The following is a 57,671-nucleotide window of genomic DNA, read 5'->3' as shown; positions in this document are numbered from 1 at the left end:
GGTTAAAGAGCGAAATCGTACAATGGCTACAAGCACGCATTGATGAGTCAAGATAACCTCATATCCTCAGACACTACCGGTTAGCTACCGCTCATTTTTCTCACTCCATCCTTGGCTCTCCACTCCTCCTAAACCGCACCTAACACCATTGAGTATGCTTTAAAAGATTCGTATATACTTATATGCTTCTATTCAAACGAGAGTGAGAGCTTTTGTGGCATCTGCATCTAAAGCCATTTATTACGATGAATAAGATATTGGTGAGTCAAGAAATTCGCTATTCCTTACTTCAAAAAAATCTTCACTTTATAATCACTTACATCCATTTATTTAATAAGGCAAGCTAGCCACCAGAGCTTCTCGTATGTCTATATCACTTAGTGTATAGAATAAACTTCCTGATCCTTTATCGCAGGAAGTTGATATCAACATTCGCGTCCGCGTTGATTCCTCCTATTACATTACCACCCAAGGCAAAAAACCGTACACCCCAACAAGTATATTCACTTAAAATAATTGCTCTTCACTAAGCAAGTTAATTAGCTTATCTCATCAATTTAGTTATTCAGAAATAGGGTATAAGTTGATATGGTTATGTCGGTATAACTTAGTACTAGAACTTCCACTATATAATTACAATAAAATTCTTAAGCTAAAATTAAAAAAAAACCATAAACTAGTTAATTGATTAACAAGGAAAAATCAAAAAATAACAGCTTTTATAAATTAGTTTGCATTATTTTTTGAGTAGCTTTTTCCCTCACATCCATAAACAAACTAACAATAACTTTACAGATATAAATTTTAGTTAATTACGCTTTAATTGCAGAGTTAGTAGATAGCAAATGAATTTTTATTCCACTCATAGAATAAAATCATTATATTTATCTAAAAAATTAATGTGTTAGGTTGAGTAATTTAGATATGATTGGCTTTTTCTGACTAAAATTGGAAACGCTCATGTCCACTCGTAAGTATTTAACCCACCAAGAAATATCTCGACTTTTAGCTGCTTGCCGTTTGTCTCGACACCCCGAACGTAATTCTTGCTTAATATATATGAGCTTTATACATGGCTTGAGGGCAAGCGAAGCCTTATCGCTAAAACTATCTGATCTTAACTTAGAAAGTAAAGAGCTATATGTACATCGCTTAAAGAATGGTTTTTCAGTGAATCATCCACTGATTGATGAAGAAATCCCGCTTATTAAAGCTTGGTTAAATGTAAGGCGTACATGGAAAGGAGAAGAAAATCAGTGGCTATTTTTATCCGAAAGAGGTACAGCCATGACTCGACAGCGCTTTTATCAACTATTTTCACGACTCGGCGAGTTAGCTAAACTGACTTTAGGTATTCATCCTCATATGTTAAGGCATGCGTGCGGTTATGCATTAGCGGATAAAGGTGCAGATACGCGTTTAATTCAGGATTATTTGGGGCATACGAATATACAACACACTGTACGATATACGGCAAGTAATCCAGCAAGATTCCGAGGGGTATGGTGAACAAAAACTGACTAAAAGAGTTGTCAAAATGCACCAAATTGACAAGCGTAATGAATTAGGTGCATCTTAAGTTAAATGAAAATACTCGTCAAATACGTAGCGTGTAAATAACGCTATGTATGTATTACTAAAATCAAGCGAGCTCCATTATTAAAAATCATTGAATTTATTAATTTTTTCACTTTTTAAAACCCCTCATAACACTCCGATCTTACACACTGTAATGTTTTGAAATACTTACATTGAATTATTTGACTGTTTATTTATTAAATAAAGAATTAAATTAAAAATAATAATCAATATTGAATATATTATTCTAGATACGCATTACTGTTGTCAATTTGGTGCATTTTGACAATAGTTAAACAACCGTTAATAGGTGACTTATTTATTTCGCGGAGAGAATTTTATGCAATCTAACTTATCTCCTAAGGAAATTGTTGGGAGCAATATACTTAGAACCCGTCGAGCAAAAGGATTAAGTGGTTCTGATCTAGCTGATTTACTTTTATGCTCACAACAACATGTGTCACGTATTGAGCGTGGAGTTATTCGGCTGCATTTAGAACAAATTCAGCAAATTGCTAGCTCGCTTGATGTCGATATTAATTATTTATTAGATGGCGTTGGATTTCAAAATAGCTCAATAAATTATATCCATAATATGGAGTGTTATTTTAAATCTGAAGGGTTACTTTCCCTATCTAGTCAATATCTAAAATAGGATTGACATTATGTTTAAAATTACAAAAACACAAAAACTTAATATTATTGTTGGAAAAAAAATAAAAAAATATAGAAAAGAGATGAAATTAACCACCGAGGAATTAGGGCGATATATTGGTGTAAGCCAGCAACAAATTTCTCGTTATGAATTAGGAACAAACCATATAAATATTGATTTTCTGGCTCAGTTTTCAGAGTTATTTAAGGTACCGATTCAAGTTTTTTTAACAGACGACTAAATATATTTTTTGATTTTTTACTATTAATTAATAATTCGATTTATTTTTTAGGATTTGATTTTTTAATCAAGTCCTCGGGCTTTGCTTTTTCCAGTTCATTGCAAATAGAGTGTCTGCAATGAACAATGAAAACTGACACTCATAATTTATTTAACAAAAACATAGGACTTTATATTCATGAAAATGAAATCTATTGCAATGGCAACTTTTATGGCTCTAGGATTAGCTTCTGCAGCAAATGCTGCTGATCAAGGCCACGGTAAAGTAACGTTTAAAGGCGCTATTATCGATGCTCCATGCTCAATCTCTCCTAAATCAAGCGACCAAACTGTTGAATTAGGCCAAATTTCTAACATGGCATTAGTTGATGGTGGTAAATCAACTCCGCGTCCATTTGAAATCGCTTTAGAAAACTGTGATATCACTAAACTGACTAAAGGCGTTCAATTAACCTTTAGTGGTGCAGCTGCATCTTTCGACAATACAAATAAAACATTAGGTATTGTTGGTACTGGTGCTGGTGCTGGTGTTCAGATCACTAATGGTAGCGGTAATGTTGTGACTTTAGGAACAGCTGCACCATTCCAACAAATTCAAAATGGTAATAACACCCTGAATTTCGCAGCTTACTTAAAAGGTAATGGTGGCGATATCAGTACGATCACTGCCGGTGACTTTAGCTCAGTAGCGGATTTCACTCTATCTTACGAGTAATTCATCCTGAGCCAACAAAATTCATTTGTTGGCTCATTTCGACTGAATTGAGTGTAAGAGAGGAAGCAATGAATAATTCGATAACCTTTGGAATGTTTTCATTGATCTTAAGTTTAAGCCTGTTAACCGCGGCATCAACTGCAAAGGCTCAAGGCTCAGTGAATATGAATGGAAGCATTATTGAAACAGCATGTGCTATTGATGTCGGCAGCCGTGATCAAACTATTGATATGGGAAGTATTGCACTGACTCAAATTCGCCGTGATGGGCAAGGACCTGCTCGCCCTTTTGTTATCCGATTAGTGAATTGTGTTCTTGAACGCCAAAATCCTGATAAGCCGAATTGGCAATACTTTCGTATAACATTTGAGGGCTCCCATGATAGGGGGTTATTTGGTGTTAACGGACAAGCTCAAGGTGTTGGATTGCAAATTCAACGTGAGGGGGATGGTGAAATTGCCATACCAGGCCAAGGAATGTCCGTAAATTTACTGACGGCAGGAACAAAAGATCTCACCTATCGGCTGCGATTGGTGGCAAATAATCGCCCATTAGTATCAGGTCAATACCACAGTCAATTACGTTTCAAACTGGATTATGAATAGTCGGTTCCTCTCATCAATGAAGATCGCCTTTAACAGGTGAGCTTCACGAGCGAAGTGACATTACGGATAAAAGAACGCAAAAGAAGGTCGAGATGATGACCCTGAATTTCATTCACACGCCTGTGTTACGGATAACTCGGCCTTGCAGATTAGGGCTTTTAGTCGCATTGGCTATTAGCTTTGGTGGTCACGCATCCGATATTAAATTTAATATGGATATGCTAGACGTCAATGATCGTAGCAATATTGATTTAAGCCAATTTTCGCGCCCAGGTTACCTCATGCCTGGTGAATACAGTTTTACGGTTTTCTTAAACAAACAAAGCATGCCGGAAGAAACTGTCTTTTATTATGCACCTAAAGATGAATCGGATGATAGCCTCCCTTGCCTGAGTCCCGCTTTAGTTGAAAAGTTCGGTATCAAGCCTGAATTGATGTCAACATTAAAGTGGTGGCACGATGGACAGTGTTTATCTCTTGAAAGTTTACCGGGAACTGAGGTTAAAGCAGATCTTGCGACTTCTGCTATGTATATCAGTCTGCCGCAAGCCTACCTCGAATATACCGCTGAGAATTGGGATCCTCCAGCTCGCTGGGAAGAAGGGTTACCTGGTGCACTGTTTGATTACAACCTCAATGCCCAAGTCGGACAGCAAACTCGTTCAGGACAACAAACCAACTACAGTACCAGCGGTAATGGTGTGGCTGGTGTTAACTTGGGAGCTTGGCGTGTTCGTGCAGACTGGCAAATGCGTATTGATAAGCAACAAGGGCAAAGTACAACTACGTCCTTAGATTGGACTCGCTATTATGTCTACCGAGCCATCAAATCATTAGGCGCAAAACTCACTTTAGGCGAAGATTATTTAACCTCTGATATCTTTGATAGTTTCAGGTTTACAGGGCTTAGCTTGGTTACAGATACCAATATGCTACCGCCTAATCTACGTGGATATGCTCCAGAAATTACTGGGGTAGCAAAAAGCAATGCAACCGTTATCGTGAGCCAACAAGGACGAATTATTTATCAAACTCAAGTCGCTGCGGGTCCATTTCGTATCCAAGACCTGAACGATGCATTAGCTGGGCAAATCGATGTTGAAGTTAAAGAACAAGATGGCTCAACACAGAGCTTTACGGTAAATACTGCAAGTGTTCCGTATTTAACGCGACCTGGACAACTACGCTACAAATTAGCCGCTGGACGCCCAACAAATTGGCGTCACCATGTGAGCGGCGATACGTTTGCAAGCGGTGAATTCTCTTGGGGAGTTAACAACGGCTGGTCACTCTATGGTGGTGGAATTGGCGCGGAAAACTATGCCTCCGCGGCTATTGGGATTGGTCGCGACTTAATGGTATTTGGCGCGTTATCATTCGATATCACCCATGCTCGAACGCATTTAACTAATTTAAGTGATATTGGAAATAAAACGTACCGCGGTAGTTCATACCGTTTAAGTTACTCAAAGCGTTTTGATACTTATAACAGCCAAGTGACATTTGCGGGATATCGATTCTCTGAGCAAGGCTTTATGAGTATGTCTGAGTATTTGGATGCTCAGGAAACGGGGGCTCGTCAATACAATAGCAAAGAAATGTATACCATTTCTTATAACCAGCAATTTTCAAAGTTAGGGCTTAGTGCATTCATCAACTATTACCATCAAACCTATTGGGATCAGCCGGATAATGACCGTTATAGCATTTCATTAGCGCGTTATTTCGATATTGGTAAATGGAAAAATCTTAGCCTCAACTTGACTGCGTATCGAAATCGTTATCGTGAAAGTAATGATGATGGTGTATATGCCTCGCTCACTGTGCCTTGGGGAGAACAAAGTTCTGTTAGTTACAACAGTAGCTGGGATAAAAATGATAACTCACAGCGTGTGAATTACTACAGCACTATCGATGAAAGAAATAATTACCAACTAAGTACGGGGTGGGCGCGTTCAGGTGCACTCGTGAGTGGATATTACACCCATCAAGGAGATTTAGCACAGCTCAATGCGAATGCAACTTACCAACAAGATCGTTATCGGTCAGCCGGATTCTCTTTGCAAGGTGGCTTCACAGCAACGGAAAAAGGCGCCGTACTACATCGTAGCAGCCAAATTGGTGGTACTCGCATATTTGTTGATACCGATGGTGTACCTAATATCCCATTACGTGGTTATGGATCTATTGTACGTACTAACCGCTTTGGACAGGCAGTTATTAGTGATGTGAATAGCTATTACCGTAATCAGGTTAGCGTTGATTTGAATGCATTGCCAGATGAAGCGCAAGTCTCCCAATCGATAAAGCAAGGCACTTTGACCGAAGGAGCGATTGGCTACCGTCAATTTGATGTTGTCGCTGGAAGCAGTGCAATGGCGTTGTTAAGGCTGTCGGACAATAGCACACCGCCTTTCGGAGCAATCATCTTAAACGGTCGTGGCCAGCAAGTCGGTATGGTTGGTGATGATGGAAATGCCTATCTCACGGGTTTAAACGCAAAAGATACCTTGCAAGTCCGCTGGGATGACCAAGTGCAGTGCGAAATAACACTCCCTGATACCTTGCCAGAAGATGAATATTTGCAGTCAAGCTGGTTATTACCGTGCCACAACCCAGGAACAAAAGCAGCATCGCCAGCAACCATAAAGGCGCAATCAGCCAGTCGTACATTAGACGCAATGCCGAAAGCATCAGAACTCGTTGTGCCTGCTGTTGAAAAAACAGTTCCTAAGAAATCAAGTCGTTGGTTACAAAAATAATAAAAATGATGGTACGCAAAAACGGTGAGCTTTCCTTACCCCTAGAAGATAACAATATGATGAATAACATGATGAAAAATAAAATGATGAATAAAAAAAATGCCCATAGAGCAGCATTTGCATTGGTTGGAGTTGTATTAACTTCAGCAACGCTATCTTCTGCTCAAGCGGCGGTTGCATTAGACAGAACTCGAGCGATTATTACGGGAGATGAAAAATCGATCAGTTTGAATATTAGCAATGAAAATAAACAATTACCTTATCTCGCTCAAGGATGGGTGGAGAATGAAAAAGGTGAAAAAATAAGTGACCCATTTACGGTATTACCACCAGTACAGCGTATTGAGCCTGGTGCAAAAAGCCAAATAAAAATCCAAGCTCTGCCAAGTGCCGCTTCGCTGCCACAAGACAGAGAATCAGTGTATTACTTTAATTTGCGAGAGATCCCACCGAAAAGTGATAAGCCCAATACGCTGCAATTGGCATTACAGACACGTATCAAATTGTTTTATCGACCGAAATCAATTATTCCAACACGTGAGCAAATGGATAATCCGTGGCAGGAAAAAGTGACTCTTACGCGCCAAGGTAACCAGTATACGATTAATAATCCAACTGCATATTACGTTTCTTTTGTCGATGCAGTACCAAGTAAGAATGGACAAACGGTCACCGGTTTTGAGCCAGTAATGGTGGAGCCAAAGAGCAGTAAAGCACTAAACGTCAGTGCAGATGCATTAGGCAATAAACCTGTGCTGACCTATATCAATGATTATGGTGGCCGTCCAACACTGTCGTTTACATGTCAGGGAAATAACTGCCATGTGGTGCCTGAAAAAAAATAGACTGATTTGAAATGCGTGATGAAATAGCAGGAGAATATCATGGCAAACACAAGCAGGATGCTCCGTTATGTGGGCTTAGGAAGTTTAGCGCTGAGTTTATTCAGCAATGTGGCAGCGGGAACAGCCCTAAATAAAGTTGATAGCTGGGATGTAGACGGTTCACGTGGCACGCTATATGTTCATGGAGCCTTGACGGAGAGCGCTTGTCGTTTAGCAATGTCATCAGCATACCAAACGGTTAATTTGGGGACTGTGGGAACAGGGCAGCTTCAGCATATAGGGCAAACAGGTAACCCAGTTGCGATTGAACTACGTTTAGAAGATTGTCTAAGCGGTGAAAGCCGCAGCCGCACTATGCAGGGAAATCTTTTGTGGAGCCAGCAAATGCCAACAATGAAGATTCGCTTTTTGGCTCCCATAGATATTCAAGACCCTAGCTTGGCTGCAGTTATCGGTGTTCAGGGGGTTGGTCTGCAATTAAGTGATGCTACGCGTTCACCAATTAACTTAGGCGAGTACAGCACACCACAGCTGGTTTCACCTGGACAAAATAAATTAACTTACTATGTGACACCAGTACGTACCTCTGCCCAGCTAAATGCTGGGGCTTATCAGGCGTTAATTAGATTTCAGGTAAGTTATGAATAGGAGCATGGATATGAGAGGAGCTTATTTTCTTACAATATGCTTTAAAACGCTTGTTCTAGCTGGGGTAATCCTCTTTGGCACTATGATTTTACTAAGCTTTTCTCACAAAGCTATCGCTGCTAATTTAACCACTAATATCCAAATTCGTGTGACGGTATATGGTGAGCCGGAATGTACTCTTGGCGGTGCAACAACGACTTCTGTAGATTTTGGCGATATACATCAGGCAAAAATTGATGGCACTTATGGTCGCTCGCCTATCAATTACAATTTGATATGTAATGGCTTATATAAGAATGCATTAAAGATGACGCTGAGATGGACTGATAGAAAAATCAATGGCGAATCATCAGTAACGACGAATCTTGCCAATTTAGGTATCGCTATTTACCGTGATGGGACTCGGTTGAGTAATGGTGCAACACTCAATTTTAATTATGGGAATTCCCCTGCTTTATATGCCGTCCCCGTTAAACCTACAGGGGTAAATTTAACATCAGGTGGTGATTTTACTGGCAATCTTACGATGGTATTGGATTACCAATAGGATGATATCAATGAAATTATTCCGTTATTTTCTCTCGGTCTGCATGATGCTTTGCCTGTTTAGCCAAAGCCAAGGATCAACACTTGGTATCCAACTAAAAGGTCGATTATTGGTGACACCGCCCGAGTGTATTTTGAATAACAACCAACAAGAAACTATACATTTTGGCGATATATTGCTCCCACGTATCGATGGAGTTCAATACAAGCGTACTGTACCGATGAGACTCAGCTGCACAAACCTAGTGAAAAACGCTATAAAGCTCACGCTTGTCGGTGATGGAACATCATTTAATAGCAATGGCGCATTGAAAACGAGTAACCCAAAACTAGGGCTTTCTTTTTATGTGAACAATGCTAAGCAAGTTATTAACCAGCCTTTCAATGTGTTATATACAGCGCTGCCAACCTTAGAAGTTGCTCCGATAAAAAATAGTGACGCCAATTTTACGAATACTGATGGCGGATTTTTTACAGCACTGGCAACACTGAAAATTGAGTATCAGTGAGAATGATTATGTGGAATAACAATCAAATTAAGCATTGGATGGCAGGATTTATAATGGTGATGTCCATATCTTCAGCGCAGGCAAATTGGGCATTTGATGGCACGTTAATTATTCCTCCTGTATGCCAATTAAGCCATGACGACCCTATCAAAGTTTCATTTGGTAAAGTTGGTGTACGAAAAGTCAATGGTACCGCTTTCAAGCAACCTATTCCCTTTCAACTAGATTGTGTTGGCGATATGACTCAACCGTGGGATATCAGCTTAATATTCGGAGGAACACCTGCAGGGAATGGATTTGATAATGCGACATTAAGAACGGTGACACCGTTGAATAATGGCAAATTAGGAATTCAAATTCAGAAGAATGGACAGCCCCAACCATTGAATGAAGCTTTTTTGATTAATGCAGCTTCTCTGCCATCCCTTTCAGCGGTTCCGGTTATGCGTTCGGGAAGCGAACTCGTTGGGGATAATTTTACTGCATCAGGCACGTTAACCATTATTTTTGAATAGGAGGCAGCTGTCATCACTATGAATATTAAACGTAATATGAGCTTTGCCTTTGGCTTATGGTTTTTGGGTACCACCATGGCTTTTTCTGCAAATGTGGAATTTGATGGCACGTTGATTGAGGATGCTTGTGATGTTTATCCCGGCGACGAATCTATTGAATTAGATTTCGGCACAATAGTTGATAAATACCTGTATCTGAATACTCAAACAAATAGCCAACCTTTTACCATTCGATTAATTAATTGTGATTTAGCATTAGGTCATGAAGTAAAAGTCACATTTATTGGCACAGAAAGTTCGACTTTGCCTGGTTTACTAGCGCTAGATGCAGGAAGTCAAGCATCCGGAGTGGCAGTTGGTATTGAAAGTATTTCTGGCGCAGCTATCAAAATTAATAGTGGTAGTTATACCCAAGGATTGTATGCCGGAAATAATAATGACCTAAGATTTCAAGCGTATGTAAGGGCCGAGCCAATCCCATTGCAAAATAAATCAATTGTGCTCGGTACATGGGCTGCGAGCGCCACGTTCAAATTAGATTATGAGTAAACCATTATGTCTGCTAAAAAAACAAAAATACATGGGATATTAAATACAGACCGTTTGAGTATTTTATTATTAATCATCGCACTAACGTCTCTATTTCCATCTCGTCCTGCCAATGCTATCGCATATGTAATGCCTGTGAGCATGACCTCTGGAGCCTGGCCCCGTGTTGAGATGGACATTCTCTCTTGGAGTGAAGCAAGTGGCGTTACTAACCCTTGTTATGGGTCAACAGAATGTTGGATAGGTCCTGATGTTTTGTATGCATCTGGTGCACCGTCGTTGAGTGGCTCTTGCTTAGATTATGGTAACTGCATTCGAATTAACCAATATAGAACAGCAGAAGAGGTTGCTGCTGCTTTCCGTAGTGCAAAAGGTATCCCTTATCGTGCATCATTTGTCATTGATAGCCCAAATGCAACTTGTATTGGATTATTCTATGTTAACCATAGACCAACTGCGGGTGTTAGGAATGCAATCCAGTGGCCTGGTAGTGTCTGCGGTAAAATTCCACCTACAAATCAAACATGTAGCATTTCTTTACCTTCCTTTGTTGATCACGGGGCAATTAGTAACACAAGCCTAAATGGTAAGACAAATTCAGTTTCTGGCAATATCGCCTGTACACAAGCTACAAATATCAATTTATTTGCTCGTTCAACAACAGGTGAGCGTTATGTATATTTAAATTCGACGCCTAACTTTTATTCAAATCCATTAATTAACAATCAAAGTGGTTGGAATGGTGCCAATATGAATATTTCTGGAAATAATGCGTCTAATCCATTTACATTTACGTCTGAATTACATGCATCCGGAACGGTAACCCCTGGATATTACACTGGTAATGCTGTAGTCATCATTGCATTTAATTAGTTAATCAAAACCTTAAAACACAACCATTCACCAACTTGATATATGAGCAGCGTATTCCACTTAAAATACGCTGTTTTATCGATATTAATAAGCTGTAACCATCTTCATATTGACGAATTTTTATTAATTAGGCATTAAAATTTCAGGCATAATTCTAAATTCGTAGAAAATTTGTGGTGGTTAGTGTCGTAGAAATAAATAATAAAGAAATGTTATCGCACGAAATGGTAATGCTGATATTAAATTCTTCGAATGTGATATGAGACATATCCAAACGAGTCATAGAAGCACTTATCGAGACTCAGTATAGCTTAAATGGCTTGATTAATATCATTGAAGCTAAATGGCTAGAATATCAAAAGAGGAACTAGCAGAACTTAAATATGCTTGGGCAATGATCAGACTGCAATGCATTTATCATTATCTGATGAATCTATTAATTCCCACTCGACCTTTACTAATAGATACATCGAAATAGTAGGTATTGAACTTGAAAACCTTATAAACAGCATTCAACAACTAGAATAACTGAAAAATTATAGTTTTAATTTTCTGATAATTATCTCAATAGACTTGAATAAATATCCTAAAAAAATAAAATAAAACTCTATTTATAATAAACAAACATAAATAACATATAATCTTTAAAGAAAAAACACCTTAATTTAGTAATAAAATGCTAACAATGTAAAAATCAATCTATCTCATACAGTAACCATATGAGATAGATATAATTACTTAAAATCCACACTCACCACATTCCCTACCCCACACTCCAATTCATCAATATAATCCGCATACCACTGGATCATCTCTCTTCTGTTTTCAAGGTACTGAGCATGGTTATACGTGCCACGGATCGTATTCTTATCAACATGAGCGAGCTGAAGCTCAATCCATGCAGAGTTATACCCTTTCTCATGCAAAATAGTGCTCATCGCATGGCGGAAGCCATGCCCTGTTAGCCTTCCTTTATACCCCAACAACTCAATGACCTGATTTACACTTTCCTTACTGATCGGCTTTCTATGATCGTTACGGCCTATAAATACAAGTTCATAATGCCCTGATAGTGGTTTGAGTGAATTAAATAGTTCGATCACCTGTTTTGATAATGGCACAACATGCGGTCGTTTCATTTTCATCACTTCAGCAGGTATCTCCCAAATTCCTTTTTCTAAATCAATATCCTGCCAACGGGCAAAACGAAGTTCTTGTGTTCTAACAGCAGTAAGTAAAATAATTTTTGTCGCTGTTTTGGTAATAATACTACCAGTGTAACCAGCTAAATCTTTTAGGAAATAAGGCAGTTCTTCAGCGGTTAAGAACGGGAAATGTTGTTTCTTCGGAGGTGTAAGCGCTGAGGCCAGATCCGGTGCAGGGTTATATTCAGCTCGCCCCGTAATAATTGCGTATCTGTAGACCTCTCCACAGCGCTGACGGACTTTACGCATCTTCTCTAAGGCTCCACGTTTTTCCATCTTACGTAAAGCTTCAAGGAGCTCTAGGGGCTTAATCTCTGCTATCGGACGCTTACCGATATAAGGAAATATATCCTTTTCAAAGGTATCAATAATTTCATCACGATAACGTAGTGACCAGCGATCCGCTTTAGAGCTGTGCCATTCACGAGCAACTGCTTCAAAGGTACTTTCAGAAGCTAAGTGCTTTTCTAATCGCGCTAATTGCTTTTGTTCACTTGGATCTTTATTTTGAGCTAACAATTTTTTCGCATCATCACGCTGACTTCTTGCTTCTGCTAATGTCACTTGCGGGTAGACACCAATGGAAAGCATTTTTTCTTTGCCTGCAAAGCGATACTTCATTCGCCAATATTTAGAACCATTGCGATTAACTATCAGATATAACCCACCTGAATCAGAAAGTTTGTAAGGCTTATCTAGCGGCTTTGCCGTTTTAATTTTTATATCACTCAGAGCCATAACAAAACCTCCGTAAGCCCTATCTATTACAATAAAAAATGAGAATTGGGGGTGCAAGATATACCATACCTAAATGCACCCCAGATTAACACCCCCAACTGGGGGTTGATGTGGAGTAACCCCAGTTGAACCGAGTTGACTATAAATTGCTTTTATATGTTGAATTTAAAGGATTTAATTGACTTAGGTGGAGGTGCATTGAACTTGAGTGGCGGAAGATCACAGGAGTCGAACCTGCCCGGGACTGCTGGCAGCCCCAACTGGATTTGAAATCCAGCCGCCTCACCGGAGACGACGATCTTCCTCATATTGCAGGATTCAGATTATAGATGTTTTACAAAGCATTGATAGTGCAACTATACCATTTATTGATAAAGGTTAATAAGAAAAACCATTTATTGGCAAAGACTAATAATAAAAAGCATTATCCTGATATTGAGGTTTCCATTTTCGCCCCCATATAATCAATTATGTTCACAATGGTGTGCTAACTTTTGTAGTGTAGAGCTCGCCGTTTTACCTTTATTGTCAATACAATAAGTCTTGGCCTACGAGCACAAGCCTGCTATCACAGGATGTTTTTATGACAAATTCATTATTAGCCGATTCCGAATTACCCCGTTTTTCAACCATTGAAACTGACCATATTTTTCCTGCGGTACAACAGGTATTAACCGAATATCGCCAAACCGTCGAAAGCTTACTTTCGGCAACTGATCAATACACTTGGGATAACCTTTGTCTGCCACTTGAAGAAGCCGGTGACAAACTTTCACGAGTCTGGTCTCCAGTAAGTCATTTGCATTCTGTTAAAAATAGTCCTGAACTGCGCGAAGCCTATGAACAATGTTTACCACTGCTTTCTGAATTCAGTACTTGGATGGGCCAACATGAGCCGCTATATCAAGCTTATAAATCCCTGAAAGAAGGGGCTGACTTTAATACGCTGACCCCTGCCCAACGTAAATCGATTGAAAATACCTTACGTGATTTCGAATTATCCGGCATTGGCTTGCCTGCTGAAAAACAGCAACGTTATGGTGAGATTGTTGCGCGTTTATCTGAGATTGCCTCTAAATTTAGCAATAACGTGCTTGATGCAACAATGGGTTGGAACAAGCTAATTAAAGATGAAAGCGAATTAGCCGGTATGCCTGAAAGCGCGATTGCTGCGGCAAAAGCCATGGCAGAATCGAAAGGCGAAGAAGGCTACTTGCTGACCCTTGATATGCCAAGCTATTTACCTGTCATGACCTATGCGGATAATGCGGAACTACGCCGTGAAATGAGCCATGCTTATAGTACTCGCGCATCAGATCAAGGCCCAAATGCAGGTAAATGGGACAATAGTGAACTGATTGAAGAATTGATGGCACTACGCCATGAATTAGCCCAACTATTAGGATTCAAAAACTTTGCCGATAAGTCATTAGCGACCAAAATGGCAGAATCGCCAGAGCAAGTCTTAGGCTTTCTCAATGATTTAGCGCAACGTGCCCATCAGCAAGGTAAAAATGAACTCGCTGAGTTAACCGAATTTGCTAAAACACATTATGGTGTCGACACCCTTGAATCTTGGGATTTGGCTTATTACAGCGAAAAACAAAAACAACATAAATTCTCACTCAATGATGAGCAGCTGCGCCCTTATTTCCCAGAGCAACGTGTTATCAATGGCTTATTTGAAGTCGTTCATCGTATCTACGGTTTAACCGCTAAAGAACGCAATGATGTTGAGACTTGGCACAAAGATGTGCGTTTTTTCGAGCTGTATGATGATACTGGGGCGTTACGCGGAAGTTTCTATCTAGACCTATACGCACGTGAACATAAGCGTGGCGGGGCTTGGATGGATGACTGTCTTGGTCGCATGGTGCGTAAAGATGGTTCACTGCAAAATCCAGTTGCCTATCTGACCTGTAATTTCAATAAGCCACTTGGTGATAAACCCGCGCTGTTTACCCACGATGAAGTGATCACCCTATTCCACGAATTCGGACATGGTTTACATCATATGTTGACGCAGATTGATGTTGCCGATGTTGCGGGCATCAATGGTGTGCCATGGGATGCGGTAGAACTACCAAGCCAGTTTATGGAAAATTGGTGCTGGGAGCCAGAAGCGCTAGCCTTTATTTCAGGCCATTATGAAACTGGCGAACCATTACCAACAGAAATGCTAAACAGCATGTTAGCGGCTAAAAATTATCAGTCTGCCATGTTTGTTTTACGCCAACTTGAGTTTGGTTTGTTTGATTTCACCTTACACGCCGAATATGACCCAGCCAAAGGTGCTCAAGTGATGCCAACACTCAATGCAATTAAAGAGAAAGTGGCCGTTGTGCCATCGCCAAAATGGAGTCGTTTCCCTCATGCATTTAGCCACATCTTTGCTGGCGGCTATGCGGCGGGTTACTACAGCTATCTCTGGGCTGATGTGCTGGCGGCAGATGCTTACTCGCGTTTTTCTGAAGAAGGCATTTTTAATCGCCAAACAGGCCAATCATTCCTCGACAATATCTTAAGTCGTGGGGGTTCAGAAGAACCAATGGCACTATTTGAGCGTTTCCGTGGTCGTAAGCCTGAATTAGATGCTATGTTGAAGAGCTATGGTATCAATGGCTGATCACATCGCGATCCAATTGATCTGCGAAGAGGGTGCTGATATCAGCACTCTTTCTCAACTTGCGGAAAAATGGCAATTGTTGCATACCCCTGATGCCATGATGGCTTTAGTGCTAACTCCTGAAAACTTACAACTCCGTAAAATCGACGAGCCAAAGCTTGGCGGAATTTTTGTGGATTTTGTCTCAGGTGCGATGGCTCATCGACGGAAATTCGGAGGCGGTAGAGGTGAGGCCGTTGCTAAAGCCGTTGGGATCAAAAAAGGGTATTTCCCCGATGTTATTGATGCGACGGCGGGATTAGGCAGAGATGCTTTTGTGCTTGCCGCATTAGGCTGCCGTGTACGAATGCTTGAACGTCATCCGGTGGTTGCAGCATTATTGGATGATGGATTGCAGCGGGGCTATCAAGATGCTGAAATTGGTACTTGGCTGCAACAACGCATGTCACTAATCCACGCATCAAGTATTACGGCATTGAGTGAAATTATTGACCCACCGGATGTAATTTATCTCGACCCCATGTATCCACACAGGCAAAAAAGTGCGTTGGTCAAAAAAGAGATGCGGGTGTTTCAGTCATTGGTTGGGGCTGATGATGATGCGGATTCTTTATTGGAGCCGGCTATTACGCTAGCAAAACGTCGTGTTGTCGTAAAACGTCCTGATTACGCAGAACCCCTTGCGGGTAAAAAAGCACCTTCCGCGATTACAACCAAAAGCCATCGGTTTGATATTTATCCCTGTATTAAAAGTAGCGATTAAAACGTAACGGCGAAGGGCGTATGTACAGGTGAATTATCAGTATGATACAGCCGCCCTTTCGCGTACGTTTTTGGTCAGGGTATTACAAAATGCCCTGCGCAATCATTGCATCAGCGACTTTGACGAAGCCTGCGATGTTAGCACCTTGGACATAATTTGTTTGTTTCCCTTCACCGCCAAATTCAACACAATGATGGTGAATATCCAACATAATGTGATGTAAGCGTGCGTCGACCTTCTCAGCTTTCCAACTTAAGCGCGCTGCGTTCTGAGCCATTTCAAGCCCGGATGTTGCAACACCACCTGCGTTAGCTGCTTTACCTGGTGCAAATAAAACACCCGCCTCAAGGAACAGCTCAGTTGCTGGGATAGTCGTTGGCATATTTGCACCTTCACCTACCGCTTTAACCCCATTTTTGATCAGCAATTCTGCCGCATCAGTGTCGAGCTCGTTTTGTGTCGCGCAAGGCAGTGCGATATCAACAGGGACACACCATGGTTGTTTACCCGCTAAGTAAGTCAAACCAAACTCTTTCGCATATTCTTCAATGCGACCATAGTTATTTTTGATCTCTTCTAAACGAGCCAATTTCTCAGGTGTAAAGCCAGCTTCATCCACTACAGTTCCGCTTGAATCAGAAGCTGTAACAACTTTAGCACCCAATTCCATACATTTTTCGATGGTGTATTGAGCCACGTTACCCGATCCCGAAACCGCGACACGCATGCCTTCAAAGCCTAAACCATGACGCTTTAACATGGCATCAGTGAAGTACACTAAGCCATAACCGGTTGCTTCTGGGCGAATCAAACTACCACCAAAAGAGAGACCTTTACCCGTGAACACACAAGAGGTATCGTTCGACAGTTTTTTCATCATGCCCGTCATAAAGCCAACTTCACGGCCGCCCACACCGATATCACCCGCAGGGACGTCAGTATTTGAACCAATATGGCGATAAAGCTCAGTCATCAATGCTTGGCAAAAACGCATAACTTCGCCATGGCTTTTTCCTTTAGGATCAAAATCTGAACCACCTTTTCCCCCCCCCATAGGTAGGGTTGTTAATGCATTTTTCAGTGTTTGCTCGAAACCGAGGAATTTTAGAATCGATAAGTTCACTGATGGGTGGAAGCGCATACCCCCTTTGTACGGGCCGATTGCAGAGCTAAACTGGACGCGCCATGCACGGTTTACCTGCACTTGACCACGGTCATCTACCCAGCATACACGGAATTGAATCACTCTTTCAGGCTCAACAAAGCGCGCTAGAAGTGCTTGATCACGGTATTTTGGGTTTTGCTCTAAGAAAGGCCAAAGAGAAGTAAAAACTTCGCGGACGGCTTGAAGGAACTCAGGTTGTGAAGGATCTCTTTTTTGGACAGACTCCAAGAACGAAGATAGTGATTGTGTCATCTATGTCTTCCTTTTTTAACGTTGGTTGTTGTGATGTATCTCACTTTTTCTTGTCATTATTTTTAGGAAATGTGAGATTGATTTGTGTTTGCCTATTGAATATATCACTAGTTTGTATTCTTAATTCAAGGTTTTTTTTCACTCTTTTGAAAAAAAAAATGCTTGACCTGCCAATATCTCCCTAAAATTACATATTTTGATACAAAAAAAACGCCTGCATAAGCAGGCGTTTTCAGTGAATAATATTTCAATTTTAATGCGAGAGGTTACTCTTCTTCGTCTTTTAATGGCACAATCAACATATCCACATGGACAGTATTGATTAGCTGACGAGCCGAAGACATCAATTTACTCCAGAAATCTTGATGGTGGCCACAAACAACTAAGTCCATATTATATTTTTTAATCGCATCAACAAGTACTTGGCCTAAATCACCGCTACCACTGAGTGTTTCAGTAATTTTATAATCTGCCCCAGCGGAAAGGTCTTTAAGCGCATTACGGGTTTCATCTGTGATCCGTTGCTGCATGTCACCCAGATTGACATCGATAAGGCCGGTGTAAAGATCTGAATAATTAACGTCTACGTGGATCATGGATACTTTGGCCCCATACGGTTTTGCCATAGAGACTGCTTTATCCAGTAATACCTTACTTTCAGGTGATAAATCTACCGCAACGAGAATATGTTTGTAAGCCATAAGTAAACTCCTTCCGAATGCTAATTATCTGGTGGTTATAAACCTTCACCACATCTTATGAATACTATACCTGCTAATTGTGACTATTAAGTGTCGCGTTGATCACATCTAAGCAGATTAACCTTAAAATCATCAGTTCATATAACATTTTATAAAACAATAACATCATTCATTCAATATTTATATATACCCTAATTAATTTGAGATATTACAAGTGCATAAAACAATCCAGAATGAAGCAATAACGGCGTTGTCATAAGCATAGTATATTGTGTGGTTCGATAGATTGAGCATAGTCAACAATGCTGAAATTTAAAGGATGATAAGAACAAATAGGAGCATGATTACGTTTTTTACCCCTATAAAAAATAGTCATCTCATTTTTGATTATACTGCACTTTTTTTAATCAACATTTTGTCCTACAATAAAATGACTTAATCTAAGTACAATGTTTTTGATGTATTTCCTTTGTTACAACGACGGTAAGCGAAGTTCTAAGGGGGGATTATGTTCAGTATGATTGCATTGTTTTGGGCGCTATGTATTCTCTGTATCTTAAATATGATGCGCTATTTTTCTTCGATTCGTGTTTTATTGTCTATTCTGCGGGATTCTGATCCACTGCTCTACCTATCTGTTGATGGTAATGGTTTTTTCACGACTCATGGTCAGCTGAACAAGCAACTCCGTCTGGTTCGTTATATCAATAGTCAGCAGTACCTTGAGCATTATGACCCTGAAGTTATTCTCCGCTGCGAACGTATTCGCAAGCAATTTATGCTGATCAGCCGATTGAGTATTCTGGTTGTTGTCAGTCTGGTGTATTTAGTTATTTTTGGCTAACTATTCAGAAGTTAATGGATACTCGAAGCCATCAAACACATTCAGCCCTCGTTCTAAAAACAAAAAAATAGTGATAGCCCAAAAGGCCATCACTATTTCGTCTTGTTCATGTAACTCGTTTACGTTTTTAGCTTATGCTTAAAAACAAGTTAGCTGCTGTTAGATAAACAGCAATGATAGCCAGTATAGTCCGCCTGATAGCACGATTGATACCGGTAAAGTTAGAAGCCATGCCAGTGCAATGCTCTTAATGGTTTTGCTTTGTACGCCACCACCATCAACAACCATTGTACCCGCCACCGCAGAAGACAATACTTGCGTGGTTGATACAGGCATACCCGTGTAACTAGCAACCCCAATGGAAACTGCGGCAGTGACCTGCGCTGAAACACCTTGCGCATAAGTCATGCCTTTCTTACCGATTTTTTCACCGATAGTCACGGCAACACGCTGCCAACCAAACATGGTACCAATAGACAGTGCTAAAGCAACTGCAATGATGATCCAAAGTGGTGCATATTCAACGGTATACAGTAGATCATTACTGAGTTTTTTCAGCAAGCTTGCATCTTTAGAACTGGTTTCTGGTAATTTAGCAACCGCATTCGCTGTATCAGAGATACACATAAGTAGGCGGCGTGCATGGTTACGCTGATCAGGACTCAGTTCATCATAGCTTTGAATGCCACTCAGCATCGTTTGAGCTTGATTCAAAACAACGGCAGTACGCGTGTTATCACAATGGAATTCGCCACCAACTTCATCGCTACTTTCCGCAATGACTGGAGTATTTTCTATCGCATGGTTTAGCGCTGGTTTATGTGTTTCGTAGTACTGTTGCAGATGGACAACTGCATCATGAGTCCGCGCGATATCATAACCGTTAGAATTCATATTGACGACGAAACCTGCCGGTGCAACACCTATTAGCACAAGCATGATCAGACCAATCCCTTTTTGTCCATCGTTCGCGCCATGAGAGAAACTGACGCCAACGGCAGAAAGAATCAATGCGGTACGAGTCCAAAATGGGGGTTTACGCTTACCGTCTTTTTTCTCTCGTTCAGCTGGCGTTAAGTGAATACGACGACGTTTTTTTGTCCCACTCCAATAGCGACGTAGGAAAAAAATCATCAAACCGGCAATCACAAATCCGATAGCGGGGGAAAGAATAAGAGACAGGAAAATACTGATCATTTTCGGTATATTCAAAGCATCAACCACTGATGAGTCAGTCACGATTGCGTTGGTCAAACCAACACCAATAATGGCCCCGATCAGGGTATGAGAACTTGATGCAGGTATACCTAAATACCAGGTTCCAAGGTTCCAAATGATTGCAGCCAGTAGCAATGAGAAAACCATCGCAAGGCCGTGAGCTGAGCTCACATTAAGCAAGAGGTCTGTTGGTAAAAGGTGAACGATCGCATACGCTACGCTCAACCCCCCCAGCAAGACGCCGAAAAAGTTAAAGACGCCAGCCATGACAACTGCGAACTGAGCCCGCATCGCTCGGGTATAAATAACCGTCGCAACCGCATTAGCGGTATCATGGAAGCCATTGATAGCCTCATAGACCAGCACAAATAACAGTGCCAGAACTAATAACAGACCGGTGTAAAATTCTAAACCTGTAAAAAGATGTAGCATAGACGTTAAGCCATTATATGTTGGACATGAACGCGGCGCATTATCAGTGACAAACGCAAGCGGTGGAAGCAAAATCTAACCTTTTTTTGATTTAACTACTCATCAAAAAAGTACCTCATATCAATTACCCCATAAATATCAATGCATTGAACCAAACAAACTTATTCTGATTTTTTGAAACTTTTTGGCGCTATTTCCAGAGAATAAACGTTATTTGGACTTTTTTGCCGAATTTTAATAATTATAATACGTCTTTCATACTTTTCATTAGATCTTCATCAAAGCTTTACAATACAACACCATAAAGATGGCGTAAAATACGCATTCATATAATGGTAATTATGCTTAAAATCAAACATATATAGAGAATTTTATTGTGAAAAATATCGACGTTATTATTTTAGGTGCAGGTGCTGCAGGTCTTTTTTGTGCCTCACTTGCCGGAAAACGGGGTTTAAACACACTCGTCCTTGATAACGGAAAAAAACTAGGTAGAAAAATTCTCATGTCTGGTGGTGGCCGCTGCAATTTCACTAATATGTATGCAGAGCACAGCAATTACCTTTCATCAAATCCGCATTTTTGTAAGTCAGCACTTGCTCGCTATACGCAGTGGGATTTTATTGCATTAGTCAGCAAATATAATATCCCTTATCACGAAAAAACATTAGGCCAGCTATTTTGTGACAACAGTGCTCAAGATATCGTAGACATACTAAAAAGTGAGTGTGATTTACCCAATATTTCCATTAAATTACGCAGCGAAGTGACTGAGGTTGAAAAGTGTGACGATGGCTTCACGGTTACAGTTAATGGTTCTCAGGTAAGTGCGCGCTCACTCATTGTCGCCACAGGTGGATTATCCATGCCAGCTTTAGGGGCGACGCCGTTTGGTTATCGCCTTGCAGAACAATTTGGGCATACCATCGTGCCAACTCGTGCAGCTTTAGTCCCCTTTACACTGCACAAGCCTTTACTCGAAGCTTTACAGGTACTTTCCGGTATTTCTGTTGCCGCCACAGTGACCTCCACCAGTGGCACCCTGTTCAAAGAAAATATCTTATTCACCCATCGAGGATTGTCTGGCCCTGCAATTTTACAAATATCTAATTATTGGAAGCCCGGTGAGTATGTAAGTATTAACTTACTGCCCGAAACGCCTATTGACCGTTTTTTATCCGACGAAAAGCAGGCTCACCCAAACCAATCCTTAAAAAACACACTGATTAAGTTACTACCCAAGCGGTTAATTGAGGTATTACAAGGGCTAGGCCAAATCCCTGATTGCAATCTAAAACAACTTAACCATCCCCAAATCGAAGCACTGCATAACACGCTGCATCATTGGCAAGTCCAGCCTAACGGCACCGAAGGGTATCGTACTGCTGAGGTGACATTAGGGGGTGTTGATACCCGTGAAATATCATCAAAAACAATGGAATCACTCAACGTCTCAGGGCTCTATTTTATTGGTGAAGTGATGGATGTAACCGGTTGGCTTGGGGGATATAACTTTCAATGGGCGTGGAGTTCCGCAGCCGCTTGTGCCGAAAGCTTACCGAATCACCAATAATAACCCTACAATTTATTCGGTATAAAATAAAATCGATAAAAGCCTGAATCCCCTTAATCCATTGAAAAATAATGGTTAATATTTAATTTCATATAAATCATATAATTGCATTTTAAATTATAAGATATATTAATTTGGTTAAAAATAGTGCTTTACAAACGATAGTGATAACTATTATCATTATCATCACTTCCTCAAGAGGGCTAACTTAGTCACCGTCTTGTTGGAAGTACGACATTGCTCACATTGCTTCCAGTGTTTACTTTAGCCAGCTCCGTGCTGGCTATTTTTTTATCTCTACTTACCCAAAGTTAAATTAAATTCCCCAAGAATATCCTTGGTATTCGAAGCAACTTGTTCAAATTTTTTGGATCCTATGGTTAATGGCAGCTACTTTTCTCTGCGCTCAATTCGTCTAAACTATCATCAACACATTAAGAGCGGATCCCTTCATCACTGGATAACCGCTTTCAGGAGATGAGATTATGATTTATTTACGTAAAGCAAACGAACGCGGTCATGCAAACCATGGTTGGCTAGATAGCTGGCATACTTTTTCATTTGCCAATTATTATGATGAAGAATTTATGGGCTTTTCTGCACTTCGCGTTATTAATGAAGATGTTATAGCGGCAGGAAAGGGTTTTGGTACCCATCCTCATAACGATATGGAAATTCTGACTTATGTTCTAAGTGGTACTGTAGAGCATAAAGATAGTATGGGAAATATGGAGCAAATACCGGCAGGTGAATTTCAGATAATGAGCGCAGGCACAGGTATTCGCCACTCTGAATACAACCCTGATGCTGAAAATGAGCTGCATCTGTATCAAATTTGGATCCTTCCTGAAAAAACGGATATAGAACCTCGTTACGAACAAAAACGGTTTGATTCTAATGACGGAAAACAACTCGTTCTATCGCCTGATGCACGAGATGGCTCATTAAAAGTTTATCAAGATATGCAATTATGGCGTTGGGCGCTGACAGCCAACGAAGTGCAATCTCATGATATCGCGGATAAGCGCGTGATGTGGATACAGGTTGTCAAAGGTACCGTTGAAATTAACGGCCAAAAAGCCACAACCAGTGATGGCTTGGCTATTTGGCAAGAAAATAGCCTAACCATAAAAGTCGATGAAGATAGCGAGATTTTGTTATTCGATTTACCTTCTGCTGACTAATAATCAAGCACCCATCACCCTGTGTGTTTTTCATACAGGGTTTTTATTTATGTTAATCTGTACTCACTTCTTTGATTGTTGTGAGTCTTTAAATAATGAAAATCAGCCACTGCGCAATCCGCGATGTCGTTACCGGGGCAAATATTCATATTGTTGAGCCGGTAAACCTGTATGAATGTACGATCAACGATAATGTGTTTATCGGTCCTTTTGTCGAAATTCAGAAAAATTGCCATATTGGACCTAATAGCCGAATTCAATCCCACTCATTTATTTGTGAAAACGTGACAATTGGCGAAAATTGCTTTATTGGACACAATGTTACTTTCGTGAATGACCTTTTTAAAGGTGGTGCACCCGACGCCGATAGTGAAAATTGGCTAACAATTACGATTGAAGATAATGTCACGATTGGTAGTGGCGCAACAATTCTATGTGCATTTATTTGCCAAGATGCCGTAGTTGGCGCAGGAAGCGTTGTCGTCAAACCAATTACACAGAAAGGGATTTATGCAGGGAACCCCGCAAAACTGCTCAGAACACTGTAGCAAGCGCTTAAAATGGAAAAAAGGCCCTACACTGTAGAGCCTTAATCGAAAAATCACATTTGCTGATAACTTACTGTTTAGGGCCTGCTTTGACCAGTGCAGCACCTGCCGGGGTATCCGTGTATTTATCGAAGTTTTTCACAAAACGGTCAGCTAAATCTTTCGCTTTTTCATCCCAGATTGCTTTATCTGCATAAGTATTACGCGGATCAAGGATATGAGTATCCACACCTGGTAATTCTGTCGGAATGTCTAAGTCAAATACTGGCAGTTTTTTCATTTCCGCTTTTTCAATGTCGCCACTTAAAATCGCATCAATGATTGCACGGGTATCTTTAATAGAAATACGTTTACCCGTACCATTCCAACCGGTATTCACCAAGTAAGCTTTCGCACCTGCAGCTTCCATACGTTTTACCAATACTTCAGCGTATTGCGTTGGATGTAGAGATAAGAATGCTGCACCAAAACATGCTGAGAATGTTGGTGTTGGCTCCGTAACGCCACGCTCTGTACCGGCTAGTTTTGCTGTAAACCCAGATAAAAAGTGGTACTGAGTTTGCTCTGCGGTTAAGCGAGAAACAGGTGGTAATACGCCAAATGCATCCGCGGTTAGAAAGATAACCTTGGTCGCATGACCGGCTTTAGAAATCGGCTTAACAATGTTCTCAATGTGGTAAATCGGATAAGAAACACGGGTGTTTTCTGTTTTTGAGCCATCATTGAAATCAACTGTACCGTCGGCTAATACCATCACGTTTTCAAGTAATGCGTCACGTTTGATTGCACCATAGATGTCTGGCTCAGCTTCTTTAGACAGGTTGATTGTTTTTGCATAGCAACCACCTTCAAAGTTGAATACGCCATCATCGTCCCAACCGTGCTCATCATCACCAATTAGCTTACGTTTTGGATCTGTCGATAATGTCGTTTTACCGGTTCCCGATAGGCCGAAGAAAATCGCAACGTCGCCTTTTTCACCCACGTTAGCAGAACAGTGCATTGATGCGATGCCTTTTAGCGGTAGAAGGTAGTTCATCATAGAGAACATGCCTTTCTTCATTTCACCGCCATACCAAGAGCCACCAATCAACTGCATACGCTCAGTCAGATTGAAAGCAACAAAGTTTTCTGAATTCAAACCTTGCTCTTTCCAATTTGGATTAGTGCATTTTGCGCCGTTCATCACGATAAAGTCAGGTTCAAACCCAACCAACTCTTCATCTGATGGACGAATAAACATGTTTTTAACGAAGTGTGCCTGCCATGCAACTTCTGTGATAAAACGCACTTTTAAACGTGTATCTGCGTTTGCGCCACAGAATGCATCGATGATAAATAAGCGTTTGCCAGAAAGCTGCTCAGTCACCAACTGTTTTAAATCTGTCCAAACCTCTTGTGACATAGGTTTGTTATCATTTTTGCCTTTACCTTGGTCTGCCCACCAAACGGTGTCGCGAGTCACATCATCACGCACGATATACTTATCTTTTGGAGAACGACCCGTAAAGATACCAGTATCAACAGCAACAGCACCGAGTGTGGTAACTGTGCCACGTTCATAACCTTCAAGTCCTGGCTTGGTTTCTTCCGTGAATAATAGCTCGTAACTTGGGTTATAAACGACTTCTGCTACATCATGAATACCGTACTTTTCAAGTTCCTTCAGGGTAATGCTTTTAGCGCTCATTATATTGCTCCTGGTAAACATAACTAATCTGCAGATGATCATAATTCTTTACGACTAATTAACAGCGATAGCTATCAAAGAATTGAAAATGTATAATTTTTTTTAATTCATAATGAGACTTAGAGCACGTTATAATGCTTTAAAATTATAAAAAAAAGGTGCAGAATTGCACCCTCGTCACATAATTAGGTTGCTAAATCGTATCAGTGAAGTTGCTGATTTCGCTCATTTTTTAACCCATCAATATCAGATTCAATAAATACGTAGTGTGAGCCACAATATTCACACTCCATATCAATTTTTCCATCTTTCTGTAATATGTCGATAACATCTTCTTTTGATAATGTCGCTAAACTGCCTTCACAACGTTCACGGGAACAAGTGCAACGAAATTCGACCGCTTGAGGGTCATATAGAGTGACATCTTCTTCATGATACAGACGATGTAAAACCTCTTTAATATCAAGCTCGCTAAGCTCTTTACCTTTGATGGTTGCCGTTAATTGCACCAAATGCTCAAAAATATCGTGGCTAGTTTCATCCGCAGCAGGTAATACCTGCAATAACATGCCACCCGCAATCGCATTTCCATCAAGCTCCCCAACACGAATGAATAAACGGGTTGGTAACTGTTCAGATTGAAGGAAATAGGCATCAATACACTCTTCGAGTGTTTCCCCTTCCATCGCAACAATGCCTTGATAACGTTCACCTTGGCTTGGTGTAATGGTGATCACCATATAACCATTACCAATCATCTGTTTTAAGGTGCTTCCGGCTACAACGGGGCCATTAACGCGAGCGACACCGCGCATTTGCTGAAGATTATTTCCGTTAATAACCGCCAGCTTCACAGGGCCATCACCTTGAATTTGAACGGTAATATCGCCATCAAATTTTAGTGTTGCCGTTAATAAACTGGTAGCAACAAGGAGCTCTCCCAGTAAGCCTTTTACCGCAGCAGGGTAGTCGTGATTTTCCAAAATATGGTGGAAAGTCTCATCGACAGTAATTACTTCTCCACGCACGGCATGCTGTTCAAATAAGAAACGGTGGAGTTGGTCTTGTTTAGCCATAATTTGCTCTCTATTACTCAATCCGTCGATTAAGACGGTTCATGGGAATTTGTTTGTTTAAATTTTAGCAGAGTTCGGCGTTCTTTTTTATCAGGACGTCGTTCTGGATGGGGCATCGTGAGTGCATTCATTTTCCGGGCTTGTGCTATCTTTTCCCGTTGTTCAATACTTTCTGATGTTTCACGATAAAGCAATTGAGCATCAGGGGCACCTTTGCGTTGGCTACTTATTTCGAGAATTTCGATAATCCGTTCATCATTACCTTGGCGTAATTTAACTGTCGCATTTAACTCAACAATCTTACCCGGCTTAGTTCTTTGTCCATTATAGTGAACTTTACCACCGTCGATCATCTCACGAGCCATAGCGCGTGTTTTATAAAATCGCGCTGCCCATAGCCATTTATCGAGGCGAACCGGTTCTGTGAGTGGTTGTTTCATGATGTCTTCCTCAATTTAAGTCGGTATTCAAGTACTGAGGCGACCACCATTTCGGGGAGTGACACTATCTGTGATAGGAAGGATTGTCGGCCTCAAAGCATTTATCGTAATATTGAATAATCTTACGTAAACGCCTTTTATTGTTCAAAACGCGAATAACAATTAATGAGCCATTGATCAGCGCGCAAAAGATCAGAAATAGGACAAACAGTGAGCTACACACATATTGAGATAAAACATCGGCGTTTGGCTCTTCATGTAAAACAATGTACAACGTGCCATTAGCATCAACCGATAGGTGCGTAATAATTCCCTCAATATCAAACGGTGTATTAATTAAAATACTCGATAACCGTTTCAACTCCTGCCAACGCTGTAATTGCGTCATATCATTAAATGAACTACCCGAAATTAAGTCCACTAACGATTTATTTTCATCGCTGATGAGTAAAACGCCACCCGGCGGTGGACTGTTTAGCTTACGGACTTCTCTATCTATTTCTTTCCTGATAAATTCATATGTGGTGGCTTCAACGATGTTTTCCAAGGCCTCCGCACTTCCTGCTCGTAATAAAACATGCGCACCACTCAATTTTCCTGCTGATGCTTTATTAACAAGTGTCCCCCAATCATCAGTGCTACCGAGATTAATCAGTGCATTTTTCAGCTTAGAACAGGCGGCATCTTCTTGGCATAATGCATTGGTTTTTAATATTATTTGTGAAAAATCAAAAATAATATTCATGCCTGACTTCATAATGTCACGTTGTAATCTAGGGTTAACACCGCCAGCGTCTTTATCTGGATGCAATTGATTTTTAACCGTATTAAGAAGCTCAATAGAAAGTTCAACTTTCTCTGATTCCGGCTCATTCACTAAATTAATATTATTCCAATACACGCCTGAGCAATCAAAGGGGACAAATAGTGCCTGCTCAGAATCATTAAGATTCGGTGGGCGATAGCACATCCCCATACCTTTTGCGCTCAGGGTATCACCCACTTTTAGCTTGCTCGTTTCTAACTCAGTTGAACTTGTTGCCGTAATTTTTTCGACACCTTCAAGCCAAGCAAAGCCGAGTTTTACGGGTAAACTCATTGATTGATAGGAAAAAACCAAGGCTAAAACGAATAATGCTCCAATAAGCATGACGATATTCTTTTTAAATCGCTTGTAAGGATAGTCCCGTTCTTCCTCGTGGAGAGAAAGATATTGCCCATACTTGAGCACGTCCCCTGAAGCGTAAATATCAATATTCGTTGGTTTGTTTAATTCATGATGAATATACGGAGCCCAATGAGCGGGGTAATGTAGATCAACACCACCAATCGATACTGTTGATGAGTATTTTTTATCCAACTCACCATAGAGTTCCCAGCGTTTAGGTTGCCCATAAATACATTTAACATCTTGATATTTTTTAGGGAAAACTTTCGAGCGAAATAGCACAAACAAGCCAAATATAAAACAAAGCGCTGCACTAACAAGCCCCCATCCCTGCAACAATGGAATAGAAATTAACGTTAAATACCCTAAAAGAAAGCTCAAACAGATGATTGCTGCGCCTAACCAACCCGATGAATGATGCAATCGATACTCTTCTCGAGTTTCCTTACGCATCCGCAATAATTCAATGTTATGTTGTCCACGCTCCTGAATCGCCGCCTCAGGAAAAATGGACTCTATAGCAGGCTCAACAAGCCATTCATGACTAAAATCTTTTAGCGAGTGACTATTCATCGATACAATCAGTGGTAAATGGTCAGTCTCCACCAACTCCATCACGTTTTGTCGTTGTAAAAAAGGTTCTAATTGAGAGGGAAGCTGAACTTCAATAGTATCAATGAAATAGCGCCATGCATAACCTTGCTCTTGGCCTAAGTTAAAGCGAGTCACTGAGTTACAGATCGTGGCAATTGTTGCGTTTTTTTTAATTTGCCATACCGTCTGGGAAGGGTTATGAGAGGCTGATGCACAATGTTTTAGGTACTGGGAAATTGTCTGGTAATCGGTATCAATCATTTTTCTAAACGACGGCGTAGCCAAAGAAGGTATTTGATAGACACCAGAATGCCGCCCCCGCCTGAAATACAGGAAGGAAGCCATTATAGTTAGGCTAATAATGATTATAGCCGTTATAATGACGTAGTTAAGCATGTGTTCCCCAATAAAATATCCATCAGAAAAGCATAGCAATCACTCCCTGATCCCTATATCAGCCAATTCCTATTCTATTTCTGATTTTTATGTTTATTTACAATATGTTGTAAATAAATATTTTTATTTGTTAATCTGTGCGGTAATTAGCCGCCAGCTATACTAACAGCATTTTATCTACCCGATAATCTCTATCATTTTTTTTTGATATAGGTCATAGTTGAATATGAAACAAAAGCCTCTCTTTTTGAAGTTAAATAGGCTTTTACCAATAGATTTTTACTCATCCGTTCGGAAATCGTTATGACAGAGTTGAAAATGCCAAAAATCTTGAATATTCAAGATGTTGCAAAATCAAAATTATTCAGTATCCAATCTGTTGACCTCGAATTTAGCAACGGCGAAAAACGCGTCTATGAAAGAATGCGCCCAGCTAAACGTGAAGCGGTTCTTATTGTACCTATTATCGATGACCAATTAATTCTAATCCGTGAATATGCTGTTGGTATTGAAAACTATGAATTAGGCTTCCCTAAGGGTGCAATTGACCCTGGTGAAGTCCCGCTTGAAGCAGCACAAAGAGAACTTAAAGAAGAAATTGGTTATGGTGCTCACGACATTATTCAACTGGCTAAACTCACCATGTCCCCATCTTACTTCTCTAGCAAAATGAATATCCTAATTGCGCAAAATCTTTATAACGAAAAACTTGAAGGCGACGAACCAGAACCGCTACAACAAGTTAGATGGCCGATTGCAAACATGATGGCGTTACTCGATCATCCCGACTTCAATGAAGCTCGGAATATTAGCGCACTCTTCTACGTTGAGCGTTATTTAAAAAATATTACGTCAAAATAGCAATATAACGCCCCACTAAAAACCGACTACCGCTAATTTCAGTTTCTTAAAACGAATTACACCCCATGTTATTCATATAACAATGGGGTGTAATTTAGTCTTTTATTCGAAATTTAAAACAACTCTTGGTTTGCCCCACCTTCAGTGGAAATCGTTGTTCCAACTTCTTGTACCGCATGCTCTTTCGGTTCGGTTCCTTCAATAAAGTATTCACGTCGAGAAGAACCTAATTTACCGGTTCGACTGTCGATAGAAACGGAAATCACACCTTTTGGTGGCTTCATTGTTTTGACAGGAACGCCTTCAAGGATTGATTTCATAAAATCATCCCACATTGGCTGAGCACTCTTTGCCCCTGCTTCACCACCGCTTGCGGCTGTTCGACCTAAAGTACGTTTATTGTCATCAAAACCTATCCAAGCCGAAGCTACCACATCAGGGCCATAACCGGAGAACCAAGCATCTTTTGAGCTATTGGTCGTTCCCGTTTTACCGCCAATATCACGTCGGCCACCCAAATCACGAGCCGCTCGCCAACCCGTTCCTGACCAACCGGGTTCACCGTAAATATTGGTCATCATTGCATCCCTGATGAGGAATGCTAGCGGCGTACCAATAACATGAGGTGCATACATATCGCCAGAATTTGCCCCTTGCTCTGAAGCTGTGGCAAGTTCCATTGTCGGTTCCTGTACAGCAACGCCGCTACCTGACTGCGTGACTTCCTCGGTTGATGCATCATCAACGCCTTCAACAGTAATACTGCGTTCGGTATCACCGTAAACGACTGGAATATGAGTACAATCTGGACAGGCTATTTTGGGTTTCGCCTCAAAAATCACTTCATCATCATGATTTTCAATTTTCAAAATATAATAAGGGTCAACAAGGTACCCGCCGTTAACCATAACAGCATAACCACGCACCATTTGCATTGGTGTAAATGATGGTGCGCCCAAAGCGAGTGCCTCTGTGCGATTAATATTTTCTGCTGGGAAACCAAAACGAGTGAGATAATCAGCCGCATAATCAACGCCCATAGCCCTCATTGCGCGTACCATGACAACGTTTTTTGACTGACCTAATCCTTGTCTTAAACGAATTGGACCGTCATATCTAGGTGGTGAATTTTTAGGGCGCCAATCTGAGCCAGCCCCAGCATCCCAACGACTAATAGGCACATCGTTAAGTAATGATGAAAGCGTCAGGCCTTTATCCATCGCAGCGGTATATAAAAAGGGTTTGATGTTCGAACCGACTTGACGCAGTGATTGCGTAACACGGTTAAACTCACTCATATTAAAATCAAAGCCGCCGACTAGCGCGATAATGGCACCATCATTCGGATTTAAAGCAACAAATGCGGCATTAACGTCAGGAACCTGTGCAAGCCATAAATTATCTTTTACTTGGCGAACCCAAATTTGCTCACCCGCTTGCACAACAGAATTAACTGTTCTTGGCGTAGCGCCTTGCTGCGTATCTGAAATATACTTGCGAGCCCAGCGTACACCCGCCATTGTGATCTGTGCTTCAGTTCCATCAGCTAATAACACCTTAGCGTCATTATTTGTCGTAGAAAGCACTACTGCAGGCATTAAAGGGCCATAAACAGGTGATTTTTTCAGTTTTTCAACGATTTTTTCAGCCGGCCATGCCGCTTCTGATGGTTTCCATAACACTTCAGTCGGGCCGCGATAACCATGTCTTACATCATAATCGATCAGGTTATTGCGAACAGCCTCAGTCGCTGCCAACTGATCTTTACGGATCACCGTTGTATAAATTTTATACCCGTCAGTGTAGGCATCTTCACCATATTTATCATACAAAGTTTGACGCGCCATTTCGGCCAAGTAAGGAGCCGAAAAATCAACTTTAGGTGCATGATAAGAGGCTTCTATTTTCTCATTTCGCGCTTGCTCGTACTGGTCTTGCGTAATGTATTTTTCTTCTAACATTCGCATCAAAACCACATTACGGCGGTTAACAGCTCGTTCATAAGAATAAAGCGGATTAAATGTTGATGGTGCCTTTGGTAGCCCTGCAATCATCGCCATTTCACTTAGTGTTAATTCACTGGCTGTTTTTCCAAAATAAACATAAGCCGCTGCACCAACACCATAAGCTCGGTTACCTAAATAAATCTTATTTAAGTAAAGCTCCATAATTTCATCTTTAGTAAATAGCTGCTCAATACGTATAGCAAGAAAAGCCTCTTTAGCTTTACGCATCAGTGTTTTTTCAGGGCTTAAATAAAAGTTTCTTGCAAGTTGTTGTGTGATTGTACTCGCCCCTTGTGAGGCGTGGCCTGATGATGCCATGACAGTGACTGCACGAAAAATACCAATAGGGTCAATACCATGATGATCGTAGAAACGGCTATCCTCTGTTGCGATAAATGCTTTCACCATCAAAGGTGGAATTTCATTTAATGGCAACGGGATACGGCGTTTTTCACCATATTGCGCGATCAACTCATTATCGGCGCTGAATACCTGCATCGGTACTTGCAAACGGATGTCTTTCATTGTCGCAACATCGGGCAACTCACCTTCGACATATTTGTACATGCCAAAAATCGAGGCGGTTCCCAAAAAAATGCAACAGATAACAAAAATGAAAAAATATTTTACGAACTTCACCTGAGAATTCCCATACTCGACTGACAGGAGGGTTTAGATATCACTGAATGACAGTATAAAGCTTATACAACGCAATAGAAAACGTAATTTATTTTTTGATGATAAGGAAATTATCTATGTATTCACAAAAATGGAACATTGGGATCGACCTATATCGAAATAAAATTCAGCTGGTTGCCATAAAGCAATACCGGAAATACTGGTCTCTATGCGAATGTTGGCAACATTCTTTCCCGATAGATTTCAGCGAAAAAACGGCGTTTGAACAGCGCGAAAGTCTACTAAAAATATTCATACAATGGCGTCAGAAATTACCGAAAAATTGTACGGTTTCTATCGCGTTACCTTCCCTGCGTACAATAAAGCAACATTTTACGCTGCCTGAACAAATGAATTTACAGCAACCTGAGCTAGGTTGGTATTTACAATCTCGGGCTGAAAAACTGTTCCCGATGCATGCTCAAGAACTCGTTTTAGACTATCGAGTGATTGAATCAAACGTGTATCTCAATGCTGCTCGCCAGTCAGATATTACGTTCTGGCAAAGCTTGCTTGATGATAGTGGCTTTAATCTCCTCGCGATTGATATTGCCCCCATTGCTTTACGCTATGTTGCGCGCCATGCAGGTTTGCCTGATGAATGCTGGCTCGTGCATTATCGACAAGGAGAATGGTTATGGTCAGGGCCCATTAGCCAACCGGCAAACTATAACCATATCCAAGATACCGAAATTACAACGCTTTCCCAATTGATCCCATTACTAAGTAGCGGTGAAGGTGAGGCAACATTTCCAATTTATTACATCAGTGACCGCCACGCCCCAGACTCACATAATCAATGGCAGTTATTACAAGCATTTCATCATCACTCGATCAAAATTCCCCATCAACTTGGCGACTTTGTTATCGCGGCTGGTTTAGCACTACGCCATGGAGACATTTGATATGTATCAAGTTAATTTTTTACCATGGCGGAAAAAACACATAACCACGCTAAAGCGTCGATTTATAGCATTGACGGTAATAATTACAATTTTAGCAATCATCAGCTGTAGCTATTTAGCATTCCTTCAATATATTAAACTGCAGCATTTAGAATCCAATTTGTACAACCATAATCTTCAGCAACAACAAACGGAACAATTAAAGTTACTGCTGATCGACAAGCAAAAGTATCTTGAACAACTCATCACCCAAAGACAGGTGATCAATAAATATACTCAGCGCAATCATGCACTACTTGAACTGTTACAAGCGCTTCCCACAATAACACCCACCAAAAGCTGGTTAGGCTCATTCAAATTATTGCAAAATCATCTTGAGATAAAAGCACATAGCTACCATTTTCAAGAGATGAATAAACTGGTTCTTCAATTAGAAAGTAGCCGTCTACTGAGTCAAATTCACCTGAAAAAACTCAGCCGAGTAAAAAACTTAAATCATTTATATTTGAGTGCCGTATATCAGGAGGAAGCCCATGAATGAGACGGCTCATACTTTTTGGTATCGCCCACTCTGGCAACAAATATTATTTATTTGCTTAATCATTTTCTTATGCATTATTGGGTATTATTTCAGCTATTGGGATGACAGAGAGCAGCAATGTGTGCAATTTGAAAAAGAAAATAAACTGTTGATGGGCAGCATTCACCAAGATAAGCAATTTATTCACCAATCACCTTCACTATCTCAACTCAATGAAAAAATTAGTGAGTTATCCCTAAACGCTGAATTAAACCATGATCCTTTCATTTTTATTGCACAGCTGCAAACGCTTATCATCCAATCGAATATCACACTCAATCAATTACGACCACACCATTCAGCAGCCGAATATAACCATACTTATCAACTCGACATTCAAGGTAGCTATAATGATATTTTCCAATTTATTCAATCAGTCACATTACAATATGCTGGAAGACTATGGTTATTCTCCGAAATTAATATCAAACCTAAAGAGCATAAGCTAACAGCAACTCTCTCAATCTCATTTCTAAATAATAATGCATTTATCAAGGATGAAAACAGCGATGAAGACTAAATTTCTTAGTGCGGGAATACTCTCTTTCTTAATTATTTTGTCTGCTCACGGGCAAGAGATACGTGATCCCTTTATACCTCTTTCAGAAACCAATGAAGTACAAACTTTATTGCTAACAAAAACCAACCAATCCAAGGCTGTATTGGTCGAAAAAATATTTAAATTAGTCTCCATTGATGCCAAAGAAGTTGCTCAACAACTCATACAGCCCAGTATGTCTCTATTATCAAGTTTATCCACCGTTCATCATGATGACATAACGAATAGCTTACTGATAAAAGATAGCCAAGCGCGATTATCACTGATTGCAGAGTGGTTAAAACAAAAAGATATCCCACAACAGCAAGTTCAGATTACAGCCCATATTATTAGCAGTAGCCGAACCGCATTGCAGGAGCTGGGGCTTGAATGGGGAATGTTGGCCGGCAGTTCAACAAAGAGTCATCATAATAAATACAATCGTTATAATTCAGTTCCAGGTCAATTTTCGTTCAACATGTTAAGGTTAGGCGAAGGATTGCTTGAAATGAAACTCAATGCACTCGAAAAAGAAAATTTACTTTCTATTATTGCTAGCCCACGATTGATGGCATCCCACAAACAGCCCGCGAGCATTCAACAAGGGACTGAAATTCCTTATGTCACCAGCAGTGAAAAGAAAACGCACGTTCAATTCAAAGATGCGGTACTGGGTATGGATGTGACTCCCACCATTTTTCGCGATGAAAAAATTGAGTTAACACTCAAAATTAGCCATAACTCTCCAGACACCGCATTAACCAGTAGCCAAAACCATCATTTAGCGATAAACAAGCAAGAAATCGCCACTTCGGTCACCATTAAAAATAATGAAACACTGATCCTCGGTGGAATTTTTCAACAAAAACAAGAAAAAACAGAAACAGGATTACCCTTCCTCTCCCATTTACCCATTTTAGGATCTTTATTTACAAACAGTGCTGAGCATATCGATAGAAGAGTTCTTGTGGTTTTTATTACCCCAAAACTCATCAATATTTAGCACTAATAAAATAATGTCTATACTTCAACCAGTTGAACGAGTAAAAAGCAAAAGATTGATGAAAATATTATTTTTTATGACATAAACCTGCCGGATAAATTTGACGCTGACGCCGTTTTAGCATACAAGGTTATCCATTGAGTGTTCTAACTATCGGTAGATTAAAGAACAAGCTATCAGCCGCTTATAAACTAGTCACAATAAATTTGCTTCAGAATTAACAGTAATTAAATGCTCATGGCAAAATTTAAAAACTGTTAAATCTCATGCTAAACAACGCGTTAGACATTGTAAACGGCTCAAATATAGAAACCAGTAACATAAGTTGAGGCACTTTGTTCACTTAGTGCCTCATTTATATAGTTGCAATTCAGGTTGATGTGTTGAGATAATTTTCTCATCTGATCTCACATCATCACTAATGAGGTTTCAGTTTAGGTCCCGCCGCTAGTTCGATTGGCGGGGCGGGTGATCATTAACGAATAATCGTAGTAATACCAAAAAACATGGCAGAGAAACGCAATATCTTTCTGGTTGGACCGATGGGTGCTGGAAAAAGTACTATTGGTCGTCAGTTGGCTCAACAGCTTAATATGGAGTTTTTCGACTCTGATCACGAGATAGAAAAACGCACCGGTGCAGATGTAGGTTGGGTATTCGACCTAGAAGGTGAGGAAGGCTTCCGCGATCGCGAAGAAAAAATCATCAATGAACTCACCGAAAAACAGGGCATTGTATTAGCGACGGGTGGCGGTTCTGTTAAGTCAAAAGAAACCCGCAATCGCTTATCGGCTCGTGGCGTTGTTGTTTATCTTGAAACCAACATTGAGAAACAGCTTTCTAGAACACAGCGTGATAAAAAACGTCCTCTTTTACAAGTGGATGAACCCGCACGTGAAGTTCTTGAGAAATTGGCATCTGAACGCAATCCTATGTACGAAGAAATTGCAGACATCACGATTCATACTGATGAGCAAAGTGCAAAGGTTGTTGCAAGCCAAATTATTGAGTTGTTGGAAAAAAATTAATTAACCATTGGGTTATTTTCATACGTAATCAATTCAAGGTAAAAGCAAGATGGAAAAAGTCACTGTTACTCTGGATGAACGCAGTTATCCAATCAATATTGCACCCGGTTTATATAACCAAACCGATGCATTTTGGCCATTAACTGCGGGTCAACGGGCAATGATAGTGACAAATGAAACACTTGCGCCTATTTATTTAGATAAAATAAAGCAAGTACTTGAATCATCAGGTGTAAAAGTAGATTCGATCACTTTACCCGATGGAGAACAGTATAAGTCTTTATTTATCATGAATGATGTTTTTACCGCATTACTTGAAAAACACCATAACCGTGACACTACCCTCATCGCTCTTGGTGGGGGGGTCATCGGTGACTTAACCGGCTTTGCAGCCGCAAGTTATCAACGAGGCGTGCGCTTTATTCAAGTGCCGACGACCTTGTTATCCCAAGTGGATTCATCTGTTGGTGGCAAAACAGCCGTTAACCATCCATTGGGTAAAAATATGATTGGTGCATTTTATCAACCCGCATCTGTCATTATCGATCTTGATTGTTTAAAAACCTTACCAAAAAGAGAGCTCTCTTCTGGCCTTGCTGAGGTCATCAAGTATGGCATCATCCTTGATGGTGAGTTTTTTAGCTGGTTAGAAGATAACATCGACGCATTAATGCAACTTGACGATAAAGCAATGGCTTACTGCATTCGTCGTTGCTGTGAGTTAAAAGCACACGTCGTTGCCGCAGATGAAAAAGAGACCAGTGGATACAGAGCATTACTGAATCTCGGCCACACTTTTGGCCATGCTATCGAAGCCGAAATGGGTTATGGCGTGTGGCTACACGGTGAAGCCGTTGCTGCTGGTATGGTCATGGCAGCAAAAACCGCTGAACTTATCGGTAATTTCACACCAGCACAGACACAAAGAGTCATCGCTCTACTAGAGCGAGCACAACTTCCCGTCACCGGCCCATCTCAAATGAAGCCTGATGACTACCTGCCTCATATGATGCGAGACAAAAAAGTTATGGGTGGAAAGTTACATTTAGTTTTACCCACCACGATTGGGCACTCTGAAGTGCGTTCAGATGTTGAAGCCCAGATTGTCATCGCAGCGATATCTTCCTGCATGTCTTAAAAAACACTAAAATTAATCGTAATCAACAAGCGCATGTAAAAGCCCTGAATATTTAAGGGTGTTTTAAAATGTTGCTGGTAGATATGTGCTAAACTCGTTAAATTATATGGCATGCCTAGTACCTACAGACGAAACTCTTAGATATAGCCGCAATCTCATTGAAATTCGTATGAAATTGCTAAAGAATCTATCCTTTGAAAGACAGCGGCGATACACTGCTTGGTCGTGAAAAGGTCGTAATGATAAGAGACATTTTATCTCTACTACAGGCGAACTTTATTCGGGAGAGGAAAATGGACGAATTTAAACCAGATAATCAGCCTCAAGTACAAAATGATTTAAGGCCTGATACATCAGATAGACCAACAGGGCGTTCTCGCCAACCAGCAACGACAAAGCCAAAAATAGCACTATCACGCCAGCACATCATGATTGGTGTCGGTGTTCTTGTTTTATTGCTATTAATCATTGCGATCAGTTCAGCCCTAAAAGCACCAACAGAACATGAGAAGTTACAATCTGATAGCTCAAATGAGCGTAATATTGATTTATCGAACTCCTCATCGTTGACGAACACTCAAGGTCAAGCTCAAGAACTTACAGGTACACAAATTACGCCTACCCCAACACAGGGTAACTTGCCACCACAGCAAACCGGCCTTGGTGAACGAATTGAGATCCCTGGTGATGTTGCTGATGCCCTTAATCAAGGCCAAATGCCAACTCAAGGCATAACGACACCACAAAATGTCACACCACTGACACCACCGGCGATAAAACCCGCTGAACAGCAACCTGTGACCACTCCTGTCACACCCGAAAGAACACCACCTAAAGCGGTTGAACCTAAAGCGCCAGTTCAAACCAAACAGCCTGCAAAATCAACCACAGCAAGCAGTAGCCAAAGTGGAAGCTCAGCGGCTGCGCCTTCAGGTAGCTACACACTGCAATTGAGTAGTGCTAGTCGCTCTGACACACTAGAAGCTTTTGCCAAAGAAAACAAACTGGCAAATTATAAAGTCTATAAAACTATTCGTAATGGCCAAACTTGGTATGTGCTCATTCACGGAAACTATAGCTCAGTAACTGACGCAAAAAATGCGATAGCCACTTTACCCACCTCTGTTCAAGCAAAAAAACCGTGGGTGAGAAACATGAAACAAGTTAAACAGGATCAAAAATAACAACGTTTTCCCCCGGGCGCATTATGTTGTCCTGACAGAGTATAAAGTTGTTACTCTAAACGATTGTAATTATAAGACGGCATGAAAAAAAAACGCGCTTTTTTAAAATGGGCTGGGGGTAAGTACCCACTTGTGGAAGAAATCAAAAAACATCTTCCACAAGGTGATTGCTTAATCGAGCCCTTTGTTGGTGCAGGGTCAGTGTTTTTAAACACCAGTTATGATTCTTACATACTGGCTGACATTAATAGTGACCTCATCAATCTCTACAATACAGTTAAATATCGCACTGATTCTTTTATCGAAGAAGCACAGCAGATCTTCACACCCGAATTTAATACCTCAGAACAGTATTATCAGATGCGTGAAGAATTTAACAAATCGACAGATACAAAAAGGCGTAGTGTCCTTTTTTTGTATCTTAATCGTCACTGCTATAATGGATTATGTCGTTATAATTCACGCGGTGAATTTAACGTTCCTTTCGGTCGTTATAAAAAACCTTACTTCCCTAAAGATGAATTATTGTGGTTTGCCGAAAAATCGCAAAAAGCCACATTTCTGACGCAGCATTACAATGAAACGCTGCTCAATGCAAAAGAAGGGTCCGTTATTTACTGCGATCCCCCTTATGCGCCTTTATCAGAGACCGCAAATTTCACGGCATATCATACCAATTCATTTAATGCCGTAGAGCAACAAAATTTGGCTTTATTAGCTAACCAGTTGTCATCTGTGGGCAAAATACCCGTTCTGATCTCAAATCATGATACCCCTCTGACTCGACAGTGGTATCATCAAGCTCAGTTGCATATCGTCAAAGTACGTAGAACCATTAGTAGAAACATATTAAACCGCACTAAGGTCAATGAGTTACTGGCTTTATATGCGAGAGCACCTAATAGCCTTTCTCCTAGTAATGCTGAAAACATCAATACTCCAAGCCTTGAACCTAGCGCGAAACGGCTCTCAGATAACGATTAATAATCGGAGACAATTATGAAAGATTTTCTCATTGCCCCATCTATTTTATCTGCTGACTTTGCTCGTTTAGGCGAAGACACCGCAAAAGTACTCGCTGCCGGCGCGGATACCGTTCACTTTGATGTGATGGATAACCATTATGTTCCAAATCTAACGTTTGGAGCGCCTATCTGCAAAGCCTTACGTAATTACGGTATCACAGCACCTATTGATGTTCACTTGATGGTAAAACCGGTTGACCGGATCATTCCTGATTTTGCGAAAGCAGGTGCAAGCCATATTAGCTTTCACCCAGAAGCAAGTGAACATATCGATAGAACTCTGCAATTGATCAGAGAGCAAGGTTGTACCGCAGGGCTGGTATTTAACCCTGCAACGCCTTTGAGCTACCTTGAATATGTGATGGATAAAGTTGATATGATCTTACTCATGTCAGTCAATCCAGGTTTTGGTGGCCAATCGTTTATTCCTCAAACACTCAATAAATTGCGCCAAGTCCGTAAATTGATTGATGAAAGTGGCTATGATATTCGCTTACAAGTCGATGGTGGTGTCAAAGTTAACAATATTGCTGAAATCGCGGCTGCAGGCGCGGATACTTTTGTTGCAGGTTCTGCAATCTTCGATCAGCCTGACTACAAAACGGTCATCGATGAAATGCGCAAAGAACTGAAAAAGGTATCTCAATGACACAAGTGGTTTTAGAGAATATCAAAGCAATCGCTTTTGATTTAGACGGCACACTTGTCGACAGTGCGAGTGGTTTAGCCGAAGCCATAGACAACATGCTGAAGGAACTCGGCTTTTCACCTGCGGGTAAAGAGCTTATTTCCGTTTGGGTTGGTAATGGTGGTGATATTCTCGTTGATCGAGCGCTAAAATGGGCTGGGGCAGCAATAACACCTGAATTGCAAAAATTAGCTCGGGAAAGTTTTGCTCAGCATTATGCCGTTTCCGTAATGACAGGCAGCCAATTGTTCCCTGAAGTCAAAGAAACCCTCGACATACTGGCAAAAAGCGACCTTCCTCTTGCTATCGTCACCAATAAACCTACACCATTTATTGCCCCTCTTCTAAAGGAATTAGGCATAGATAAGTACTTTTCACTGGTACTCGGTGGTAACGATGTTAAAGCATTAAAACCACATCCCGCCCCACTTTACTTAGTGATGGGGCAATTTGGTTTACGCAAAGAAGAATTGCTGTTTGTCGGTGATTCTCGTAATGATATTATTGCTGCGCAGAGTGCGGGATGTCCATGTGTTGGCCTGACCTACGGCTATAACTACGGTGAATCAATTGCTCTTAGTGAACCTGATTGTGTATTAACACACTTCTCAGAACTGTTGCCAACGATCGGTTTATACTCCAAATAATTCAATTTGCTTGTAGGCGCAGAAACGATAGCCGATAAGCATAGGTAAGCTCTACAACTCGGGAAGCTGAGCGAATGGAGCATCCAAGCAAATTGAAGGACTAAAGGTATACCTGAAATAAAATAAGAAAGGACATTATAGAAATGAGTACTCCCACTGAAAAATCAAAGTCATCCCAAAAACCTATCGTATTCAGCGGCGCACAGCCTTCCGGTGAATTAACCATCGGTAACTATATGGGTGCATTGCGTCAGTGGGTACAAATGCAAGATGATTATGATTGCATTTATTGTATCGTAGACCAGCACGCGATTACCGTTCGCCAAGACCCTAATGAACTGCGTAAACGCACTCTCGATACACTAGCGCTCTATCTCGCTTGTGGCATTGACCCGAAAAAAAGCACTATTTTTGTTCAATCTCATGTCCCACAACATGCGCAACTTAGCTGGGCACTGAACTGCTACACCTATTTCGGTGAATTAAGCCGTATGACGCAGTTTAAGGACAAGTCAGCACGTCACGCAGAAAATATCAATGCAGGGCTATTTGATTATCCTGTTTTAATGGCAGCAGACATCCTAATTTATCAAACAAATCAAGTGCCTGTTGGTATTGACCAAAAACAACACCTTGAATTGAGTCGTGATATTGCCCAGCGCTTCAATGCTATTTATGGTGATATTTTCACCGTACCAGATCCATTTATCCCAACGGGTGGCGGTGCACGCGTTATGGCTCTGCAAGACCCAACTAAAAAAATGTCAAAGTCAGATGATAACCGCAATAACGTCATTGCTTTATTGGAAGATCCGAAAGCCGCAGCGAAGAAGATCAAACGGGCCATGACTGACTCGGAAGAGCCACCTCGCGTTCGTTATGATATTGAAAATAAAGCAGGTGTCTCTAACTTGCTTGATATCCTCGCGGGTGTGACAGGCAAAAAAATCGACGAATTGGAAGCCGAGTTTGAAGGTCAAATGTACGGTCACCTAAAAGGTGCGGTTGCAGATGCCGTTTCAAGTATGCTCACCACGCTACAAGTGCGCTACCAGGGATTCCGTAACGATGAAGCGCTACTGAACCAAATCATGGATGAAGGCGCAACCAAAGCCGCTGCTCGCGCTCAAGAAACCCTTGATAAGGTCTATGAGGCTATCGGTTTTGTAAAACGCCCTCAGCTATAATTAATCTGAAAAAATGATAAAACGGGGAAATAACTTCCCCGTTTTTTTATGCCTCTTATTCCGCAACGCTCACCTTCTTTCTACTTATTTTATATTACGTAAACATTGTAATTAATTGTAATCGCATGCATTAATCATTGCGTCTAGAGTTAACTTTAGGGTTTATACTTACTGTGAGCTAGATAAATAACGGAGGGTTACTTATGTCATTTCTCAGTCGATTATTTGGAACAGGTAAAAATTTACGCCATTCAAAGTCTGGTCGTTCATCTAAACATGGTCAATCATCAGGTCATGGAGATAAGCAATATAGTGATGACAGAATTGACAAGCTGTACCGTAATATCCTGCAATGTCGACAATGTCGTACGATAATAAAATCAGAAGATAAGTTCTGTAATGAATGCGGCCTTCCCACTTCTGGGTAAATAAAAATATTCATCCAGCCCCTTTAAGAGGTTTAATTATATGAAAAAATTTTTATTTAATTCGCTCAATCCATATACGCTCTACATGAAAAATTTTATTGCATCCCCAACTAAAATGGGCACCATCATGCCCTCATCCTATTGGTTATGTGATGCAATCCTTAATAATATTGATTGGGAACATGATATTCATATTGCAGAAATCGGCGCTGGAGATGGTGTTATCACTAAGCATATTTTGCAGAAAGGCACATTTGAGACATCATTAAATGTTTATGAAATAAATGATGATTTTATTGAATTACTACAAAAAATTGATGACCGACGAATAGTTATTAATCATCGTTCAGCAGAACATCTTTCTGGTGAATATCATGCCATTATTTCAGGTATTCCATTTCGTTCCTTAGATAAAAAAACAAGTATGAAAATACTCAAAAAAGTCAGAGAATGCTTAACTCAAAAAAAAGGTGTTTTTGTATTATTTCAGTATACACAAAGCTGCGAACCCATGTTTGAACGTTATTTCAACTTTACCAAACAGCGTGTATACCGCAATTTTCCACCCGCTTGGGTTTATACTTGCCAACCAAAATCGTTACCCTTAATTTAAAATATATATTTACTTATCAAAATAGGGAAGCCAATAAAGGTAATACGAGCTTTTTCATTCTGTTTTTCCTAAAAATCATTTTATTAAAACTCGCTTTACCTCAAAATACCTACAGCTTGAAATAGAGCGAGTCGTTTTAATTCGTAAGTTCGTTATGAGTCGATAACGTATTATTTCTGTGAATCTAGCTGCTCATTGTTTTTCAACACCTCTTGTGCCTTGCTATAGCTCTCAATAAGCAGCTGATAAGCAGGGAAAATTTGCGTATACGCTTGAGCCCATTCACCCGCATCTTCACGGTTCCACGTTTTTTGTAATTCAGAGGCAACTGCCGCAGTATCCATCGGTACAACACCCGCTTGGACAACACGCGCTAAGGTAATTTCTTGCGCCATTTTGCTGTAAGTACCTGAAGCATCAATCACAACAAAAACTTGGTAACCATCAGCAACCGCACTAATCGCAGGAAAAGCCATACAAACGCTGGTAATTGTTCCAGCAATAATAAGCTGTTTTTTACCTGTCGCTTTTACCGCAGCAACAAATTCAGGGTTATCCCAAGCATTAATTTCACCACGGCGACCAATATATTGAGCATGTGGTGCATTTTGATGAATTTCAGGAATCAATGGGCCATTGGGTCCTTGAGGCACAGAAGCCGTCGTGATGACTGGGATATTGGCAAGTGACGCCATTTTGGCAAGCACAGAGGCTCTAGCACGAAGTTCCGTCATTGGCATATCACCAACGGTTTGGAATAAACCACTTTGGTGGTCTATCAATAACATGACAGCATCATCTGGATTAATAACTGGGCGTTGACCATTAAAATTTGCGGGAATACTCATGATAAAACCTCTCTAGCAATAAAATGATGAAATCTATTTAAGTTAGAAAATAGAACACTGACTGGCTCTTTTTCATGCTATTTAGATTAATACATCACTTTTACACTGAGTAGTCCGAGTTTTGATAAACACCGTTCTATAAATAGAATAATGCTATCACCCCATATTGTCCTATTATTGAAACAATGAAATCTATTTTTGCCACTACTCCAGCACGTTTTACTCCTTTATTATTTATCCATCAAAACAGAATTAGGAGTAAGACCATGAAAAAGATCATCGGTATCTACAAATCCCCTCGTAGTCATTGGGTCGGCGATGGTTTCCCAGTTCGTTCAATGTTTACCTACAGTAACCATGGGAAATACTTAAATCCCTTTATCTTACTTGATAGAGCGGGACCATTTGACTTCCCAAGCTCCAGTGCAGAAAACAGAGGGGTTGGTGAGCACCCACACAGAGGCTTTGAAACCGTCACTATCGTCTACGATGGCGAAGTTGCACACCATGATTCAACTGGAAAAGGGGGCGTTATCGGCCCCGGTGATGTGCAATGGATGACGGCAGCATCTGGAATTTTACACCAAGAGTATCAGTCAGATGATTTTATGAAAAATGGCGGTACTCTTGATATGGTTCAATTGTGGGTTAACTTGCCGGCGAAGGATAAATCAGCGGATCCCGGCTATCAATTACTGCAAAGTCATGGGATACCAAAAATCACTTTACCTAATGAAGCAGGTACATTACGTGTTATTGCAGGTGACTACTTAGGTAACAAGGGTGCTGCACGTACCTTTACATCACTGGATGTTTGGGATCTTCAACTCAATAAAGGTAAAACCGTTGGATTGCAAACCAAACCTGGTCGTCATGTAGGTTTAGTCATGCTACGCGGGTCGCTATTTGTTGATGGACGAGCCAGTTTGAATGAGGGTGAACTGATGATCCTCGATAACAGTGATAGCAATATCATACTGGAAGCGACGGAAGATACATTGGTGCTATTTTTAAGTGGCGAACCTATCGATGAGCCAGTTGTGGGTTACGGCCCATTTGTTATGAATAGCGACCAAGAAATTATTGAAGCTGTTAATGATTTTAATAGCGGTAAATTTGGCCGGATTCCAGAAGACCACTAACTTATATTCCCCAGTTCAAAACAACTGGGGAATATTTTATTTCACCGCTGGAGAGATATTATCCGCAAGATAGTTTAATAATAACTGTACTGCTGGCAGTAATCCCTTACGCGATGGATACACTGCATGAATAATATCTTCAGCAAACCTCCACTCAGGTAAAACCTCAACCAACTCACCCGTGTTCAATTCATTTTCAACAACACCATAAGGTAGCCTAGCAATACCAATCCCCTTTAATGCAGCGCGATAAAGCGTCATAACATCTGTGGTTGCCAGTTTTGGCGTAAAGTGTTGGGTAAAACTCAACTCCTCACTATTTTTCAGTGTCAGACTATAGCTTTGCGAATGCTCAGTATTCGCAAGCATGGGGTAATCCACCAGCATTTCAGGCTCTTCAATAACACCTTTATCCTTAAATAACAAAGGGCTAGCTACTAATATTCTGCGTGAATATCCAAGGACTTTCATCATCAATCCTGAATCATCCAATGGCAATGAACGTACCCGTAATGCTAAATCTAGCCCCTCACTAATCACATCAACAGGGCGATTTACCGCTAAAATTTGAATATCAATATCTGGATATTGCACCATAAAATCGATAAGTAGATCATTGAGATAAACCTGTAATAAAGCGACAGGGCATGACAATTTGATAGTGCCTTTAGGATGAGACTGTACCGAGCAAATTAACTCATGGGCAATTTCTGCCTCATCAATGACATTTTTACACTGCTGATAAAATACTTGCCCGATATCCGTTACATGAAATTGACGTGTTGAACGATAAATAAGTGACACTTTCAGTTTTTGTTCTAAATCAGCAACGCGTCGACTTAATTTTGATTTTGGGATGCCAAGTGCGAGGCCCGCTTGTGAAAAACCGCCATGTTCCACTACTTTTACATAATAATAGAGGTCATTTAAATCATATTGCATATTGTATTTATCCACTGACTAGCGAAATAAACTCAATTTCTATGAAGATTTTTGTATTTATCGCGCATTATGGCCTCTCGGCTATATTCTTGTACCAACAGCTTACTCAGCGTGGTATCTCGAATGCATTAGCCTCGTCGGCCAAATAAACGATGAGAAAACTCTTCAATACGATGATTATCCAATCGATTTTGCATCGTTAAGCTCCAACTTGCAGACAAACCCGCCGCAGACAAAAGGCGTTGATACAGTTCTTCATCATAAGGGGCATGAAAGGCAATCATTATTGCCTCTTTTACAGAAACATCGCTATTGCGGCTCAATAATTGAATTGGCGTATCTACACTGACGGTGCCTGTTTTAATAATGCGATACAACCAGCCACAGCGCCCCGTTTCTTGCATCACTTGGGCAAAATTTTCAATACCCGTTAATCCATTGAGCTTATAGCAAGGGGAACGCGGTTGAGTTACTTGAATACGCGCATCACCCCATGCAAAAATATCACCGATAAACACATTTTCTTCCGTCATATTTTGGGTCGAAATGTTTTCACCAAAGGCCGAAGGCATAAATAAATCATCCAATTCTGGATAGGCATTTAGCCAAAAAGAGTAATGCTCTCGTGGATATTGGCAAAGCGCCCTATCAGGACCGCCATGAAAACGTTTCTCAGCCTGTTCATCACCCTCAAGGCCTAATTGACCTAATGTCAGTAAACCATCAGCCTCACGCTTATGGATAGCACTTTGACCACAATGAGATGTTGCTTGGACTTTACCGATAAAAACTTGGGGATGAATTTTCATGACTTAACTTCCTATTCCTACAAGGCGAGTACGAAAGAACTTTCATCATAAAGAATGGAGTTAGAGATAACAATGATCTGTAAGGATATATCTTTTGGCTGATAAACAAAAAACGCGGCCTAATATTAGCCGCGTTTATTTACAAATTTTGAGTAATTATGTTTGAATTACTTTGTTTTTTCTGCAAAACGTGTTGCAGCTTCATCCCAGTTTACCACTGACCAGAAAGCTTTAATGTAGTCTGGGCGACGGTTTTGGAATTTCAGGTAATATGCGTGTTCCCATACATCAAGACCGATAATTGGGTAACCAGAAGTACCTGAAATGGCTTCACCCATTAATGGGTTATCTTGGTTTGCGGTTGAAACAACGGCTAATTTACCATCATCTTTCAGTACCAGCCACGCCCAACCAGAACCGAAACGAGTCGCAGCTGCTTTCTCGAATAATTCTTTAAATGCATCAACGCTACCGAAATCGCGCTCAATCGCTGCTTTCAGCTCACCTTTAAGTTCTGTATTCAGCTTCAAGCCTTTCCAGAACATGCTGTGGTTTGAATGACCACCCGCATTGTTACGTACAAAAGTACGTTGATCCGCTGGGATTTGATCTAGCTTTTGAATCAATACATCGATATCTAGACCGGCGAGTTCCGGTAATTTTTCTAACGCTGTATTTGTATTAGTCACATAAGTTTGATGGTGCTTAGTGTGGTGGATTTCCATCGTTTGCTTATCAAAATGAGGTTCCAGTGCATCATAAGCATAAGGTAAAGCAGGTAATGTATAACTCATATTATTGTCTCCAGTGACTTGAATTATTTTAGGTACATACCACGACGTTACTTATATCAACACAAGGTTCATGGGTATGTACTCGCCCCTTGTGAATAACTATCACCTTGTGAATAACTACCATTATAGTTATTTTACTGTTAATGAAAATCATTATCAAACCCACAAAAATATAGTGGTCTTTCTCATCCGCTATTAGAGTTAGTTTATTCAGTAACTAATACCAATTTTAATCCCTTTTGTTTTTCTTTAATTTTGCCAATTTCTATATTTTTAGTTTTTTATATCAATCCAGCAATTAGCATCAAATGATAATCCTGCAAATCTCGTTGCAATTAATACGTGATCTTCCGCGCAAAAGAAAAACAAATTTATATTTCCTGCTTTAGTTAACCATTTTTTGACATAGTATTAACATCTGCAAGGAGATAAGAATATGACTCAAATAACAAAACATCCGGTTCCTGCTGAAATTGCAAAAAATGCCCTGATAAACGAACAACAGTACAACGATGAGTACCAACGCTCGATTCAAGACCCTGAAGGATTTTGGGGCGAAAAAGGAAAAATCGTTAATTGGATAAAACCGTATACCCGTGTCAAGAATACTTCTTTCGACCCCGGGCATATCGATATCCGTTGGTTTGAAGATGGCACTTTAAATTTAAGTGCAAACTGCTTGGATCGTCATCTGGCTGAAAAAGGCGACCAAACAGCAATCATTTGGGAAGGTGATGATCCCTCATCATCAAAACATGTCACTTACCGCGAACTGCATCATGATGTTTGCCAGTTTGCTAACGTATTAAAAAAACAAGGTATCCGTAAAGGCGATGTTATCGCTATTTACATGCCAATGGTAGTTGAAGCCGCCGTTGCAATGCTAGCTTGTGCTCGTATCGGTGCAATTCACACGGTTATTTTTGCTGGCTTCTCCCCTGAAGCGGTATCCGGCCGTGTTATTGACTGTAAAGCTAAGCTCATTATCACATCAGATGAAGGGTTACGTGCTGGCCGCGCCATTCCGTTGAAAAAGAATGTTGATGATGCACTGAAAAATCCACAAGTCACATCAGTATCCAATGTCATTGTTTATCGTCGCACAGGTAATGCGCCTAGCTGGGTTGAAGGCCGTGATCTCTGGTGGCATGACGTTATTGAAGGGGTGAGTGCCGACTGCCCGCCGGAAGAGATAAACGCAGAAGATCCGCTATTTATCCTCTATACCTCTGGCTCAACAGGCAAACCTAAAGGGGTTCTTCATACCACTGGTGGCTACCTTGTTTATGCAACCTTAACCTTTAAATATACCTTCGATTACCATCCAGAAGAAGTTTACTGGTGTACTGCCGATGTTGGCTGGGTAACGGGTCATAGTTACCTGTTATATGGCCCATTATCGAATGGTGCAAAAACCTTAATGTTTGAAGGTGTACCAAACTATCCTTCAGTCAATCGTATGAGCCAAATTGTTGATAAACATCAAGTCAATATCCTGTATACCGCACCAACCGCTATTCGAGCCTTAATGGCTGAAGGCGATAAGGCGATTGAAGGAACTGACCGCAGCTCACTGCGCATTCTGGGTTCTGTCGGTGAACCAATCAACCCTGAAGCATGGGAGTGGTTCTATAAAAAGATTGGTAATAGTCGCTGCCCTGTCGTTGATACATGGTGGCAAACTGAAACAGGTGGATTCATGATAACCCCACTTCCGGGTGCTACCATGTTAAAACCAGGCTCAGCAACCTTACCTTTCTTCGGAGTACGTCCTGCACTTGTCGATAATCTGGGTGAGCCACTAGAAGGCGCAACCGACGGGAACTTAGTCATTATTGATTCGTGGCCAGGTCAAGCTCGTACTCTATTTGGTGACCATGAGCGTTTTGAACAAACGTACTTCTCAACCTTTAAAGGTATGTACTTTAGTGGTGATGGTGCGCGTCGTGATGAAGATGGTTATTTCTGGATAACAGGCCGTGTTGATGACGTATTGAATATTTCAGGGCACCGTTTAGGAACCGCTGAAATTGAATCGGCACTTGTCTCACATCCTAAAGTTGCAGAAGCTGCGGTAGTTGGAATCCCTCATAATATCAAAGGGCAAGCAATCTACGCTTATGTCACTTTGATATCTGGGGTAGAGCCTACTCCTGAGCTTTATACCGACGTTCGTAATTGGGTACGTAAAGAAATTGGCCCAATCGCAACGCCAGATGTTCTACATTGGACAGATTCTTTGCCAAAAACTCGCTCTGGTAAAATCATGCGCCGGATCCTACGTAAAATTGCATCAGGAGACACCAGTAACTTTGGAGATACTTCCACTTTGGCCGATCCAGGTGTTGTCGAAAAACTACTCGAAGAAAAACAATCGATGAGTATGTCATAGCTTAAAGGGTCGCCCTTGTGGCGACCTTCATATAAATACTCAGTATCATTCAAATGCAGTAAACGGTAAGTGAAATACCCTGATGAATTTTGTCGGGTAGTTAAGCGCAGCCCAATCAACTGTATTTTTAAGAAAAAGAGTATACCAATACTACAATAACAGAGGAGAACTCTGATGGATGCTACTGCTTATAAAAAGGTAGAGGATAACCCTCGCTTTAAAGAATTGGTCAGAAAACGTAGTCGCTTTTCATGGTTATTATCTGCAATAACATTAATTCTGTATGTTGGTTTTATCTTTCTCATCGCTTTTGACCCCAGTTGGCTAGGAACGCCAATCTCAGAAGGCTCATATATCACACGGGGGATCCCTGTTGGTGTTGGGCTAATTGTTATTTCGTTTGTTTTGACTGGGCTCTATGTTATTCGAGCAAACAGTGAATATGACCGTTTAACCGCAGAAATATTACAAGAGGTAGAAAAATGAAAGCCTTACTCTCCATCATTCTCTTTTTTACCTCCACACTCGCATTCTCTGATGCGCTAACGGGAGATGTTGAACGTCAACCCGTTAATATTGAAGCTATTGTTATGTTCCTATTGTTCGTAGGTTTTACACTTTATATAACCTATTGGGCATCTAAAAGAACTCGCTCTCGTTCTGACTACTATACGGCTGGCGGAAAAATTACCGGCTTTCAAAATGGGATGGCAATCGCAGGTGACTTTATGTCTGCGGCATCATTCCTCGGTATTTCTGCGCTTGTTTATACCTCGGGTTATGACGGTTTAATCTACTCCATCGGTTTCTTAATCGGTTGGCCAATTATTTTATTCCTCATTGCCGAACGCTTACGTAACCTTGGTCGCTATACTTTTGCAGATGTAGCATCTTATCGATTAAAGCAACGCCCTATTCGCATACTTTCTGCTGTGGGTTCATTGGTAGTTGTTGCACTATATCTCATCGCTCAAATGGTTGGCGCCGGTAAACTTATCGAGCTCCTATTTGGTTTGAATTACCATGTTGCCGTGGTTATTGTCGGTTGTTTAATGGTTCTTTATGTTTTGTTTGGCGGTATGCTCGCCACAACATGGGTACAAATCATCAAAGCAATCCTCTTGCTTGCTGGTGCAACATTCATGGCAGTTATGGTCATGAAACATGTTGGCTTTAACTTCAATACCCTGTTCAAGGAAGCCGTCGAAGTTCATAAAAATGGCATGTCCATCATGAGCCCAGGAGGACTTGTTTCTGATCCCATATCAGCACTATCACTTGGTTTAGCACTGATGTTTGGTACTGCGGGTTTACCTCATATAATCATGCGCTTCTTCACGGTAAGTGATGCAAAAGAAGCACGTAAGAGTGTATTTTATGCAACTGGCTTTATTGGTTACTTCTATATATTAACCTTTATTATTGGCTTCGGTGCCATCGTTCTAGTCAGTGCTAATCCAGCCTTTAAAGATGCAGCCGGCGCCTTAATTGGTGGAACAAATATGGCAGCAGTACATCTTGCTGATGCTGTAGGTGGTAAATTCTTCTTAGGCTTTATTTCTGCCGTTGCATTTGCCACGATATTGGCGGTAGTTGCAGGATTAACCCTTGCAGGTGCTTCCGCGGTGTCTCATGACCTTTACGCAATGGCAATGAAAAATGGTCAAGCAAATGAAAAAGATGAGTTGAGAGTTTCTAAAATTACAGTGGTTATTTTAGGCTTTGTTGCGATAGGCCTTGGTATTTTGTTTGAGAAACAAAATATTGCCTTCATGGTCGGCTTAGCATTCTCCATCGCGGCAAGTTGTAACTTCCCTATAATTTTGCTTTCAATGTACTGGCGTAAGCTGACGACTCGCGGTGCACTTGCTGGAGGTTGGTTAGGCTTGCTAACCGCGGTTATCTTAATGATCTTAGGACCAACTATTTGGGTTGGCATCCTTCATCATGATAAACCTATTTATCCATACGAATACCCTGCCTTATTTTCGATGGCAGTCGCCTTTTTAGCCTCATGGTTTTTCTCTATCACTGATAATTCAGAGCAAGGGAAAATGGAAAGAGAGCGCTTTAAAGAGCAATTTGTTCGTTCTCAAATCGGTTTAGGTATTGAGCAAGGTAAATCTCACTAATTTTCTCTTAGTCTCGCGACAAAAACGACTCAATGAGTCGTTTTTTTTGCATTAAATAACACATTGATTTTCATTATTTAATTAAACAATAGGCGAATAGTTACATTGATTTATTATTATGAATATAGATAATTATTATACAGTGGGCCAAGCTTATACCGTTCAATGGAAATTGGTCAAAAAAGGAAAAAGTATTATTGATAAGCAACCATCAACATGGGAACAAGTTAGTCAATTCCTCGTGCCTGAATTAAAAACAGCAGAGGGATTAATCTATGTGGCTGGTGCAGGTGATTTAATTAAGCACGCAGCCTTAGCTGGAGGAATGAGCTGTACCTATTTCCAAAAGCTAGGGTTTAATGCCATTATCTTAGGTGGTGCAGTCAGAGATATTAATGAACTTAAGGAATTAGATATCCCTGTTATTGCAAGTAACATCATACCCTCAGATACGCAAGGTGCTTACTGTGTAAGTGAAACCGGCACACACTGCCGAATTGAAGATAATATTATTCATACCGGAGATTTAATTATCTCTGACCCAAATGGAACTGTTGTTATTCCATTTAATTTAATAGATCAAGTTATTGATGCAGCAATACTGATTAGTAGAACCGAAAATACAATGCTAGAAAAAATAAAGTCAGGACAACGATTGCCCGAGCTAATAAATGAAACAGGACGAATATAGTTTATATGAGGTAATAATATTATGTTTACCATCCATACATTAGGCCCTAAAGATACTAATTGTGAAAAAGCAGCCCATTACTGGTTAGAACAGAAAAAATTACATGGTGATATTATATTACATGAGACACTTGAAGCGGCTGTAGAAAAAATAAAAGGTGATAACAATTGTATTTTACTTGGTTGTATTGTTTATCCCTATTTACATAACATTGTTTTTAAAAATTTAAATTTATTAAAACTAACAGATTGCTTTGTTATGGATACACATAATATGTTATTTGCGAGTCGATTTACTGATTTAAAAAAAATAAATAAAGTGGGCTCTCATCCTGCACCTAAGGATTTAATATCTCAAGTTAATAACTTAAATTTAAATATAGAATCAATTTTATTTAATTCAAATAGTGAATCTGCATTACAGTGTGCAAACGGAACTGTTGACGCCTGTATTACAACATTGAAAGCCGCAAATAATAATGGTTTAACTATCTTACATGACTTCGGCCCTGTACCGATGGGTTTTTCTATTCATACAAAAATCAATTAATTATTAATCTATATCCAAACTAATTCAATCCGCAGGTAGACAATTACCTGCAATATGAAGAATCCCGGATATACTACAAGGACACAATATGAGCCTCTATTTATCAAATGAAATGATCTCCTACGATATGGATTTAAATCGTAGCGAAGGTGAAGATAGTAAAATACAAGCAAAGTTTATTCACGGCACTGGTTTTACTATCGCTTTTTGGACATTTAAAACAGGTGCAATTATTCCTGAACATGTTCATGAACATGAAACCGCAACAACTATCTTAACCGGTTCTTTAAGACTAACCGTAGACGGTAGAACAGTCTTTTTACATGCGGGCGATTCTTTTATTATTCCCTCTTGGGCAACCCATGATGCCGAAGCACTTGAGCCATCAAAAGTTATTGATGTCTATACCCCTGTCAGAGAAGACTATCTAGCAAGACAAAATGGTTCTATTGAAACTTACCTGAATACATCTCAAGATAAAGCCTAAGCCTTTGTTGTCATATCTCTAGTTTTATTGTTAAGGAGTGAATATGTTGCATTCTTACGATTATGACGTTATTACCGGAAAGCATGATTATATTCCCAATAAAGGCGATATTTCCTTCACCAATAACGGCAGCAAAACATCATGGAGCCCTTCATCATGGAAGGGGTTCCCTATTGAGAAAAACCCAGTATATCCCGACCAATGTGCTTTAGATTACTTTCAGACACGATTAAAGAACCACCCGCCTTTGGTACTAGCTTCTGAAATAAGAAGCTTCAAAAAGACATTAAGCTTGGCAACAAATGGAAAAGCTTTTATCTTACAAGGCGGAGATTGTGCTGAATCTTTTGATAATTGCAAATCAACAGTGATCCGTGATCTAATTTATACTTTCAACCAAATGTCAGGGTTAATACATCAATCCACCAAGCTCCCCATCATACAAATAGGTCGCATAGCAGGACAATATGCGAAACCACGCAGTAGCCCCTTTGAAACAAAAGAAGGTATAGAGCTACCAAGCTATCGAGGAGAGATTATTAATGGGCTGGATTTCACGGAAAAAAGCCGTACCCCTGACCCCCAACGGATGCTTAATGCATATCACTACTCATCAGCTACGATGAATTTAATCAGAGCAATAAATTCCTCAGAACACCCTGAATATCAGTATAAGTTAAATATAAAAGTGTACCCAGGTTCAACAGAGTAGCCACACTATATCTCTTTTCTGGAGAGCTTATATAAAACTGTTGGTTATCTTTCCAATAAAGAAAACTTGGCAAAGCCGATGTATATCAGCCATGAAGCATTACTCCTACCCTATGAAGAAGCAATGACCAGACAAGATTCAAGTGACCATAAGTGGTATAACTGCTCAGCGCACATGGTTTGGGTTGGCGAGCGTACACGAAATATCGATCAGGCACATATAGAATATCTTAGGGGTATAGAAAACCCAATAGGCATCAAATGTGGTCCAAAGATGACCGGTGACTTACTAATCAAATTGATTAGTAAGTTAAATCCAAACCAAGAATTAGGAAAAATTATTCTTATTGTCAGAATGGGTATTGATGTTATTAAAGAAAAACTACCCATGTTACTAGAAGCTGTCAAATATCACGGTTCACCCGTTATTTGGATGATCGACCCAATGCACGGTAATACAAAAAGTGCGAGTAATGGGTATAAAACAAGATATTTTTCAGACGTCTATAATGAGGTTATTCAATTTCTCGACATACTGAAAGCATCAAAAGTACACCCGGGAGGGATCCATCTTGAAATGACGGGTCAAGATGTCACTGAATGTACTGGTGGGCTTCAAGAGATCAATGCAAACGATATCCCCCATAAATATCAAACATTGTGTGATCCTCGACTCAATAGAATGCAATCTTTAGAACTTGCTTACCTCTTTGGAAAGAATTGGCAATGATAAAGCGCAGTCACTATCGCAGTGTTAATTATTAAATAAAACAAATCCCCGGCTTATATAAGAACGGGGATTTTTAGTATTCACAACACTCAGTAGTCCTCAACACAAACTCTCTTTACTTTGAATAGTATTGCCGTTCAACCTCGACCCAGTCATTAACTAAAGTAAAGAAATTTTGGGGATCAACTTGCCTTTCTTCCTGTAATTTTTGATATTCACTTTTATTTTTAGGTGTATAACGGGACAGTAACTGATTTAAAACAGGCCCTTTTTCAGCGAATCGAGAAGAAATATTGAATTTTTTATATAAAATAACTGTCACTAATCCACTTAAGGCTAGCATACCTGCAGCTGCACCGAAGCTATAATCGATTGAAAGAAAGTGTCTTGCCGTATTTAGCAAAAGAAAGGGAATAAAAAACATCATTAACAGTGACAAAATGATTGCACCATCCTGGCCATTATTGAATTCATTTTCTTTTTGTTTGTTTACAGACAAAATTTGGTCAAAAAGTTGATTATTCGCACTTTTTATTTTTTTCATTTTATCCACCTCTGATAAATAATTTTAACAAGCAATACAAATGGTTAATTATATAAAGCTTGTTCTAACCTAGCTTGTTACTTAGCTTATAACGGGTAAGATCTTTCCTTGAAAATTGAGATTAATTAAGTAAACCTTAGCGATAATGCTATCATTTTATTTAAAATAATTACTTATTGCATAGTATAAACCCATGAAAATGAAACATCAATTTAACAATTTTGACCTATTTTAATTCACTTATGCTTAATTTCATTAACACTAACAAGTAACCATATCATTATTATTTATCTGTAAAATAGATAGATACTTCATTATCTATTGATATTTATAGTGTTAATGTTTTTTCATTCATATTTTATTAAATATAATTATTTTTAAACCATCAGTTTTACGTTCAGAAGCATGCCTAAATAATAAAATAATTTCACTTAATCATTATTAATATTAATAGATAGTCAGTGTAATCAAAATTTCTTCAACTAATTAAATCAATACGAGTTGCAGCTAGGCGAAAATGCAGATAGTCAGAAAGAATAGATAAATTCTGTAGATGAGTGTCGTATAACCCTATAGCGAGATCCCCTGACGAGAAAGCGGTGTCTTTAATCAAGGTGATAAGACAATAAAATAGACGGTTTGGTAAGAATAAAAAAAGGGAGGTCTGCTGTATTGCGTATTGGCAAGGCCCTATCCGTGAAGTCGGCGGTTAATCGCGAGAGCAAATGGTAAAAGAGG

Annotated in this window: 55 protein-coding genes, 1 tRNA gene and 1 pseudogene (1 of these 57 running past the window's edge); 42 read left to right on the top strand and 15 right to left on the bottom strand. The window is 40.3% G+C overall.

Annotated elements, in window-relative coordinates; genetic code table 11:
- The 14 genes from M998_RS11225 to M998_RS11160 all read left to right on the top strand — a co-directional run.
- A protein-coding gene (locus tag M998_RS11225) for a helix-turn-helix transcriptional regulator (protein WP_197467536.1) crosses the window boundary here: on the top strand, window positions 1-56 show its end. It extends 157 nt beyond the left edge of the window; 56 of the gene's 213 nt are visible here — the last part of the coding sequence; its start codon lies off the left edge, out of view; the stop codon is at window positions 54-56.
- A 904-nt stretch (window positions 57-960) separates the two neighbouring features.
- Window positions 961-1,509 carry a tyrosine-type DNA invertase gene (locus M998_RS11220; protein ID WP_073889934.1) on the top strand — a complete coding sequence of 183 codons (549 nt, stop codon included), beginning with the start codon at window positions 961-963 and terminating at the stop codon, window positions 1,507-1,509.
- 409 nt (window positions 1,510-1,918) lie between these two features.
- Window positions 1,919-2,233 (top strand): helix-turn-helix domain-containing protein, encoded by a 315-nt coding sequence (locus tag M998_RS11215; protein WP_068438922.1) that lies wholly within the window; start codon window positions 1,919-1,921, stop codon window positions 2,231-2,233.
- Window positions 2,234-2,243: 10 nt separating this feature from the next.
- Window positions 2,244-2,474: a helix-turn-helix domain-containing protein gene (locus M998_RS11210; RefSeq protein ID WP_068908887.1), complete on the top strand. Its 231-nt coding sequence runs from the start codon at window positions 2,244-2,246 to the stop codon at window positions 2,472-2,474.
- A gap of 177 nt (window positions 2,475-2,651) precedes the next feature.
- On the top strand, window positions 2,652-3,188 hold the full coding sequence (locus tag M998_RS11205; protein ID WP_068438926.1) for a fimbrial protein: 537 nt from the start codon (window positions 2,652-2,654) through the stop codon (window positions 3,186-3,188).
- A gap of 68 nt (window positions 3,189-3,256) precedes the next feature.
- A complete protein-coding gene (locus M998_RS11200; protein ID WP_068438928.1) occupies window positions 3,257-3,793 on the top strand; it encodes a fimbrial protein in 537 nt (178 codons plus the stop codon).
- A 92-nt stretch (window positions 3,794-3,885) separates the two neighbouring features.
- On the top strand, window positions 3,886-6,555 hold the full coding sequence (locus M998_RS11195) for an outer membrane usher protein (RefSeq protein WP_068438929.1): 2,670 nt from the start codon (window positions 3,886-3,888) through the stop codon (window positions 6,553-6,555).
- Window positions 6,556-6,611: 56 nt separating this feature from the next.
- Entirely contained in the window at window positions 6,612-7,400 is a 789-nt protein-coding gene (locus tag M998_RS11190) for a fimbria/pilus periplasmic chaperone (protein ID WP_068439047.1), read from the top strand.
- Between the two features lie 39 nt (window positions 7,401-7,439).
- Window positions 7,440-8,048, top strand: a complete 609-nt coding sequence (locus tag M998_RS11185) for a fimbrial protein (RefSeq protein WP_068908885.1) — start codon at window positions 7,440-7,442, stop codon at window positions 8,046-8,048.
- Between the two features lie 10 nt (window positions 8,049-8,058).
- Window positions 8,059-8,595, top strand: a complete 537-nt coding sequence (locus M998_RS11180; protein ID WP_231906687.1) for a fimbrial protein — start codon at window positions 8,059-8,061, stop codon at window positions 8,593-8,595.
- A 10-nt stretch (window positions 8,596-8,605) separates the two neighbouring features.
- Window positions 8,606-9,103 (top strand): fimbrial protein, encoded by a 498-nt coding sequence (locus M998_RS11175; RefSeq protein WP_232007523.1) that lies wholly within the window; start codon window positions 8,606-8,608, stop codon window positions 9,101-9,103.
- A 2-nt stretch (window positions 9,104-9,105) separates the two neighbouring features.
- Window positions 9,106-9,618 (top strand): fimbrial protein, encoded by a 513-nt coding sequence (locus tag M998_RS11170; protein ID WP_068438936.1) that lies wholly within the window; start codon window positions 9,106-9,108, stop codon window positions 9,616-9,618.
- Between the two features lie 18 nt (window positions 9,619-9,636).
- Window positions 9,637-10,167, top strand: coding sequence for a fimbrial protein (locus M998_RS11165; RefSeq protein ID WP_068438937.1), 531 nt, complete (start codon window positions 9,637-9,639; stop codon window positions 10,165-10,167).
- A gap of 6 nt (window positions 10,168-10,173) precedes the next feature.
- The gene (locus M998_RS11160; protein ID WP_068438939.1) at window positions 10,174-11,040 is read left to right on the top strand and encodes an MrpH family fimbial adhesin; all 867 of its coding nucleotides are present in this window, start codon (window positions 10,174-10,176) and stop codon (window positions 11,038-11,040) included.
- A gap of 734 nt (window positions 11,041-11,774) precedes the next feature.
- On the opposite strand, the gene M998_RS11155 is transcribed toward M998_RS11160, so the two are convergent.
- Together M998_RS11155 and M998_RS19565 are read right to left on the bottom strand one after the other, a co-directional pair.
- Entirely contained in the window at window positions 11,775-12,983 is a 1,209-nt protein-coding gene (locus M998_RS11155; RefSeq protein ID WP_068438940.1) for a tyrosine-type recombinase/integrase, read from the bottom strand.
- Between the two features lie 209 nt (window positions 12,984-13,192).
- Window positions 13,193-13,287, bottom strand: a tRNA-Sec gene (locus tag M998_RS19565).
- Window positions 13,288-13,566: 279 nt separating this feature from the next.
- On the opposite strand from M998_RS19565, the gene prlC reads away from it, so the two are divergent.
- Both prlC and rsmJ read left to right on the top strand, forming a co-directional pair.
- Window positions 13,567-15,609 carry an oligopeptidase A gene (gene prlC / locus M998_RS11150; protein WP_068908883.1) on the top strand — a complete coding sequence of 681 codons (2,043 nt, stop codon included), beginning with the start codon at window positions 13,567-13,569 and terminating at the stop codon, window positions 15,607-15,609.
- Entirely contained in the window at window positions 15,602-16,372 is a 771-nt protein-coding gene (gene rsmJ, locus M998_RS11145) for a 16S rRNA (guanine(1516)-N(2))-methyltransferase RsmJ (RefSeq protein ID WP_068908882.1), read from the top strand. Before prlC ends, rsmJ begins: the two co-directional genes overlap by 8 nt.
- Before the next feature lie 82 nt (window positions 16,373-16,454).
- Here the strand turns inward: rsmJ and gdhA are convergent, their stop codons facing one another.
- Window positions 16,455-17,789, bottom strand: a complete 1,335-nt coding sequence (gene gdhA / locus M998_RS11140; RefSeq protein WP_068438947.1) for an NADP-specific glutamate dehydrogenase — start codon at window positions 17,787-17,789, stop codon at window positions 16,455-16,457.
- A gap of 266 nt (window positions 17,790-18,055) precedes the next feature.
- A complete protein-coding gene (gene uspA, locus M998_RS11135) occupies window positions 18,056-18,490 on the bottom strand; it encodes a universal stress protein UspA (protein WP_068438949.1) in 435 nt (144 codons plus the stop codon).
- A 508-nt stretch (window positions 18,491-18,998) separates the two neighbouring features.
- On the opposite strand from uspA, the gene uspB reads away from it, so the two are divergent.
- A complete protein-coding gene (uspB, locus tag M998_RS11130; protein WP_068438951.1) occupies window positions 18,999-19,334 on the top strand; it encodes a universal stress protein UspB in 336 nt (111 codons plus the stop codon).
- 159 nt (window positions 19,335-19,493) lie between these two features.
- Here uspB and pitA read toward each other — a convergent pair whose 3' ends face one another.
- Window positions 19,494-20,984: an inorganic phosphate transporter PitA gene (gene pitA, locus M998_RS11125; RefSeq protein ID WP_068439050.1), complete on the bottom strand. Its 1,491-nt coding sequence runs from the start codon at window positions 20,982-20,984 to the stop codon at window positions 19,494-19,496.
- 376 nt (window positions 20,985-21,360) lie between these two features.
- Between pitA and M998_RS11120 the strand changes: the two genes are divergently transcribed.
- The 3 genes from M998_RS11120 (at window position 21,361) to M998_RS11110 (ending at window position 24,289) form a co-directional block, all read left to right on the top strand.
- Window positions 21,361-22,557: a BaiN/RdsA family NAD(P)/FAD-dependent oxidoreductase gene (locus M998_RS11120; protein WP_068908880.1), complete on the top strand. Its 1,197-nt coding sequence runs from the start codon at window positions 21,361-21,363 to the stop codon at window positions 22,555-22,557.
- A gap of 485 nt (window positions 22,558-23,042) precedes the next feature.
- Window positions 23,043-23,741, top strand: a complete 699-nt coding sequence (locus tag M998_RS11115; protein ID WP_068438955.1) for a pirin family protein — start codon at window positions 23,043-23,045, stop codon at window positions 23,739-23,741.
- A gap of 95 nt (window positions 23,742-23,836) precedes the next feature.
- Window positions 23,837-24,289, top strand: coding sequence for an acyltransferase (locus M998_RS11110; protein ID WP_068908878.1), 453 nt, complete (start codon window positions 23,837-23,839; stop codon window positions 24,287-24,289).
- Window positions 24,290-24,359: 70 nt separating this feature from the next.
- On the opposite strand, the gene pckA is transcribed toward M998_RS11110, so the two are convergent.
- The 4 genes from pckA to M998_RS11090 all read right to left on the bottom strand — a co-directional run bounded on the left by pckA (window position 24,360) and on the right by M998_RS11090 (window position 29,653).
- Window positions 24,360-25,979, bottom strand: a complete 1,620-nt coding sequence (gene pckA, locus M998_RS11105; RefSeq protein WP_068438959.1) for a phosphoenolpyruvate carboxykinase (ATP) — start codon at window positions 25,977-25,979, stop codon at window positions 24,360-24,362.
- A 203-nt stretch (window positions 25,980-26,182) separates the two neighbouring features.
- Window positions 26,183-27,055, bottom strand: a complete 873-nt coding sequence (gene hslO / locus M998_RS11100) for an Hsp33 family molecular chaperone HslO (protein ID WP_068908876.1) — start codon at window positions 27,053-27,055, stop codon at window positions 26,183-26,185.
- 29 nt (window positions 27,056-27,084) lie between these two features.
- Window positions 27,085-27,495, bottom strand: a complete 411-nt coding sequence (hslR, locus tag M998_RS11095; protein WP_068438964.1) for a ribosome-associated heat shock protein Hsp15 — start codon at window positions 27,493-27,495, stop codon at window positions 27,085-27,087.
- A 64-nt stretch (window positions 27,496-27,559) separates the two neighbouring features.
- Window positions 27,560-29,653 carry an IgaA/UmoB family intracellular growth attenuator gene (locus M998_RS11090; protein ID WP_068438967.1) on the bottom strand — a complete coding sequence of 698 codons (2,094 nt, stop codon included), beginning with the start codon at window positions 29,651-29,653 and terminating at the stop codon, window positions 27,560-27,562.
- A gap of 303 nt (window positions 29,654-29,956) precedes the next feature.
- On the opposite strand from M998_RS11090, the gene nudE reads away from it, so the two are divergent.
- Window positions 29,957-30,514, top strand: a complete 558-nt coding sequence (gene nudE, locus M998_RS11085; protein WP_068438969.1) for an ADP compounds hydrolase NudE — start codon at window positions 29,957-29,959, stop codon at window positions 30,512-30,514.
- Window positions 30,515-30,627: 113 nt separating this feature from the next.
- Here the strand turns inward: nudE and mrcA are convergent, their stop codons facing one another.
- The gene (gene mrcA / locus M998_RS11080; RefSeq protein WP_068908874.1) at window positions 30,628-33,159 is read right to left on the bottom strand and encodes a peptidoglycan glycosyltransferase/peptidoglycan DD-transpeptidase MrcA; all 2,532 of its coding nucleotides are present in this window, start codon (window positions 33,157-33,159) and stop codon (window positions 30,628-30,630) included.
- A gap of 116 nt (window positions 33,160-33,275) precedes the next feature.
- Here mrcA and pilM point away from each other — a divergent pair, with 116 nt between their 5' ends.
- From pilM to M998_RS11020, 13 genes are all read left to right on the top strand, one after another.
- Window positions 33,276-34,103 (top strand): pilus assembly protein PilM, encoded by an 828-nt coding sequence (gene pilM / locus M998_RS11075; RefSeq protein ID WP_068908872.1) that lies wholly within the window; start codon window positions 33,276-33,278, stop codon window positions 34,101-34,103.
- 1 nt (window position 34,104) lies between these two features.
- Window positions 34,105-34,644 (top strand): PilN domain-containing protein, encoded by a 540-nt coding sequence (locus M998_RS20085; RefSeq protein WP_068908870.1) that lies wholly within the window; start codon window positions 34,105-34,107, stop codon window positions 34,642-34,644.
- The gene (locus M998_RS11065) at window positions 34,637-35,203 is read left to right on the top strand and encodes a hypothetical protein (RefSeq protein WP_068908868.1); all 567 of its coding nucleotides are present in this window, start codon (window positions 34,637-34,639) and stop codon (window positions 35,201-35,203) included. The genes M998_RS20085 and M998_RS11065 overlap by 8 nt, the downstream gene beginning before the upstream one ends.
- Window positions 35,193-36,224 (top strand): secretin GspD/PilQ domain-containing protein, encoded by a 1,032-nt coding sequence (locus tag M998_RS11060; RefSeq protein ID WP_068908866.1) that lies wholly within the window; start codon window positions 35,193-35,195, stop codon window positions 36,222-36,224. The genes M998_RS11065 and M998_RS11060 overlap by 11 nt, the downstream gene beginning before the upstream one ends.
- A gap of 506 nt (window positions 36,225-36,730) precedes the next feature.
- Complete coding sequence (gene aroK / locus M998_RS11055) at window positions 36,731-37,252, top strand: shikimate kinase AroK (RefSeq protein ID WP_068438981.1); 522 nt, start codon at window positions 36,731-36,733, stop codon at window positions 37,250-37,252.
- 49 nt (window positions 37,253-37,301) lie between these two features.
- Window positions 37,302-38,390, top strand: a complete 1,089-nt coding sequence (gene aroB / locus M998_RS11050) for a 3-dehydroquinate synthase (RefSeq protein ID WP_068908864.1) — start codon at window positions 37,302-37,304, stop codon at window positions 38,388-38,390.
- A 293-nt stretch (window positions 38,391-38,683) separates the two neighbouring features.
- Window positions 38,684-39,574: an SPOR domain-containing protein gene (locus M998_RS11045; RefSeq protein ID WP_068438986.1), complete on the top strand. Its 891-nt coding sequence runs from the start codon at window positions 38,684-38,686 to the stop codon at window positions 39,572-39,574.
- An 81-nt stretch (window positions 39,575-39,655) separates the two neighbouring features.
- Entirely contained in the window at window positions 39,656-40,558 is a 903-nt protein-coding gene (gene dam, locus M998_RS11040; protein WP_068438987.1) for an adenine-specific DNA-methyltransferase, read from the top strand.
- Window positions 40,559-40,573: 15 nt separating this feature from the next.
- Window positions 40,574-41,248: a ribulose-phosphate 3-epimerase gene (gene rpe, locus M998_RS11035; RefSeq protein ID WP_068908861.1), complete on the top strand. Its 675-nt coding sequence runs from the start codon at window positions 40,574-40,576 to the stop codon at window positions 41,246-41,248.
- On the top strand, window positions 41,245-41,934 hold the full coding sequence (locus M998_RS11030) for a phosphoglycolate phosphatase (protein WP_068908859.1): 690 nt from the start codon (window positions 41,245-41,247) through the stop codon (window positions 41,932-41,934). The genes rpe and M998_RS11030 overlap by 4 nt, the downstream gene beginning before the upstream one ends.
- A 143-nt stretch (window positions 41,935-42,077) precedes the next feature.
- On the top strand, window positions 42,078-43,121 hold the full coding sequence (trpS, locus tag M998_RS11025) for a tryptophan--tRNA ligase (RefSeq protein ID WP_068908857.1): 1,044 nt from the start codon (window positions 42,078-42,080) through the stop codon (window positions 43,119-43,121).
- 203 nt (window positions 43,122-43,324) lie between these two features.
- Complete coding sequence (locus tag M998_RS19315; RefSeq protein ID WP_074379438.1) at window positions 43,325-43,549, top strand: hypothetical protein; 225 nt, start codon at window positions 43,325-43,327, stop codon at window positions 43,547-43,549.
- Between the two features lie 40 nt (window positions 43,550-43,589).
- Window positions 43,590-44,162, top strand: a complete 573-nt coding sequence (locus M998_RS11020) for a class I SAM-dependent methyltransferase (protein ID WP_068908855.1) — start codon at window positions 43,590-43,592, stop codon at window positions 44,160-44,162.
- A 170-nt stretch (window positions 44,163-44,332) separates the two neighbouring features.
- On the opposite strand, the gene M998_RS11015 is transcribed toward M998_RS11020, so the two are convergent.
- On the bottom strand, window positions 44,333-45,010 hold the full coding sequence (locus M998_RS11015) for a hydrolase (protein ID WP_068908854.1): 678 nt from the start codon (window positions 45,008-45,010) through the stop codon (window positions 44,333-44,335).
- A 266-nt stretch (window positions 45,011-45,276) separates the two neighbouring features.
- Between M998_RS11015 and M998_RS11010 the strand changes: the two genes are divergently transcribed.
- A complete protein-coding gene (locus M998_RS11010) occupies window positions 45,277-46,152 on the top strand; it encodes a pirin family protein (RefSeq protein WP_068908852.1) in 876 nt (291 codons plus the stop codon).
- Between the two features lie 36 nt (window positions 46,153-46,188).
- Here M998_RS11010 and M998_RS11005 read toward each other — a convergent pair whose 3' ends face one another.
- The 3 genes from M998_RS11005 to sodA form a co-directional block, all read right to left on the bottom strand.
- On the bottom strand, window positions 46,189-47,094 hold the full coding sequence (locus M998_RS11005; RefSeq protein WP_068438998.1) for a LysR substrate-binding domain-containing protein: 906 nt from the start codon (window positions 47,092-47,094) through the stop codon (window positions 46,189-46,191).
- A gap of 128 nt (window positions 47,095-47,222) precedes the next feature.
- On the bottom strand, window positions 47,223-47,903 hold the full coding sequence (gene yiiM / locus M998_RS11000; RefSeq protein WP_068908850.1) for a 6-hydroxyaminopurine reductase: 681 nt from the start codon (window positions 47,901-47,903) through the stop codon (window positions 47,223-47,225).
- A gap of 167 nt (window positions 47,904-48,070) precedes the next feature.
- Window positions 48,071-48,697: a superoxide dismutase [Mn] gene (gene sodA, locus M998_RS10995; protein WP_068439002.1), complete on the bottom strand. Its 627-nt coding sequence runs from the start codon at window positions 48,695-48,697 to the stop codon at window positions 48,071-48,073.
- A gap of 436 nt (window positions 48,698-49,133) precedes the next feature.
- On the opposite strand from sodA, the gene acs reads away from it, so the two are divergent.
- The 7 genes and pseudogenes from acs (at window position 49,134) to M998_RS10960 (ending at window position 56,389) form a co-directional block, all read left to right on the top strand.
- A complete protein-coding gene (gene acs / locus M998_RS10990; RefSeq protein WP_068439004.1) occupies window positions 49,134-51,089 on the top strand; it encodes an acetate--CoA ligase in 1,956 nt (651 codons plus the stop codon).
- A gap of 174 nt (window positions 51,090-51,263) precedes the next feature.
- Window positions 51,264-51,575 (top strand): DUF485 domain-containing protein, encoded by a 312-nt coding sequence (locus M998_RS10985; RefSeq protein WP_068439006.1) that lies wholly within the window; start codon window positions 51,264-51,266, stop codon window positions 51,573-51,575.
- Complete coding sequence (gene actP / locus M998_RS10980) at window positions 51,572-53,221, top strand: cation/acetate symporter ActP (RefSeq protein WP_068439008.1); 1,650 nt, start codon at window positions 51,572-51,574, stop codon at window positions 53,219-53,221. The genes M998_RS10985 and actP overlap by 4 nt, the downstream gene beginning before the upstream one ends.
- Before the next feature lie 118 nt (window positions 53,222-53,339).
- On the top strand, window positions 53,340-53,912 hold the full coding sequence (locus M998_RS10975) for an RraA family protein (protein ID WP_068908848.1): 573 nt from the start codon (window positions 53,340-53,342) through the stop codon (window positions 53,910-53,912).
- A 21-nt stretch (window positions 53,913-53,933) separates the two neighbouring features.
- On the top strand, window positions 53,934-54,461 hold the full coding sequence (locus M998_RS10970; protein ID WP_068439012.1) for a prephenate dehydratase domain-containing protein: 528 nt from the start codon (window positions 53,934-53,936) through the stop codon (window positions 54,459-54,461).
- Between the two features lie 88 nt (window positions 54,462-54,549).
- A complete protein-coding gene (locus tag M998_RS10965) occupies window positions 54,550-54,948 on the top strand; it encodes a cupin domain-containing protein (protein ID WP_068439015.1) in 399 nt (132 codons plus the stop codon).
- A gap of 43 nt (window positions 54,949-54,991) precedes the next feature.
- Window positions 54,992-56,389: pseudogene (locus M998_RS10960) on the top strand (3-deoxy-7-phosphoheptulonate synthase class II).
- Between the two features lie 115 nt (window positions 56,390-56,504).
- On the opposite strand, the gene M998_RS10955 reads toward M998_RS10960, so the two are convergent.
- Complete coding sequence (locus tag M998_RS10955; RefSeq protein ID WP_068908846.1) at window positions 56,505-56,933, bottom strand: hypothetical protein; 429 nt, start codon at window positions 56,931-56,933, stop codon at window positions 56,505-56,507.
- Window positions 56,934-57,671: the final 738 nt, after the last annotated feature.

It is taken from the genome of Providencia heimbachae ATCC 35613 (genome assembly GCF_001655055.1).
In the GTDB taxonomy this organism is placed as follows: domain Bacteria; phylum Pseudomonadota; class Gammaproteobacteria; order Enterobacterales; family Enterobacteriaceae; genus Providencia; species Providencia heimbachae.
The sequence above is the reverse complement of the archived record's forward strand: the minus strand, read 5'-3'. Positions and strand labels throughout refer to the sequence as shown.

What these genes read in the sequence shown, in the direction of transcription:
- M998_RS11185 (WP_068908885.1), top strand. Translation starts at nt 7,440, where the DNA reads ATGGCAAACACAAGCAGGATGCTCCGTTATGTGGGCTTAGGAAGTTTA.
- actP (WP_068439008.1), top strand. Translation starts at nt 51,572, where the DNA reads ATGAAAGCCTTACTCTCCATCATTCTCTTTTTTACCTCCACACTCGCA.
- M998_RS10975 (WP_068908848.1), top strand. Translation starts at nt 53,340, where the DNA reads ATGAATATAGATAATTATTATACAGTGGGCCAAGCTTATACCGTTCAA.
- aroK (WP_068438981.1), top strand. Translation starts at nt 36,731, where the DNA reads ATGGCAGAGAAACGCAATATCTTTCTGGTTGGACCGATGGGTGCTGGA.
- yiiM (WP_068908850.1), bottom strand. Translation starts at nt 47,903, where the DNA reads ATGAAAATTCATCCCCAAGTTTTTATCGGTAAAGTCCAAGCAACATCT.
- pitA (WP_068439050.1), bottom strand. Translation starts at nt 20,984, where the DNA reads ATGCTACATCTTTTTACAGGTTTAGAATTTTACACCGGTCTGTTATTA.
- M998_RS11195 (WP_068438929.1), top strand. Translation starts at nt 3,886, where the DNA reads ATGATGACCCTGAATTTCATTCACACGCCTGTGTTACGGATAACTCGG.
- M998_RS11045 (WP_068438986.1), top strand. Translation starts at nt 38,684, where the DNA reads ATGGACGAATTTAAACCAGATAATCAGCCTCAAGTACAAAATGATTTA.
- M998_RS11155 (WP_068438940.1), bottom strand. Translation starts at nt 12,983, where the DNA reads ATGGCTCTGAGTGATATAAAAATTAAAACGGCAAAGCCGCTAGATAAG.
- M998_RS11160 (WP_068438939.1), top strand. Translation starts at nt 10,174, where the DNA reads ATGTCTGCTAAAAAAACAAAAATACATGGGATATTAAATACAGACCGT.
- M998_RS11060 (WP_068908866.1), top strand. Translation starts at nt 35,193, where the DNA reads ATGAAGACTAAATTTCTTAGTGCGGGAATACTCTCTTTCTTAATTATT.
- M998_RS11220 (WP_073889934.1), top strand. Translation starts at nt 961, where the DNA reads ATGTCCACTCGTAAGTATTTAACCCACCAAGAAATATCTCGACTTTTA.
- hslO (WP_068908876.1), bottom strand. Translation starts at nt 27,055, where the DNA reads ATGGCTAAACAAGACCAACTCCACCGTTTCTTATTTGAACAGCATGCC.
- gdhA (WP_068438947.1), bottom strand. Translation starts at nt 17,789, where the DNA reads ATGACACAATCACTATCTTCGTTCTTGGAGTCTGTCCAAAAAAGAGAT.
- M998_RS10985 (WP_068439006.1), top strand. Translation starts at nt 51,264, where the DNA reads ATGGATGCTACTGCTTATAAAAAGGTAGAGGATAACCCTCGCTTTAAA.
- nudE (WP_068438969.1), top strand. Translation starts at nt 29,957, where the DNA reads ATGACAGAGTTGAAAATGCCAAAAATCTTGAATATTCAAGATGTTGCA.
- acs (WP_068439004.1), top strand. Translation starts at nt 49,134, where the DNA reads ATGACTCAAATAACAAAACATCCGGTTCCTGCTGAAATTGCAAAAAAT.
- M998_RS10965 (WP_068439015.1), top strand. Translation starts at nt 54,550, where the DNA reads ATGAGCCTCTATTTATCAAATGAAATGATCTCCTACGATATGGATTTA.
- M998_RS11215 (WP_068438922.1), top strand. Translation starts at nt 1,919, where the DNA reads ATGCAATCTAACTTATCTCCTAAGGAAATTGTTGGGAGCAATATACTT.
- uspA (WP_068438949.1), bottom strand. Translation starts at nt 18,490, where the DNA reads ATGGCTTACAAACATATTCTCGTTGCGGTAGATTTATCACCTGAAAGT.
- M998_RS10970 (WP_068439012.1), top strand. Translation starts at nt 53,934, where the DNA reads ATGTTTACCATCCATACATTAGGCCCTAAAGATACTAATTGTGAAAAA.
- pckA (WP_068438959.1), bottom strand. Translation starts at nt 25,979, where the DNA reads ATGAGCGCTAAAAGCATTACCCTGAAGGAACTTGAAAAGTACGGTATT.
- prlC (WP_068908883.1), top strand. Translation starts at nt 13,567, where the DNA reads ATGACAAATTCATTATTAGCCGATTCCGAATTACCCCGTTTTTCAACC.
- dam (WP_068438987.1), top strand. Translation starts at nt 39,656, where the DNA reads ATGAAAAAAAAACGCGCTTTTTTAAAATGGGCTGGGGGTAAGTACCCA.
- M998_RS11175 (WP_232007523.1), top strand. Translation starts at nt 8,606, where the DNA reads ATGAAATTATTCCGTTATTTTCTCTCGGTCTGCATGATGCTTTGCCTG.
- M998_RS20085 (WP_068908870.1), top strand. Translation starts at nt 34,105, where the DNA reads ATGTATCAAGTTAATTTTTTACCATGGCGGAAAAAACACATAACCACG.
- M998_RS19315 (WP_074379438.1), top strand. Translation starts at nt 43,325, where the DNA reads ATGTCATTTCTCAGTCGATTATTTGGAACAGGTAAAAATTTACGCCAT.
- M998_RS11005 (WP_068438998.1), bottom strand. Translation starts at nt 47,094, where the DNA reads ATGCAATATGATTTAAATGACCTCTATTATTATGTAAAAGTAGTGGAA.
- uspB (WP_068438951.1), top strand. Translation starts at nt 18,999, where the DNA reads ATGTTCAGTATGATTGCATTGTTTTGGGCGCTATGTATTCTCTGTATC.
- M998_RS11205 (WP_068438926.1), top strand. Translation starts at nt 2,652, where the DNA reads ATGAAAATGAAATCTATTGCAATGGCAACTTTTATGGCTCTAGGATTA.
- M998_RS11030 (WP_068908859.1), top strand. Translation starts at nt 41,245, where the DNA reads ATGACACAAGTGGTTTTAGAGAATATCAAAGCAATCGCTTTTGATTTA.
- M998_RS10955 (WP_068908846.1), bottom strand. Translation starts at nt 56,933, where the DNA reads ATGAAAAAAATAAAAAGTGCGAATAATCAACTTTTTGACCAAATTTTG.
- M998_RS11090 (WP_068438967.1), bottom strand. Translation starts at nt 29,653, where the DNA reads ATGCTTAACTACGTCATTATAACGGCTATAATCATTATTAGCCTAACT.
- M998_RS11210 (WP_068908887.1), top strand. Translation starts at nt 2,244, where the DNA reads ATGTTTAAAATTACAAAAACACAAAAACTTAATATTATTGTTGGAAAA.
- M998_RS11170 (WP_068438936.1), top strand. Translation starts at nt 9,106, where the DNA reads ATGATTATGTGGAATAACAATCAAATTAAGCATTGGATGGCAGGATTT.
- M998_RS11065 (WP_068908868.1), top strand. Translation starts at nt 34,637, where the DNA reads ATGAATGAGACGGCTCATACTTTTTGGTATCGCCCACTCTGGCAACAA.
- M998_RS11165 (WP_068438937.1), top strand. Translation starts at nt 9,637, where the DNA reads ATGAATATTAAACGTAATATGAGCTTTGCCTTTGGCTTATGGTTTTTG.
- M998_RS11200 (WP_068438928.1), top strand. Translation starts at nt 3,257, where the DNA reads ATGAATAATTCGATAACCTTTGGAATGTTTTCATTGATCTTAAGTTTA.
- aroB (WP_068908864.1), top strand. Translation starts at nt 37,302, where the DNA reads ATGGAAAAAGTCACTGTTACTCTGGATGAACGCAGTTATCCAATCAAT.
- M998_RS11115 (WP_068438955.1), top strand. Translation starts at nt 23,043, where the DNA reads ATGATTTATTTACGTAAAGCAAACGAACGCGGTCATGCAAACCATGGT.
- M998_RS11015 (WP_068908854.1), bottom strand. Translation starts at nt 45,010, where the DNA reads ATGAGTATTCCCGCAAATTTTAATGGTCAACGCCCAGTTATTAATCCA.
- M998_RS11110 (WP_068908878.1), top strand. Translation starts at nt 23,837, where the DNA reads ATGAAAATCAGCCACTGCGCAATCCGCGATGTCGTTACCGGGGCAAAT.
- pilM (WP_068908872.1), top strand. Translation starts at nt 33,276, where the DNA reads ATGTATTCACAAAAATGGAACATTGGGATCGACCTATATCGAAATAAA.
- M998_RS11010 (WP_068908852.1), top strand. Translation starts at nt 45,277, where the DNA reads ATGAAAAAGATCATCGGTATCTACAAATCCCCTCGTAGTCATTGGGTC.
- rsmJ (WP_068908882.1), top strand. Translation starts at nt 15,602, where the DNA reads ATGGCTGATCACATCGCGATCCAATTGATCTGCGAAGAGGGTGCTGAT.
- hslR (WP_068438964.1), bottom strand. Translation starts at nt 27,495, where the DNA reads ATGAAACAACCACTCACAGAACCGGTTCGCCTCGATAAATGGCTATGG.
- M998_RS11190 (WP_068439047.1), top strand. Translation starts at nt 6,612, where the DNA reads ATGATGAATAACATGATGAAAAATAAAATGATGAATAAAAAAAATGCC.
- M998_RS11180 (WP_231906687.1), top strand. Translation starts at nt 8,059, where the DNA reads ATGAGAGGAGCTTATTTTCTTACAATATGCTTTAAAACGCTTGTTCTA.
- M998_RS11020 (WP_068908855.1), top strand. Translation starts at nt 43,590, where the DNA reads ATGAAAAAATTTTTATTTAATTCGCTCAATCCATATACGCTCTACATG.
- sodA (WP_068439002.1), bottom strand. Translation starts at nt 48,697, where the DNA reads ATGAGTTATACATTACCTGCTTTACCTTATGCTTATGATGCACTGGAA.
- rpe (WP_068908861.1), top strand. Translation starts at nt 40,574, where the DNA reads ATGAAAGATTTTCTCATTGCCCCATCTATTTTATCTGCTGACTTTGCT.
- trpS (WP_068908857.1), top strand. Translation starts at nt 42,078, where the DNA reads ATGAGTACTCCCACTGAAAAATCAAAGTCATCCCAAAAACCTATCGTA.